The sequence below is a fragment of the Heyndrickxia acidiproducens DSM 23148 genome (assembly GCF_000374345.1).
In the GTDB taxonomy this organism is placed as follows: Bacteria; Bacillota; Bacilli; order Bacillales; family Bacillaceae_C; genus Weizmannia; species Weizmannia acidiproducens.
Window position 1 is genome coordinate 20518 of the sequence record NZ_KB893983.1, and the last position, 57516, is coordinate 78033.

The 57516-nt window shown below is 45.9% G+C and carries 60 protein-coding genes and 2 tRNA genes (1 of these 62 only partly in view); 44 read left to right on the forward strand and 18 right to left on the reverse strand.

The features are described 5' to 3' along the window. Positions 1-225 precede the first annotated feature (225 nt). From C232_RS0104625 to C232_RS19235, 3 genes are all read right to left on the reverse strand, one after another. A complete protein-coding gene (locus C232_RS0104625; RefSeq protein ID WP_018661777.1) occupies positions 226-561 on the reverse strand; it encodes a spore coat protein in 336 nt (111 codons plus the stop codon). A 35-nt stretch (positions 562-596) separates the two neighbouring features. Then, positions 597-854 carry a hypothetical protein gene (locus C232_RS0104630; protein ID WP_018661779.1) on the reverse strand — a complete coding sequence of 86 codons (258 nt, stop codon included), beginning with the start codon at positions 852-854 and terminating at the stop codon, positions 597-599. 224 nt (positions 855-1078) lie between these two features. Then, positions 1079-1210: a YuzL family protein gene (locus C232_RS19235; RefSeq protein WP_018661781.1), complete on the reverse strand. Its 132-nt coding sequence runs from the start codon at positions 1208-1210 to the stop codon at positions 1079-1081. Positions 1211-1389: 179 nt separating this feature from the next. Between C232_RS19235 and C232_RS0104640 the strand changes: the two genes are divergently transcribed. From C232_RS0104640 to yunB, 15 genes are all read left to right on the forward strand, one after another. Further along, entirely contained in the window at positions 1390-3774 is a 2385-nt protein-coding gene (locus tag C232_RS0104640; RefSeq protein ID WP_018661783.1) for a 3-hydroxyacyl-CoA dehydrogenase/enoyl-CoA hydratase family protein, read from the forward strand. Between the two features lie 36 nt (positions 3775-3810). Continuing rightward, complete coding sequence (locus C232_RS0104645) at positions 3811-4989, forward strand: acetyl-CoA C-acetyltransferase (protein ID WP_018661784.1); 1179 nt, start codon at positions 3811-3813, stop codon at positions 4987-4989. Positions 4990-5023: 34 nt separating this feature from the next. Continuing rightward, positions 5024-6808 (forward strand): acyl-CoA dehydrogenase family protein, encoded by a 1785-nt coding sequence (locus C232_RS0104650; RefSeq protein WP_018661786.1) that lies wholly within the window; start codon positions 5024-5026, stop codon positions 6806-6808. 176 nt (positions 6809-6984) lie between these two features. Continuing rightward, the gene (locus tag C232_RS0104655; RefSeq protein WP_018661788.1) at positions 6985-7344 is read left to right on the forward strand and encodes an arsenate reductase family protein; all 360 of its coding nucleotides are present in this window, start codon (positions 6985-6987) and stop codon (positions 7342-7344) included. A 103-nt stretch (positions 7345-7447) separates the two neighbouring features. Further along, the gene (gcvH, locus tag C232_RS0104660; protein WP_018661790.1) at positions 7448-7831 is read left to right on the forward strand and encodes a glycine cleavage system protein GcvH; all 384 of its coding nucleotides are present in this window, start codon (positions 7448-7450) and stop codon (positions 7829-7831) included. Positions 7832-7892: 61 nt separating this feature from the next. Continuing rightward, positions 7893-8198, forward strand: a complete 306-nt coding sequence (locus tag C232_RS0104665) for a thioredoxin family protein (protein ID WP_018661792.1) — start codon at positions 7893-7895, stop codon at positions 8196-8198. Positions 8199-8368: 170 nt separating this feature from the next. Then, on the forward strand, positions 8369-8716 hold the full coding sequence (locus tag C232_RS0104670) for a hypothetical protein (protein ID WP_018661795.1): 348 nt from the start codon (positions 8369-8371) through the stop codon (positions 8714-8716). Between the two features lie 387 nt (positions 8717-9103). Further along, positions 9104-9889 (forward strand): Fe-S cluster assembly ATPase SufC, encoded by a 786-nt coding sequence (gene sufC / locus C232_RS0104680; RefSeq protein WP_018661799.1) that lies wholly within the window; start codon positions 9104-9106, stop codon positions 9887-9889. A 19-nt stretch (positions 9890-9908) separates the two neighbouring features. Next, positions 9909-11219 carry a Fe-S cluster assembly protein SufD gene (gene sufD, locus C232_RS0104685; RefSeq protein WP_018661801.1) on the forward strand — a complete coding sequence of 437 codons (1311 nt, stop codon included), beginning with the start codon at positions 9909-9911 and terminating at the stop codon, positions 11217-11219. Continuing rightward, entirely contained in the window at positions 11219-12448 is a 1230-nt protein-coding gene (locus C232_RS0104690; RefSeq protein WP_018661803.1) for a cysteine desulfurase, read from the forward strand. The genes sufD and C232_RS0104690 overlap by 1 nt, the downstream gene beginning before the upstream one ends. Next, a complete protein-coding gene (gene sufU, locus C232_RS0104695) occupies positions 12438-12911 on the forward strand; it encodes a Fe-S cluster assembly sulfur transfer protein SufU (protein WP_018661805.1) in 474 nt (157 codons plus the stop codon). Before C232_RS0104690 ends, sufU begins: the two co-directional genes overlap by 11 nt. Next, positions 12892-14289, forward strand: a complete 1398-nt coding sequence (sufB, locus tag C232_RS0104700) for a Fe-S cluster assembly protein SufB (RefSeq protein ID WP_018661808.1) — start codon at positions 12892-12894, stop codon at positions 14287-14289. The genes sufU and sufB overlap by 20 nt, the downstream gene beginning before the upstream one ends. A gap of 214 nt (positions 14290-14503) precedes the next feature. Next, positions 14504-15880: a bifunctional metallophosphatase/5'-nucleotidase gene (locus C232_RS0104705; RefSeq protein WP_018661810.1), complete on the forward strand. Its 1377-nt coding sequence runs from the start codon at positions 14504-14506 to the stop codon at positions 15878-15880. Positions 15881-15935: 55 nt separating this feature from the next. Further along, positions 15936-16244, forward strand: coding sequence for a YunC family protein (locus C232_RS0104710; protein ID WP_018661812.1), 309 nt, complete (start codon positions 15936-15938; stop codon positions 16242-16244). 93 nt (positions 16245-16337) lie between these two features. Then, a complete protein-coding gene (gene yunB, locus C232_RS0104715; protein ID WP_018661814.1) occupies positions 16338-17072 on the forward strand; it encodes a sporulation protein YunB in 735 nt (244 codons plus the stop codon). A gap of 95 nt (positions 17073-17167) precedes the next feature. Here yunB and C232_RS0104720 read toward each other — a convergent pair whose 3' ends face one another. Continuing rightward, positions 17168-18163 (reverse strand): M23 family metallopeptidase, encoded by a 996-nt coding sequence (locus C232_RS0104720; protein WP_018661815.1) that lies wholly within the window; start codon positions 18161-18163, stop codon positions 17168-17170. Positions 18164-18333: 170 nt separating this feature from the next. On the opposite strand from C232_RS0104720, the gene lipA reads away from it, so the two are divergent. The 4 genes from lipA (at position 18334) to C232_RS0104740 (ending at position 21027) form a co-directional block, all read left to right on the forward strand. Beyond that, positions 18334-19260, forward strand: coding sequence for a lipoyl synthase (lipA, locus tag C232_RS0104725; protein ID WP_018661817.1), 927 nt, complete (start codon positions 18334-18336; stop codon positions 19258-19260). A 166-nt stretch (positions 19261-19426) separates the two neighbouring features. Beyond that, positions 19427-19705, forward strand: coding sequence for a YutD family protein (locus C232_RS0104730; protein ID WP_018661819.1), 279 nt, complete (start codon positions 19427-19429; stop codon positions 19703-19705). A 63-nt stretch (positions 19706-19768) separates the two neighbouring features. Further along, on the forward strand, positions 19769-20209 hold the full coding sequence (locus C232_RS0104735; RefSeq protein WP_018661822.1) for a DUF86 domain-containing protein: 441 nt from the start codon (positions 19769-19771) through the stop codon (positions 20207-20209). Positions 20210-20262: 53 nt separating this feature from the next. Beyond that, positions 20263-21027, forward strand: a complete 765-nt coding sequence (locus tag C232_RS0104740) for a TIGR01457 family HAD-type hydrolase (protein WP_018661824.1) — start codon at positions 20263-20265, stop codon at positions 21025-21027. 108 nt (positions 21028-21135) lie between these two features. On the opposite strand, the gene C232_RS0104745 is transcribed toward C232_RS0104740, so the two are convergent. Beyond that, positions 21136-21621 carry a phosphatidylglycerophosphatase A family protein gene (locus C232_RS0104745; protein ID WP_040399965.1) on the reverse strand — a complete coding sequence of 162 codons (486 nt, stop codon included), beginning with the start codon at positions 21619-21621 and terminating at the stop codon, positions 21136-21138. A gap of 163 nt (positions 21622-21784) precedes the next feature. Between C232_RS0104745 and yutH the strand changes: the two genes are divergently transcribed. Continuing rightward, entirely contained in the window at positions 21785-22801 is a 1017-nt protein-coding gene (gene yutH, locus C232_RS0104750; protein WP_018661828.1) for a spore coat putative kinase YutH, read from the forward strand. A gap of 53 nt (positions 22802-22854) precedes the next feature. Here the strand turns inward: yutH and C232_RS0104755 are convergent, their stop codons facing one another. Then, positions 22855-23148, reverse strand: coding sequence for a NifU family protein (locus C232_RS0104755; RefSeq protein WP_422723653.1), 294 nt, complete (start codon positions 23146-23148; stop codon positions 22855-22857). A 118-nt stretch (positions 23149-23266) separates the two neighbouring features. On the opposite strand from C232_RS0104755, the gene C232_RS0104760 reads away from it, so the two are divergent. Both C232_RS0104760 and C232_RS0104765 read left to right on the forward strand, forming a co-directional pair. Next, on the forward strand, positions 23267-23626 hold the full coding sequence (locus C232_RS0104760) for a YuzD family protein (protein ID WP_018661832.1): 360 nt from the start codon (positions 23267-23269) through the stop codon (positions 23624-23626). 62 nt (positions 23627-23688) lie between these two features. Further along, positions 23689-24051: a HesB/IscA family protein gene (locus C232_RS0104765; RefSeq protein ID WP_018661834.1), complete on the forward strand. Its 363-nt coding sequence runs from the start codon at positions 23689-23691 to the stop codon at positions 24049-24051. A gap of 112 nt (positions 24052-24163) precedes the next feature. On the opposite strand, the gene C232_RS0104770 is transcribed toward C232_RS0104765, so the two are convergent. Next, a complete protein-coding gene (locus C232_RS0104770; RefSeq protein ID WP_018661837.1) occupies positions 24164-25162 on the reverse strand; it encodes an NAD(P)/FAD-dependent oxidoreductase in 999 nt (332 codons plus the stop codon). Between the two features lie 372 nt (positions 25163-25534). Between C232_RS0104770 and C232_RS0104780 the strand changes: the two genes are divergently transcribed. From C232_RS0104780 to C232_RS0104795, 4 genes are all read left to right on the forward strand, one after another. Then, a complete protein-coding gene (locus tag C232_RS0104780; protein ID WP_018661841.1) occupies positions 25535-26755 on the forward strand; it encodes an NAD(P)/FAD-dependent oxidoreductase in 1221 nt (406 codons plus the stop codon). 402 nt (positions 26756-27157) lie between these two features. Next, on the forward strand, positions 27158-27475 hold the full coding sequence (locus C232_RS0104785) for a YuiB family protein (protein WP_026314483.1): 318 nt from the start codon (positions 27158-27160) through the stop codon (positions 27473-27475). Positions 27476-27578: 103 nt separating this feature from the next. Next, a complete protein-coding gene (locus C232_RS0104790; protein WP_018661845.1) occupies positions 27579-28220 on the forward strand; it encodes a 3D domain-containing protein in 642 nt (213 codons plus the stop codon). A 199-nt stretch (positions 28221-28419) separates the two neighbouring features. Then, on the forward strand, positions 28420-29922 hold the full coding sequence (locus tag C232_RS0104795) for a leucyl aminopeptidase (RefSeq protein ID WP_018661847.1): 1503 nt from the start codon (positions 28420-28422) through the stop codon (positions 29920-29922). Positions 29923-29945: 23 nt separating this feature from the next. On the opposite strand, the gene C232_RS0104800 is transcribed toward C232_RS0104795, so the two are convergent. Continuing rightward, positions 29946-30182, reverse strand: coding sequence for a hypothetical protein (locus C232_RS0104800; RefSeq protein WP_018661849.1), 237 nt, complete (start codon positions 30180-30182; stop codon positions 29946-29948). A 186-nt stretch (positions 30183-30368) separates the two neighbouring features. Here C232_RS0104800 and C232_RS0104805 point away from each other — a divergent pair, with 186 nt between their 5' ends. The 4 genes from C232_RS0104805 to C232_RS19240 all read left to right on the forward strand — a co-directional run bounded on the left by C232_RS0104805 (position 30369) and on the right by C232_RS19240 (position 34658). Further along, the gene (locus C232_RS0104805) at positions 30369-32003 is read left to right on the forward strand and encodes a spore germination protein (RefSeq protein WP_018661851.1); all 1635 of its coding nucleotides are present in this window, start codon (positions 30369-30371) and stop codon (positions 32001-32003) included. Then, complete coding sequence (locus C232_RS0104810) at positions 32000-33214, forward strand: Ger(x)C family spore germination protein (protein WP_018661853.1); 1215 nt, start codon at positions 32000-32002, stop codon at positions 33212-33214. Before C232_RS0104805 ends, C232_RS0104810 begins: the two co-directional genes overlap by 4 nt. 19 nt (positions 33215-33233) lie before the next feature. Further along, a complete protein-coding gene (locus tag C232_RS0104815) occupies positions 33234-34352 on the forward strand; it encodes a GerAB/ArcD/ProY family transporter (RefSeq protein ID WP_018661856.1) in 1119 nt (372 codons plus the stop codon). 66 nt (positions 34353-34418) lie between these two features. Continuing rightward, entirely contained in the window at positions 34419-34658 is a 240-nt protein-coding gene (locus C232_RS19240; protein WP_081622728.1) for a hypothetical protein, read from the forward strand. 172 nt (positions 34659-34830) lie between these two features. On the opposite strand, the gene C232_RS0104825 is transcribed toward C232_RS19240, so the two are convergent. The 3 genes from C232_RS0104825 to C232_RS0104835 all read right to left on the reverse strand — a co-directional run bounded on the left by C232_RS0104825 (position 34831) and on the right by C232_RS0104835 (position 37546). Next, the gene (locus C232_RS0104825; protein ID WP_018661860.1) at positions 34831-36009 is read right to left on the reverse strand and encodes a hypothetical protein; all 1179 of its coding nucleotides are present in this window, start codon (positions 36007-36009) and stop codon (positions 34831-34833) included. Next, positions 35999-36697 carry an ATP-binding cassette domain-containing protein gene (locus C232_RS0104830; RefSeq protein ID WP_169338743.1) on the reverse strand — a complete coding sequence of 233 codons (699 nt, stop codon included), beginning with the start codon at positions 36695-36697 and terminating at the stop codon, positions 35999-36001. Before C232_RS0104830 ends, C232_RS0104825 begins: the two co-directional genes overlap by 11 nt. Before the next feature lie 483 nt (positions 36698-37180). Then, positions 37181-37546: a YuzC family spore coat inner layer protein gene (locus C232_RS0104835; RefSeq protein ID WP_018661863.1), complete on the reverse strand. Its 366-nt coding sequence runs from the start codon at positions 37544-37546 to the stop codon at positions 37181-37183. Between the two features lie 103 nt (positions 37547-37649). Between C232_RS0104835 and C232_RS0104840 the strand changes: the two genes are divergently transcribed. Beyond that, entirely contained in the window at positions 37650-38036 is a 387-nt protein-coding gene (locus C232_RS0104840; protein ID WP_018661865.1) for a hotdog fold thioesterase, read from the forward strand. A gap of 93 nt (positions 38037-38129) precedes the next feature. Here the strand turns inward: C232_RS0104840 and C232_RS0104845 are convergent, their stop codons facing one another. After that, positions 38130-39341, reverse strand: a complete 1212-nt coding sequence (locus C232_RS0104845) for an MFS transporter (RefSeq protein WP_018661866.1) — start codon at positions 39339-39341, stop codon at positions 38130-38132. A 259-nt stretch (positions 39342-39600) separates the two neighbouring features. On the opposite strand from C232_RS0104845, the gene C232_RS0104850 reads away from it, so the two are divergent. Together C232_RS0104850 and C232_RS0104860 are read left to right on the forward strand one after the other, a co-directional pair. Beyond that, positions 39601-40200 carry a peptidylprolyl isomerase gene (locus tag C232_RS0104850; RefSeq protein WP_018661868.1) on the forward strand — a complete coding sequence of 200 codons (600 nt, stop codon included), beginning with the start codon at positions 39601-39603 and terminating at the stop codon, positions 40198-40200. 429 nt (positions 40201-40629) lie between these two features. Beyond that, positions 40630-41991, forward strand: a complete 1362-nt coding sequence (locus C232_RS0104860; RefSeq protein WP_018661873.1) for a L,D-transpeptidase family protein — start codon at positions 40630-40632, stop codon at positions 41989-41991. A 47-nt stretch (positions 41992-42038) separates the two neighbouring features. Here C232_RS0104860 and C232_RS0104865 read toward each other — a convergent pair whose 3' ends face one another. From C232_RS0104865 to C232_RS0104880, 3 genes are all read right to left on the reverse strand, one after another. After that, complete coding sequence (locus tag C232_RS0104865) at positions 42039-42881, reverse strand: aldo/keto reductase (protein ID WP_018661875.1); 843 nt, start codon at positions 42879-42881, stop codon at positions 42039-42041. 418 nt (positions 42882-43299) lie between these two features. Continuing rightward, complete coding sequence (locus tag C232_RS0104875; protein WP_018661878.1) at positions 43300-45234, reverse strand: fructose-bisphosphatase class III; 1935 nt, start codon at positions 45232-45234, stop codon at positions 43300-43302. A gap of 135 nt (positions 45235-45369) precedes the next feature. After that, positions 45370-46227 (reverse strand): aldo/keto reductase, encoded by an 858-nt coding sequence (locus C232_RS0104880; protein WP_018661879.1) that lies wholly within the window; start codon positions 46225-46227, stop codon positions 45370-45372. 213 nt (positions 46228-46440) lie between these two features. On the opposite strand from C232_RS0104880, the gene C232_RS0104885 reads away from it, so the two are divergent. Further along, positions 46441-47472 (forward strand): NADH:flavin oxidoreductase/NADH oxidase, encoded by a 1032-nt coding sequence (locus tag C232_RS0104885; protein WP_018661881.1) that lies wholly within the window; start codon positions 46441-46443, stop codon positions 47470-47472. Between the two features lie 250 nt (positions 47473-47722). On the opposite strand, the gene C232_RS0104895 is transcribed toward C232_RS0104885, so the two are convergent. Continuing rightward, positions 47723-47932 carry a helix-turn-helix domain-containing protein gene (locus tag C232_RS0104895; protein ID WP_018661885.1) on the reverse strand — a complete coding sequence of 70 codons (210 nt, stop codon included), beginning with the start codon at positions 47930-47932 and terminating at the stop codon, positions 47723-47725. A gap of 238 nt (positions 47933-48170) precedes the next feature. Between C232_RS0104895 and yugI the strand changes: the two genes are divergently transcribed. Beyond that, entirely contained in the window at positions 48171-48560 is a 390-nt protein-coding gene (gene yugI, locus C232_RS0104900; RefSeq protein WP_018661887.1) for a S1 domain-containing post-transcriptional regulator GSP13, read from the forward strand. A 230-nt stretch (positions 48561-48790) separates the two neighbouring features. Here yugI and C232_RS0104905 read toward each other — a convergent pair whose 3' ends face one another. Further along, complete coding sequence (locus C232_RS0104905) at positions 48791-49021, reverse strand: DUF378 domain-containing protein (RefSeq protein WP_018661889.1); 231 nt, start codon at positions 49019-49021, stop codon at positions 48791-48793. Positions 49022-49177: 156 nt separating this feature from the next. On the opposite strand from C232_RS0104905, the gene C232_RS0104910 reads away from it, so the two are divergent. From C232_RS0104910 to C232_RS19990, 3 genes are all read left to right on the forward strand, one after another. After that, positions 49178-50524 (forward strand): glucose-6-phosphate isomerase, encoded by a 1347-nt coding sequence (locus C232_RS0104910; protein ID WP_018661892.1) that lies wholly within the window; start codon positions 49178-49180, stop codon positions 50522-50524. 153 nt (positions 50525-50677) lie between these two features. After that, positions 50678-50800 (forward strand): hypothetical protein, encoded by a 123-nt coding sequence (locus tag C232_RS20360; RefSeq protein ID WP_018661894.1) that lies wholly within the window; start codon positions 50678-50680, stop codon positions 50798-50800. A gap of 276 nt (positions 50801-51076) precedes the next feature. Beyond that, complete coding sequence (locus tag C232_RS19990) at positions 51077-51217, forward strand: hypothetical protein (RefSeq protein WP_018661896.1); 141 nt, start codon at positions 51077-51079, stop codon at positions 51215-51217. A gap of 383 nt (positions 51218-51600) precedes the next feature. On the opposite strand, the gene C232_RS0104930 is transcribed toward C232_RS19990, so the two are convergent. Then, positions 51601-52614 carry a potassium channel family protein gene (locus C232_RS0104930; protein WP_018661898.1) on the reverse strand — a complete coding sequence of 338 codons (1014 nt, stop codon included), beginning with the start codon at positions 52612-52614 and terminating at the stop codon, positions 51601-51603. A 199-nt stretch (positions 52615-52813) separates the two neighbouring features. On the opposite strand from C232_RS0104930, the gene C232_RS0104935 reads away from it, so the two are divergent. From C232_RS0104935 to solA, 6 genes are all read left to right on the forward strand, one after another. Beyond that, positions 52814-52886: transfer RNA gene (locus C232_RS0104935), tRNA-Ala, on the forward strand. A 24-nt stretch (positions 52887-52910) separates the two neighbouring features. After that, positions 52911-52983, forward strand: a tRNA-Ala gene (locus tag C232_RS0104940). Between the two features lie 112 nt (positions 52984-53095). After that, complete coding sequence (locus tag C232_RS0104945) at positions 53096-54064, forward strand: ornithine cyclodeaminase family protein (protein WP_018661899.1); 969 nt, start codon at positions 53096-53098, stop codon at positions 54062-54064. Positions 54065-54296: 232 nt separating this feature from the next. Beyond that, on the forward strand, positions 54297-55778 hold the full coding sequence (locus tag C232_RS0104950; protein WP_018661901.1) for an aldehyde dehydrogenase family protein: 1482 nt from the start codon (positions 54297-54299) through the stop codon (positions 55776-55778). 26 nt (positions 55779-55804) lie between these two features. Then, on the forward strand, positions 55805-56971 hold the full coding sequence (locus tag C232_RS0104955) for an NAD(P)/FAD-dependent oxidoreductase (protein ID WP_018661902.1): 1167 nt from the start codon (positions 55805-55807) through the stop codon (positions 56969-56971). Positions 56972-57374: 403 nt separating this feature from the next. After that, on the forward strand, positions 57375-57516 hold the start of the coding sequence (gene solA / locus C232_RS0104960; protein ID WP_026314484.1) for an N-methyl-L-tryptophan oxidase. The gene runs 1019 nt beyond the window's last position; only the first 142 of its 1161 coding nucleotides appear in the window; it begins with the start codon at positions 57375-57377; its stop codon lies off the right edge, out of view.

A 57516-nucleotide genomic window follows, 5' to 3' on the forward strand; every position in this document is an offset into this window, starting at 1 on the left:
AAATGGCTTTCATAAGGGTGATGAACGCCATCCCGAGCAAAATATAGGATCAAAATAGCTTTCATAAGGGTGATGAACGCCATCTCGTGCAAAATTTAGGATCAAAATAGCTTTCATAGCACCGATGAACGCCATCCCGTGCAAAATAAAGGACCAAATTGTCTTTCATCAAGCAGCTTAGCTGAAAAAGGGGCCTTCCCCGGTACCGGGACAGCCCCTTTCTAATTATTGAAGGTGTCCGCCGTATGGAAATTGGCTGGAGTAGCCTTGGTGCTGCTGCAATGATTGCTGCATTTTTTCCTGTTCGGCTGCTTCCAGACTGTACCATCCTTTTTGGAACATCAATTCATAAAGTCTGCGCTGCTGGTTCTGCGTTTCGGTAAAAATTGAAAGCAGATCCTGGTAAAGCGCATCATGGCTGGCTTCGTTCATGGCTGTATTATAAGAAGCAGTCATGTACTTTTCCATCGCGAGCAGATCATTCGCAAGGTCTCGGTCATTCATTTGGGGCGTCTCCGGAACCTGCGTCTTTGGGTTTTGGATTTTTTGCTGATTATTCATATCCATGCCTCCTTATCAATAAAATTCAATACAAGTTATTGTTGCTGTTGTGTCTGCCCAAGATGGCCCATAATTTGCTGGTAATGGCGCTGGTGCATCTGCCCGCAAGCTTCAAATGCAGCTTTAAGTTCTGCTTCCTGGGAGCGTGCTGCGGCATCGTGCGCTTTTTTCATGGCAAGCAGGTTCCAGGCGAGCATATCATCAACATAAGACAAATCTTTTGTAGTCAATACCCGTGGCGGTGTTTGATAGACCTGCTGCTGGTTTTGCTGTGAAAAAGGCTGCTGTTGCATTATAAATTCCTCCTTTTCTGGTTCCAGATCTTCGTTTATTCTTTGAACAAGGGACGTATCTTATACAACGCCCCGCAAAAATTAAGTGAAACTCCACCATTGGGATTTCTCGTCCCGCACGGATGGTTAGTTCAAAGAGAGAGCCTCACTGCCCGTTATGCCGGGAAAAACGGGCGGCAAAAACCGGCTGTAAGATGTTAGCGGACGATAATACCGCTATGCCGCTATTTTTTGTACTGGTTGTTTTGGCTGTTTACTTTGCCGCCGCCGTCCCTTTCAACCGTCGGGCCGGCATTGCCCTTTACGCTTGCTGCTGAGACACCTGCTTTTGACGGGTTTTTCTTTAACCTGGCCATCGTTTCACCTCCTGTACATGTACGGTTATAGCTTATCCAAACAGCCCCGATTCAAATAAAAATTTAAAAAAATGTTCATTTTTCGTGAATAAGTGATTGCTAGGTTGAGAAAATTCGTATATATTAGTAATAGAAATAGTGAATGAGTATTCATTCAAACATTCGAAAGGGGATACTATATGCGGTATAACATTAAAAAAGCAGCGATTATCGGCTCCGGCGTGATGGGATCCGGAATCGCTGCCCACCTGGCAAACATCGGAATTCCAACGCTTTTGTTGGATATCGTCCCAAAAGAATTGACAGATGAAGAGAAAGCAAAGGGGTACACACTGGAAAATAAAGAAGTACGAAACCGTTTCAGCCAATCCGCGCTGCAAAAATTACTGAAGCAAAAACCCGCGCCGCTCGCTTCCAAAAAAAGCCTGGCACTGATTGAAGCCGGCAACCTGGAAGATGATCTTGGGCGTTTAAAAGAAGCCGACTGGATCATTGAAGTGGTGACGGAACGTTTAGAGATTAAGAAATCTGTATTTGAAAAAGTGGATCAAAACCGCCGGCCCGGCACGATTGTCAGCTCTAATACATCAGGGATATCGATTGAGGCGATGGCATCCGGCCGCAGCGAGGATTTCAGGAAACATTTTCTCGGTACCCACTTTTTCAACCCGCCCCGCTATTTAAAACTTTTAGAAGTGATTCCGACTGCCGAAACCGATCCTGAAGTTACGGCATTCATGAAACAATTTGCAGAGGATGTTTTAGGCAAAGGCGTGGTCATTGCCAAAGACACGCCGAACTTTATCGGGAACCGCATCGGGACATACGGTCTCCTTGTTACAGTACAGGAAATGTTAAAAGGCGGCTATACGGTTGGCGAAGTGGACTCGGTTACAGGCCCTATCATCGGACGGCCGAAAAGCGCAACCTTCAGAACCCTGGATGTCGTTGGCATTGATACATTTGTGCATGTCGCCAATAACGTCTATGAAAAAGTTGAAGGACGGGAAAAAGCCATTTTCAAAGTACCGGACTTCATTCATCAGCTTGTTGAAAACGGCTGGCTTGGCAGCAAAACCGGGCAAGGCTTTTATGTGAAAAAAGGAAAAGAAATTTATGAATTGAATCCGGAAACGATGGATTACAGGGAACGCACAAAAATGAAAGCGGATTCTTTGGCAGCGGCCCAGCAGGCAAAAGGCCCGGCAAACAAAATGAAGGCGATCGTTTATGCGGATGATCGTGCCGGACAATTGCTGTGGAACGTTCTCGCCCCTGTCCTGGTTTATTCCGCTGAACTGGCCGGCGTGATTGCCGATGATATTCTGGCTATCGACCAGGCGATGAAATGGGGGTTCGGCTGGAGTTACGGGCCGTTTGAAACATGGGACGCAATCGGTGTTGAAAAATCCGTACAAAAAATGGAAGAGGAAGGGCTCACAGTGCCGGACTGGGTAAAAGAAATGCTTGAAAACGGCTGTTCTTCCTTTTACAAAGAAGAAAACGGCCATGTTTCTTATTACCATAACGGCGCATACAAAACGGCGGAAGCAAATCCGAAAGCAATCAATTTGAAGGCACTGAAAAAGCAGGGCAAGGTGATAAAAGAAAATACGGGTGCAAGTTTGATCGATATCGGCGACGGGGTCCTGCTGCTCGAGTTTCACTCCAAAAGCAATGCGATCGGGCCCGACATTTTGCAGATGATCCATTTTGCAGTCGATGAAGTGGAGAAAAATTACAAAGGACTGGTGATCGGCAACCAGGGCAAAAATTTCTGCGTCGGTGCCAATGTTGCATTGATGCTGATGGAAGCACAGGATGACAATATTTTTGAACTCGACATGGTTGTCCGCCAGTTCCAAAATACGATGATGAAAATCAAATACAGCCAAAAGCCGGTTGTTGCAGCACCGTTTCAGATGACGCTCGGCGGCGGTGCGGAAGTCTGCCTGCATACGGCCCATATCCAGGCTGCAGGCGAAACCTATATGGGGCTTGTGGAAACCGGTGTCGGCTTGCTTCCCGGCGGCGGCGGAAACAAAGAATTGTATATAAAACATTTGAAAAATATTCCGGAGGGTGTGCAGTTTGATCTGCAACATGTGGCCAACAAAGTGTTCGAAACGATCGCAATGGCGAAAGTGTCCACTTCTGCCGAAGAAGCACGCCAAAACGGGTTTCTGGATAAAAGCGACGGCATCAGTGCCAATCCGGACCATCTGATTGATGATGCCAAACAAGCGGTGCTTTATTTGGAAGCATCGGGCTACAAACCGCCTGTCCGCGAAAAAATCCCTGTTGTCGGGGAAACCGGCTATGCGGCACTGTTGCTTGCTGCACAAACGATGCATCTGTCGGGCTATATTTCCGAATACGATTTGAATATCGCGAAAAAAATCGCGTATGTGCTCTCCGGCGGAAAAGTCCCGTATGGCACAAAAGTTGATGAACAATACCTGCTCGATTTGGAGAGAGAAGCATTTTTAAATCTGATCGCGCAGCCGAAAACACAGCAAAGAATGCAGCACATGCTTGTAAAAGGAAAGCCGTTAAGGAATTAATTTTTTTACAAAAAAGCACAGAAAGAGGGGAACTTCATGAAAGAAGCTGTCATTGTGGCCGGAGCGAGAACGCCGGTCGGCAAAGCAAAAAAAGGAACATTGGCTGCGGTAAGGCCGGATGATCTCGGGGCGGCAGTGGTCAAAGAAACGTTAAAGCGCGCGGGCAATTATGAGGGCAATATTGATGATTTGATTATCGGATGCGCGATGCCGGAAGCAGAGCAGGGGCTCAATATGGCACGCAATATCGGGGCCTTGTCAGGGCTGCCGGAAACGGTGCCGGCCATTACGATCAACCGTTACTGTTCATCGGGTTTGCAGGCGATCGCATACGGGGCGGAAAGGATTATGCTCGGGCATTCGGATACCGTCATCGCCGGCGGTGCTGAGTCGATGAGCCTTGTCCCGATGATGGGCCATGTGATCCGCCCAAATGTAAAACTGGCTGAAACGGCACCAGAATATTATATGGGCATGGGCCATACGGCGGAAGAAGTGGCGAAAAAGTTCGGCGTCAGCCGCGAAGACCAGGATGCTTTCAGTGTGCGCAGCCACCAAAAGGCGGCAAAAGCACTTGCGGAAGGGAAATTCAACGACGAAATTGTGCCGGTCGATGTCACCATCCGTTCAATCGGCGAGGATCATCAACTGATTGAAAAACATGTTGTTTTTTCAAAAGATGAAGGCGTTCGTCCGGATACCAATATTGAAACGCTCGCAAAACTGCGCCCGGCTTTTTCGGTAAGGGGAACGGTGACAGCCGGGAACTCATCGCAAACCAGTGACGGTGCCGCAGCTGTGCTGTTGATGGACCGGGAAAAAGCGGATTCCCTCGGTTACACACCGCTGGCCAAATTCCGTTCTTTCGCGGTGGCAGGGGTGCCGCCGGAAATCATGGGAATCGGCCCGGTTGAAGCGGTGCCGAAAGCATTGAAACTGGCCGGGCTGAGCTTGGAAGACATTGGCTTATTCGAGCTGAATGAGGCTTTTGCTTCACAGTCCATCCAGGTCATCCGCCAGCTTGGATTAAATGAAGAAATGGTCAATGTGAACGGCGGTGCGATCGCACTCGGCCATCCGCTTGGCTGCACCGGCGCCAAATTGACTTTGTCGCTCATTCACGAAATGAAAAGAAGAAATGTCCAATTTGGCGTCGTTACGATGTGCATTGGCGGCGGCATGGGCGCAGCCGGCGTCTTTGAACTGATTTCTTAATGGGCAACGAAACAAAAAAGGGAGGAATTTTCAATTGGTAAACCAAACGGAAAAGATTGTGAAAGGCGGCAGCTTTTTAATTGAAGACGTTACACCTGAACAGGTTTTTACACTCGAAGAACTGACGGAAGAACAAAAAATGATCGCGAAAACAGCGGAAGATTACACAAACCATGAAGTGGTGCCGCAAGTGGAATACTTGGAAAAACACGAGTTTGACCGCTCTGTAAAACTGTTGAAAAAAGCTGGCGAACTCGGGCTGCTCAGCGCCGATGTTCCGGAAGCATACGGCGGCCTTGCTCTCGATAAAGTAAGCTCCGCATTAATTTCCGAAAGAATTGCAAAAGTCGGCGGCTTTGCGATTTCCCATGGTGCCCACGTTGGCATTGGTTCACTGCCAATTGTTTTATTTGGAAATGAAGCGCAAAAGAAAAAATATCTGCCAAAACTTGCGACAGGGGAATGGCTTGCCGCATACGCCCTGACCGAGCCGAGTTCCGGATCTGACGCAAGGAGCGCAAAAACGCAGGCAAAATTAAATGAAGCCGGAACCCACTATATTTTAAACGGGGAAAAACAGTGGATTACCAATGCCGGGTTTGCTGATGTTTTCACCGTTTATGCACAAGTTGACGGCGGCCAGTTCACCGCCTTTATCGTGGAGCGTACTTTCCCGGGCGTATCGACAGGCGCGGAAGAAAAGAAAATGGGGATCAAATCGTCTTCCACGAGGACCCTAATTTTAGAGGATGTGCAGGTGCCGGTTGAAAATGTACTCGGTGAAATTGGCAAGGGCCATAAAATTGCCTTCAATATTTTAAATATCGGCCGTTATAAATTAGGGGTCGGTGCAGTCGGCTCCAGCAAGCATGTACTGGAAATTGCCGTGAAATACGCAAATGGGCGCCAGCAGTTCAAAACGCCGATCTCACAATTTAATCTGACAAAAGAAAAATTCGGAACGATGGCAGCCAAATTATACGCGGCGGAAAGTTCGGTTTACCGGACCGTTGGCTTGTTTGACGAAAGAATGAGCCATTTCACGCCGGAAGAAGAAAAAGACGGGAAGGCTGTCGCCAATGCGATTGCAGAATATGCGATTGAGTGCTCCCTGAATAAATTCTTCGCCTCCGAAGTACTCGATACCATTTGCGATGAAGCGGTGCAAATCCATGGCGGCTATGGCTTCATGGATGAATATGAAGTATCGAGGGCTTATCGTGACTCCCGCATTAACCGCATTTTTGAGGGCACGAACGAAATCAACCGTCTGATCGTGCCGGGCACCTATGTGAAAAAGGCATTCAAAGGGGAACTGCCGCTATTGCAAAAAGCACAAAGCCTGCAGGAAGAATTATTGATGATGATGCCGGAGCAGGTGGGCGATGAGCCGCTTGAACAGGAAAAGTATGTGGTTAGAAACATGAAAAAAATTACGTTGCTTGCAGCCGGTACCGCACTGCAAACTTTCGGAAAAACATTTGAACAGGAACAGGAACTGCTTGCCAATATTGCGGATCTTGTCTCTAATGTGTATGCAGCAGAGTCGTGCGTGCTCCGGACAGAGAAGGCGATCACAAAAGACGGGATTGAAAAATCGAAACAAAAATGGCTCTACACGCAGATTTTCACACAAGAAGCGTTCAATCAGTCTGAACAGATTGCGAAAGAATCACTTGCTGCCTGCTTAAAAGGCGACCAACTGCAAATGACGCTGTCCGCGCTTCGCAAATTAACGCGCCACACCCCAATCAACGTGATTGCGAAAAAACGTGAAGCGGCCGATAAAATCATTGAAGCCGAACGCTATGTCCTATAAGATAAAGTGAGCAGTTGATCTCCCACCTATCTTCTTTGTACCTTAAATCTTAAGGTGGGAGTCTTACTGCCCGTTATGGTGGGAAAAGCGGGAAAAGAAGCGACTTCTCGGTTGCTTCTTTTCTTTACATACGGTATACCTTTTTATAGGAAGCTTAATGTAAAGGAGTGAATCACATGGCATTGGTTTTTTACTGGTACCCGAAATGCGGGACATGCCGTAAAGCAAAAAAATGGCTGGATGAACATAGCATCACATATGACGCCATCCACATTGTTGAAAATCCGCCGTCCAAAGCACAACTAAAGGAATATTACGAAAAGAGCGGGCTTGAGCTCAAAAAGCTGTTTAACACAAGCGGGCGAAAATACCGGGAACTTGGTTTGAAAGATAAAATCCCGGCCGCATCGGAAAACGAGCTTCTTGAATGGCTCGCCTCAGATGGGATGCTAATCAAGCGCCCGATTTTGGCAGACGGCGATTTTGCGCTGTTCGGTTTTAAAGAAGAAAATTACGAAAAATTACTTGTGAAATGATCCGGTTCTCTTGATTTATCCTTCATTTTCATGTAAATATAAAGTGAGGTTTCAGGAGATTGTAACATGGAAAAAGGCATACATACGATGGAGGGATTGAGAGATGGCGGTACCACAGGAAGTGCGTTATACAAAAGAACATGAATGGGTAAAAGAAGAGGACGGCCATTACCGGATCGGCATCACGGATTTTGCACAAGCTGAGCTGGGGGATATTGTGTTTGTTGAATTACCGGAAAACGGTGATGAAATTAAAGCAAATGAACCTTTTGGGAGCGTTGAATCCGTGAAAACCGTATCGGAGTTATATGCGCCGATCAGCGGAAAAGTCGTTGCGGTAAATGAAGCATTAAATGACAGCCCTGAATTTGTCAATGAATCTCCATATGAAAAGGCATGGATGATAGTGGTTGAACCATCCGATCCAGGCGAAGCAGAACAATTATTATCACCTGAACAGTATGAAGAAATGATTAACGAAGAATAAATCAGTGAGGGCATCGCAGAACATGCGGTGCCTTTATTTCAATAAAGGAATGAGTCATCTTATGGAGGATTGGACAAAAGAACAGATTGGCGAACGAATCAAGCAAGAACAAAAACTGGCACTCTATTTTTACACCCCTTTATGCGGTACATGCCAATTGGCAGGGAAAATGATGGAAGTAGTTGAAGCGGCGGCAGGGCAGTTCACCTACGCGAAAGCCAACCTCAATTACGTTCCCGAAATGGCGGAGCGCTTTCACATTGAGAGCGTACCGTGCCTGCTTTTATTTGACAATGGACGTTTAAAAGATAAAGTGTACGCTTTTCAATCTGTTCCGTTTTTGTTTGAAAAATTAGCCAGCCTATAAATCTATTTCTCGGGAAATATTTCGACAAGCTTCGAGGGCGTTGTCTTTTTTTCGTGCGCAAACGGCGTTTTTTGGGGGAAAGCGGCAGTTTTTGTTGTAAAAATGGTGCAGGAATCAGGAGATCAATGCGGAATTACAAACATATACGAAACCGGATGGGGTGTGTTTGTATGGAAGAATTGACCCAATCATTCCTGAATCATGTGAACCGGAAGAATCATTTGAAGATATTGCTGCCCGAGAAGCCGCTGATTGCCTGTATTCATTACGGGGAAAGTACCTGCTGTATTTCTTTTTCAAAAGATCTTGTCCGCAATTTGTGCAACAATGAATGGCCGGAAGACATTGATATTGAAATTACGCTTCCACACTTGGTATTCAGGCAATTATTATCACGCCAGGTGCGCCTTAGTACCTGCCTGCAAAACAGGGAAGCCCGGTTTAAAGGCACTTTCCGCCATTTTCTGCTGGTGGAGTCGCTGCTGTGGCTTGGGAGCGGCGAAAAATATACAGCCTGAATATCGTTGCAGCGCATGCCTCGGTACATGGACGGCAGGAAAAGCAATCTTGGCATTTTCCCCATTTTATCAAATAACATTGTGAGAATGAGAATCACAAAAAGCCGTGAACAGGGGAATCGCGGCTTTTTCTTTTTGCTTGAAGCAGGAATGGGGGGATAATCAGATTGTAAATAAAATACGTATCAAGAATTTTATGTCAAGTCCACTTTGTGCTATCATAAAAGAATAAACAAGAGAGGGCAAGTGGCGGTAAAGAGGTGACATTGTTCTTTGAAACATAAGGTTTTTACTGGTTGCACATAGTTTTCATTTGTTATAAAATAAGAATGAGAATAAACTGAGAATGAAAAGATAGACAAATATATCATAACGGAGGAATTTTTTATGGCGGGTTCAAAACTAGTAGTAAAAGATCTTCACGTGGAAGTAGAAGGAAAAGAAATTTTAAAGGGTGTCAATTTGGAAGTGAACAGCGGTGAGTTCCATGCCATCATGGGACCGAACGGAACAGGGAAATCAACGCTGTCCTCGGCAATTATGGGCCACCCGAAATACATTGTCACACAAGGGAGCATTACCCTTGACGGAAAAAATGTGCTGGATATGGAAGTGGACGAGAGGGCAAGGGCCGGCCTGTTTCTCGCGATGCAGTACCCGAGCGAAATTAGCGGCGTGACCAATGCGGATTTCATGCGTTCGGCGATTAACAGCCGCCGTGAAGAGGGCAATGAAGTATCGCTGATGAAATTCATCCGGGAATTGGATAAAAAGATGGAATTTCTTGAAATGGATACGAATATGGCACAGCGTTACTTAAACGAAGGTTTCTCAGGCGGCGAGAAAAAACGGAATGAAATACTGCAGCTGATGATGATTCAGCCTAAACTGGCCATCCTTGATGAAATTGACTCCGGACTTGATATCGATGCATTGAAAGTCGTGTCCAAAGGGATTAATGAAATGCGCAGCAGCGAATTCGGATGCATTATCATTACCCACTATCAGCGTCTATTAAACTATATTACGCCTGATGTGGTCCATATCATGATGCAGGGGCGCATTGTTAAATCCGGAGGCCCTGAGCTGGCAACCCGCCTGGAAGCAGAAGGATATGAATGGATCAAAGATGAACTCGGAATTGAAGACGAAACGATCGGCCAGGAAGCCTGAGTGAGGAGGAGCAATGGACATGTTAGTAGAAACAAAATTATCGATGGATCAACAGGATGTCCGCTCGTTTTCCGCTGAAAACGGGGAGCCGGATTGGTTTACAGCGTTTCGCGTCCATGCTTTGGACTTGGCCGGACTCGCACCAATGCCGGAAGCGGATAAAACGAAACTGAATAAGTGGAATTTCACGCAGTTTACCGGTTTCCGGACAGAAAGCGCGGCTTACCGGTCTTTAAATGAACTGCCTGAAAAAGTGAAAGCACTCGTTAACTTGGAAAATGCTGAACAGAACCTTTATATTCAACACAACCAACAGCCTGCGTATCTTTCACTATCGGACGATGTCAAGGCAAAAGGGGTCATTCTAACCGATATATTGACAGCAGTGAAAGAATACCCTGATCTGGTGAAAAAATATTTCATGAAAGATGCCGTGAAAGTGGATGAACATAAACTCACCGCACTCAATGCCGCTTTGGTAAACGGCGGGGTATTTCTGTATGTCCCGAAAAATGCGGTAATTGAAGCGCCGATCCAGACGATTTTTATCCATGACCATGAAACGGCGCCGCTGTTTAACCATGTGCTCGTTGTGGCGGATGACAACAGTGCGGTCACCTATGTGGAAAATTATATTTCGGTTAACGATGAGGCGAAAGGAATCGTAAACATTATTGCAGAAGTGATCGCCGGCTCCAATGCCAAAATTGAGTTTGGCGCTGTCGATACGCTTGCAAAAGATGTGACCACTTATGTTAACCGCAGAGGGATTACGGGCCGTGATGCACAGATTGAATGGGCACTTGGCATGATGAACGATGGCAATACAATTTCTGACAATACCACCAATTTGATCGGCGACGGATCTGTTTCCCATACGAAAACGGTGGCAGTCAGCCGCGGGAAACAAACGCAAAACTTTACGACAAGAATTACCCACTTTGGGAAAAATACGGAAAGCTTTATTTTAAAACACGGCGTTGTGAAAGATGCGGCAACAGCAATTTTTAATGGTATCGGCAAAATTGAGCATGGCGCTTCAAAATCGGATGCAGAACAGGAGTCACGCGTTCTGATGCTGAGTGAAAAAGCCCGCGGTGATGCCAACCCGATGCTGCTAATCGATGAAGATGATGTCATGGCCGGCCATGCTGCTTCTGTTGGACGTGTTGATCCGGTGCAACTGTATTATCTGATGAGCCGCGGTATTTCAAAAAACGAAGCAGAACGCCTGATTATCCACGGTTTTCTGGCTCCGGTTGTGGCGCAGTTGCCAATTGATAGCGTAAAAAAACAATTGACGGAAGTCATTGAAAGGAAAGTCAGATAATGGATATAAAAGAAGTTCGCCGGCAGTTTCCAATCTTGGATCAGGAAGTAAACGGTCATCCGCTTGTTTATTTAGACAGTGCTGCGACTTCGCAAAAACCGCTTCGTGTCATTGAAACGGTCAATGACTATTACCGCGGATACAATTCTAATGTCCATCGCGGGGTCCATACACTTGGTACGAAAGCAACCGACCGCTATGAAGGCGCACGTGAAAAGGTCCGCAAGTTTATCGGTGCTGAATCGACGGAAGAAGTGGTATTCACAAAGGGGACGACAGCAGGCCTGAACTTGGTTGCGATGAGTTTTGGAAATGTGCAGGTCCATAAAGGTGACGAAATTGTCATCACCTATATGGAGCATCACAGTAATTTAATTCCATGGCAGCAACTGGCGAAAAGAAAAGGTGCTGTTTTAAAATACATCCCGCTAAAAGATGATGGAACGCTAGCGCTTGAAGATGTGCAAAATACGGTCACAGACCAAACCAAAATCGTCGCCGTTGCACTCGTCTCCAATGTGCTCGGCACGATTAACCCGGTGAAAGAGATTGCCAAAATCGCACACAGCCATGGTGCTTATATGGTTGTGGATGCTGCCCAGGGCGCGCCGCATATGAAAGTGAATGTCCGGGATCTGGATTGCGATTTTCTCGCGTTTTCCAGCCATAAAATGTGCGGCCCGACCGGTGTCGGTGTGCTGTACGGCAAGAAAACCCTGCTTGAAAACATGGAACCAATCGAGTTTGGCGGTGAAATGATTGATTTTGTCGGCCTGTATGATTCGACATGGAAAGAGCTTCCGTGGAAATTTGAAGGCGGCACCCCGGTTATTGCCGGTGCGATCGGTTTGGGCGAAGCCATTGATTTTCTCGAAGAAGTCGGCCTTAACGAGGTGCAGGCTTATGAACATGAATTAAGTGCATATGCATTCGAACAGCTTTCCGGCGTGGAAGGCATTACGATATACGGGCCGCAGAACCCTGCGGAACGTGCCGGGCTTGTTACTTTTAACATAAAGGATATCCATCCGCATGATGTTTCAACAGTACTGGATGCAGAAGGAATCGCGATCCGCGCAGGCCACCATTGTGCACAGCCGCTGATGAAATGGCTTGGAGTTGCTGCAACCGCCCGCGCCAGCTTTTATTTATACAATACGAAAGAAGATATTGACAAATTGGTTGCCGGTATCGTGAAAACAAAGGAGTATTTTACGAATGTCTTCTAATAATCTTGATGCGCTATACCGAAGTGTGATTATGGATCATTATAAAAATCCGCGTAATCGGGGGAGTTTGGAAAATGGCAGCTTAACCATTGATATGAACAACCCGACTTGCGGGGACCGGATTCATTTGACAATGATCGTGGAGGATGGGATTGTTAAAGATGCAAAATTCACAGGTGAAGGCTGCTCGATCTCAATGGCTTCCGCTTCCATGATGACACAGACGATCAAGGGAAAAAAAATACATGAAGCGTATAAGCTCTCGCATATATTTTCAGAAATGGTGCAGGGAAAAGACTATGAAGACGATGTCGATTTGGGCGATATCGAAGCCCTGCACGGTGTCTCGAAATTCCCGGCCCGGATTAAATGCGCCACGTTGGCATGGAAGGCAATGGAAAGAGGACTGAAAGAAGAAGAAGGAAATGGAGGAATGATTCCTGATGGCGAAAAAGATGCCTGAGATTGGCGATTATAAGTATGGCTTTCATGATAAAGACGTTTCCATATTCCGTGCAAAACGCGGTTTGACGAAGGAAATTGTCGAAGAAATTTCGAAGATGAAGCAAGAACCGCAGTGGATGCTTGATTTCCGTTTAAAATCCCTGGAGCACTTTTACAAAAAACCAATGCCGCAATGGGGCGGGGATTTATCTGCTTTAAATTTTGACGACATTACGTATTATGTAAAACCGACTGAACATTCGGGGCGTTCCTGGGATGAAGTACCGGCTGAAATCAAAAACACTTTTGATAAGCTGGGGATTCCGGAAGCAGAACAAAAGTATTTGGCCGGTGTATCTGCACAATACGAATCGGAAGTTGTCTACCATAATATGAAAAAGGATCTTGAAAAACTCGGGATTGTTTTTAAAGATACGGATTCCGCTTTAAGGGAAAACGAAGACATTTTCCGCAAATACTTTTCAACGGTTATTCCGCCGACAGATAATAAATTTGCGGCTTTGAATTCAGCTGTTTGGTCGGGTGGTTCTTTTATCTATGTTCCAAAGGGTGTAAAGGTCGATACACCGCTGCAAGCCTACTTCCGGATTAACTCGGAAAACATGGGGCAATTTGAACGGACCTTAATTATTGTCGATGAAGGCGCCTCTGTCCACTATGTTGAAGGCTGCACGGCACCGGTTTACACAACTAATTCACTGCATAGCGCCGTTGTCGAAATTATCGTCAAGAAAGATGCGTACTGCCGTTACACGACCATCCAAAACTGGGCAAATAACGTTTTCAACCTTGTTACGAAACGTGCCGTCTGTGATGAAAATGCAACGATGGAATGGATTGATGGCAACATCGGTTCGAAATTAACGATGAAGTATCCGTCCGTGCTGCTGCGGGGTGAAGGCTCACGCGGCATGACCTTGTCGATCGCGATTGCAGGAAAAGGCCAGCACCAGGATGCCGGTGCGAAAATGTATCACCTGGCGCCAAATACTTCTTCAACGATTGTATCCAAATCGATTTCCAAACACGGCGGCAAAGTAACTTACCGCGGCATGGTCCATTTTGGCCGTAAAGCTGACGGCGCCCGTTCGAACGTAGAATGCGATACGCTGATCATGGATAACCAATCCACTTCGGATACGGTGCCTTACAATGAAATCCTAAATAACAATATTTCATTGGAACACGAAGCAAAAGTATCCAAAGTATCAGAAGAACAGCTCTTCTATTTGATGAGCCGCGGCATTTCCGAACAGGAAGCAACAGAAATGATCGTCATGGGCTTCATTGAGCCATTTACAAAAGAACTCCCAATGGAATACGCCGTCGAAATGAACCGCTTAATTAAGTTCGAAATGGATGGCAGCATCGGGTAAATCGGGTAAATTAAAAAAGCAGCCGCAATGGCTGCTTTTTTTAATGCTGGAAAAATAGGCTATACTCCAGAAGAAGGCTTCTTTCCAAACATCTATTCCGGAATCGTGGTAAAATAAATTCCATAAGTGATTTGGAAGGCGGGTTTGTTTTTGCCTTCTGAATGCCACCATAAAACGGAAATCTAATCACCCTGTGTGATAAGGGGAATGTGAAATGAACGAAACGATACATATTTACCATACAAATGACATCCACAGCCATTTTGAAAACTGGCCGAAGATCCGTGCGTTTTTGGAGCGGAAAAAGGAACAACATCAAGCAAGAAATGAAGAGATGCTGCTTTTTGATATCGGCGACCATGTCGACAGATGGCATCCCTATTCGGAGGGGACGCTCGGCAAAGCGAATGTACAGCTGTTAAATGAGCTTGGCTATCTGGCAGCAACGATTGGCAATAATGAAGGGATTACACTGCCGCATGCGGCACTCAATACGTTATACGGCGCGGCACAGTTTGATGTGATTGCAGCGAACCTTTATGACAAGCAGTTTAAAAGGCCGCAATGGGCAGTGCCCTATAAAATTTATACGGCAAAAAGCGGGATAAAGATCGGGGTAACCGGTGTGACGGCGCCGTTTTACCAATTGTACCAGCTGCTTGGCTGGCAATTGTCCAACCCGCTTAAAGAACTGGGAACACAGGTGGAAATTTTGAAAAAAAAAGCGGATATCTTGATTGTGCTCTCACATTTAGGGATTCATCAGGACAGGCAGCTTGCACAACTTTATCCGGAAGTGGACCTCGTTTTGGGCGGCCATACACATCATGTGCTGGCAAAAGGGGAAATGGACGGGCAGACACTGCTGGCAGCCGCCGGAAAATACGGTTATTATCTCGGCCACGTAAAGCTCGAACTGGATCCATCGACCAAAAAAATTGTTTCCCGCTCGGCACAGGCACTGCCAACGGGAAACCTCCGGGAGCCGGTTGATGAAGAACAGGAAATTCAGCATTATTATTTTGAAGGGAAAAAAATGCTGGGCAAGAAGCTGGTGTATCTGCCGGAAACGCTCGAATCAGACTGGTTCCGCGAAACACAGCTGCCGCTTATCCTTTGCGAGGCGGTGCTGGAATGGTGCAAGGCCGACTGCGCGTTTTTAAATGCCGGCCTTGTGCTCGACCATTTGGAAAAAGGAACGGTGACAAAATTTGATCTGCACCGGATCTTGCCGCACCCGATTAATCCCTGCCTGGTAGAACTGACCGGGGCCCAGCTTGAGGAAGTCTTGGTCGAAACACTCGATCCAAAATGGGAAAAGCTTGAACTGAAGGGGCTTGGTTTCCGCGGCAAAATCATGGGCCGGTTTGTTTACCGCCAGATCCGCTTTGATCATGCGCTGCGCAAAATTTATATCCAGGGCCGCCCGCTTGAACCGAAGCGCATCTATAAGCTTGGGACAGTTGACATGTACACATTTGGCGACTTTTTTCCGCATATCAGAGAAGCCAAAGCGCATTACTTTATGCCGGAATTTTTGCGTGATGTGCTGGAATGGAAACTTTTGCAACTCTATCCTGTTCAATCATAGGAACATTTCCCCTCCGCTCACATAAAGTATGAAGGAATACGTTAGGAAGGAGCGGATGGTATTGGTAACCGTGACGCCGGTCCATATAGAAGGGCATACATTTATCGCAACGACAGTCCAACTGCCGAAAACAACGCTGCTGGCTGTTTCAAATGAAAAAGGATATATCATGTGCGGCGCACTTGATGTCGGGTTGCTGAATGACAAGTTAAAAGACCGCCGCATCATTGCAGGCAGGGCGGTCGGCGTGAAAACGATTGAGCAATTGCTGGAAGCCCCGCTCGAGTCTGTCACCTGGGAGGCGGAAAAAGCCGGAATCATAACAGGAATGCGCGGAAAAGAGGCTTTGTTGAAGCTCGTGTAATGCGGCGATTTAGTTTTTTTGGTCCAAAGTCATGAAATTCATCATACATTCCCCCTGGAAAAGCATACATTTAGCTTACAGGGGGGATTTTTAATGAGAAAATTCCGCACCCGCGGATCGCGGCGGTCTCGGCGGGGCCCTTTGCCGATGCGTTATGTGCTGTTGCTATCACTGGCTTTCTTTACGATTTCCACCATCATCAGCATCATGATCATAGACGCCGGCATTAAACCGACATTGATGCAGTATGCAGAATCGGAAACAAAAAAAATAGCAGCTTATGTGACCAACCAGGCGATCGAAGACCATGTGAGCGGGGATAAGAACAGTACACTCGATACAATTAATCCAAGCGAACTGGCTAGAATTGAAGCGAAAATCGAAAATCAGATCATCAGCCAATTTAAAGAAGTGGAAACAGGTGATATCACATCTCTGGAAGAAATTTCAAACGACGGTATGCTGGACGGAAGTAAAAAATCAAAAGAAGAAATCTTTTCGGTCCCGCTTGGTAAAGTAACCGATATTGCTTTATTGGGAAATTTGGGCCCGGATATTCCGGTAACCTTCCAAATGGTGGGCGATATTGAGAGTTCCAATATTAAAGTGAAAAAAGAAGAATACGGCATCAATAATGCGTTTTTTTACATTTATGTGCAATTAAAAATCAAAATGCAGGTGATTATCCCATTTGCTTCCGATATCATTACTTACACACGCGATGTTCCGCTCGCAATGGGAAATTATAGCGGGGATGTTCCGCAATTTTACAATGGAAACGGGAACACAACAACACCTGTGATAGAACTGCCAAAAGGCTCAAAATAAGTAATGGAGAGCATGCTGGCTGGCATTTAACCCGGTATGCCGGAAGAACACAAGGCCTGTATGCCAAGCGTTTATCCCGGCATGCAGGGAGGCAGTCAGCCATGATCCCTGCTTTTTCTTTTTTCAAGGGTTTCCCATCTTCTTAAATAAGGATAGGGATCGAATGACCATTCATTGCGGCCGTTATCTTTATACATCCCGTAATGCAAATGCGGCGGAAATTTCCCCGCTGTTCCGGGCGGGCCGTACCCGGTACTGCCGACGCCGCCGATGACCATTCCGGGTTTGACCACCTGGCCGACTTTGATATTTTTCGCAAAGCCGCTCATATGGGCGAAATAATGATAGGTATTATTGAGATCACGGATGCCGATGCGCCAGCCGCCGTATTTATTCCAGCCTTTCATTTCGACAACGCCGTAGCATGTGGCACGCACCGGGACACCGTAATCCGCAAAAATATCGGTGCCTTCATGGATGCGCCTGCCTCCCCAGCCCCTTCTGTCCCCCCATGTGCTGCGGTAGCTGTAATTGTATCCGGCCGGGAGCGGAAAAGCCTGATCCGTTAATTGGATGGTTCCAAACGTCTGATAGATTTTAGCTTTTTCGGTAATGAGCTGTACGGCTTTGTCCCGTTGATAATAATTCCAAAGCGCAATTTCGATATTGTCCTCATCCGTTCCGTACTGCAGCAAATAGGCACTCATCGTATATAAGACATCCAGATCGTCCGTACGGTCTGCCCGGTGATCCCCATTTCCGTCTTTTCCGATCCCGTTAAAAAGCGCAATTGCGGAAGGATCTGTGTCCTGTTGCTCCGGGTTGGCGGCGCCGGACCATTTTTCAGGGGAAAAATAGATGGAAATCAGGCCGGCCGGTTTTGGCAGATCGGAACGGACCAACCGGTTGCTTCGTTCGTACTGGTCGATGGCAGCCAGGTAATACCATGGAATCTGCGTAAAGGCTTCCATCGTTTTATACAGTTCCATCCGCTTCTTATACATGCCTGAATCTGTCAGTTCTTTTGCCTGAATGGGTTTCGTTGAAAAAAGCAAACCTGTAAACAGGCAGACAAGCAGTGCAACCCGCATTTAAAAGCCCTCTTTCTTTTTAAATGATATATATAGTTTGGACAGGCGGAGTATTTTCATAAATATAAAATATTGGAAAAACCGGTTGCATCTTCTTTAACAAAGTTCTCTAATATGGTAAAGTGAAGGAAGAACAGCAAAACCCAAGCGAATGAGTGGGAGATGAGGGAATGAGTAAACAGGAAGAAATTTTGCGCAAGCCTGAGTGGTTGAAGATCAAGTTAAATACGAATCAAAATTACACAGGATTAAAAAAGATGATGCGCAGCGAGAATCTACATACCGTATGCGAAGAAGCCAGATGCCCGAATATTCATGAATGCTGGGGAACAAGAAGAACGGCTACCTTTATGATCTTAGGGGATGTATGTACGCGCGCCTGCCGTTTCTGCGCCATAAAAACCGGGCTGCCTTCCGAACTCGACTGGCAGGAGCCGGAACGCGTTGCTGATTCGGTGCAAAAAATGAACCTGAAGCATGTTGTCATTACAATGGTGGCCCGCGATGATTTAAAAGACGGCGGTGCAGCCGTTATGGCGGAAACCATCCGTGCGATCCGCCGGAAAAATCCGTTTACAACCGTTGAAGTGCTTCCATCCGATTTACGTGGTGTTTATGAAAGCTTAAAGGTACTGATGGATGCCAAACCGGATATTTTGAATCACAATATTGAAACCGTTCGCAGGATGACGCCGAGAGTCCGTGCCCGTGCGACCTATGACCGTTCCCTGGAATTTTTGCGCCGCGCCAAAGAAATGCAGCCGGACGTCCCGACAAAATCAAGCATAATGGTCGGGCTTGGGGAAACGAAGGAAGAATTGGTTGAAGCCATGGATGACCTGCGTGCAAACGAAGTCGATATTCTCACGATCGGCCAATATTTGCAGCCAACGAAAAAGCATATGAAGGTTGTCAAGTATTACCATCCGGATGAATTTGCGGAATTACGGGACATCGCCATGAAAAAAGGTTTCAGCCACTGTGAGGCAGGCCCGCTTGTCCGTTCTTCCTACCATGCCGATGAACAGGTCAACGCGGCTGCAAAAGCAAAGCATATTTTAGGTAAACACGAAGCCCAGCATACACAGGAAGTTTAGGGCAGTCCCGGTTTTAAAAAAACTGCGCACAGAAAAGCGCAGTTTTTTTCTATATCTTTTTTCGCTTTAACGGAATTTTATCATTTTCCATCGTAATCGCGGCAGTTTTCGCTATAATAGATAAGAGTGATCAACCGCGCTTAGCGGCAGTATTGGAGTGATTAGATTGATTACCATCCATCACCACACATATGAAATCATTACGGATTACCGGAATGGTTTTAAAGAAGATGCGTTTCGCAGCCGCTACAGTGAAATACTTGAAAAATACGATTATATTGTCGGGGACTGGGGCTACGGCCAGCTGCGGCTGCGCGGCTTTTTTGACGACCGGAACCCGAAATCCGCATTTGATACAAAAATCAGTACACTGACGGAATATCTTTATGAATACTGCAATTTTGGCTGTGCCTATTTTGTTGCAAAAAAGGTTTCTGCCAAATAGAACATTAGCGATGGCCTTTGTTATGGTAAAATAATGTGTAGAATGTGGATAGAGGGTGACGGTATGTATTTTGTAGATCGCGAAAAAATAGAAGAGACGCTTCAATTTATGGAAAAAAGACTGACCATGTTAAAAGCACAGCAGACGTGGCACACTGAAGTTGAGAAGGCCGCATTGGAGAGAGCTGCCGAAACCGTGATTGAGGCGGTCCTGGATGTGGGGAACGCGCTGATTGACGGGTTTATCATGCGCGATCCCGGCAGCTACAAAGATATTATTGATATCCTGCTCGATGAAAAGGTACTGCCTGCAGAAACAGCGAAAAAACTGACTGAAGTGATTGCTTTCCGGAAACAGCTTGTCCGCGGGTATACACGCATTGATCACGAAGCACTTGGCCGGATGCTTCTGGATCATCTTGGGGCACTTGGGGAATTTCCTGAAAGAATCAGGGTTTATCTGGCCAATGAACTGGGGCCGGTAAATGCTTTTAAAGGTGAATAGCGGCCGGTTACTTTGGATCAATCAGCAGAATTAGAGATGAAAGGATTTGCAGCATGAAAGAATATAAAGCATACTTAATTGATTTAGATGGCACCATGTACCGCGGGACAGAAAAGATTGAGGAAGCCGGCGACTTTATCCAGCGCCTCAAGGCAAAGGGCATCCCGTATTTGTTTGTCACGAATAACTCTTCACGGACACCGGCGCAGGTTGCCGAAAAATTGCGCGGATTTGAAATTCCGGCTGATACTGAGCAGGTTTTCACGACATCGATGGCGACTGCGCAATATATTTACGATGAGAAAAAAGACGCCTCGGTGTATGTGATTGGGGAAGAAGGGATTCACGCGGCGATTAAAGAAAAAGGCTTCACCATAACCGAAGACCATCCTGATTATGTGGTGTTCGGCATCGACCGCGAAATCACTTATGAAAAACTTGCCATTGGCTGTATTGCCATCCGCAACGGCGCCAAATTTGTCTCAACAAACGGGGACATTGCCATTCCGACTGAGCGCGGTTTGCTGCCTGGAAATGGTGCGCTGACTGCTGTTTTGTCGGTCGCCACCCAGACGCAGCCGGTTTTTATCGGGAAGCCTGAGTCCATTATTACAGAACAGGCGCTGGCCTATATCGGCACGAAAAAAGACGAAACGATTATGGTCGGGGACAACTATGATACCGATATTTTAGCAGGAATCAGAACCGGCATTGACACCTTGCTCGTCCATACCGGCGTCACCACGAAAGAGATTCTGAAAACAAAAGAGATTATGCCGACCTACACGATTGACTCGCTCGATCAATGGAAAATTTAAGTGTGCATAAAAGCTTGGAAAGAACGGGTAAAACCATGCCTGTTAAAATCCAGGATCGTTTATACAGCAAAAAAAACGGGGGCTATTCCCCGCTTTTTTTGCTGTTTTTTATGGTTTTACATGGGCGGCACGGTGCGCATGGCGGCTGGCGGCAGCTGCTGCAATTGCCCCGACAATATCATCCAGGAATGTATGGCATGATCCGTCCGAATGATCGTTCAGTTTCGCTAAAATGCCCGGCTTTTGTTTATCAATGTATCCGTAGTTTGTAAATCCGATTGACCCGTAGACGTTCACAATCGACAACGCCATAATTTCATCGATCCCGTATAAACTTTCATCGACGGCGATGGTGCTTTGCAGCGGCTCATCCAGCAAGCCCTTTTCGGCTAAAACGTCCAACTGGATCCCCGTTACAATGGCGTTTTGCACTTCACGTTTGGATAGCACAGCATTGACGCTTTCAATACAATCCTCAAGCGTCATTTCAGGATAATATCTTTTTTGCAAATAAAGGACGAGCTCTGCTATATCTTCGACTTTAACGCCGCGCTCCTTTAATCTTTTGCGTGCAATTTGTTCGGAAATATCCATTTTTTTTTGACTTTCCACTTTTTTCACCCTCTAAAGTTGATATGAAAACTCCATTGTCTATTAGCATGATCATTCTAATTGATTTTATGAAAGCAAGCAAGAAAATGCTTTCTTCACATATAATGATTAAAGCATTTCAGTTTTGTTGGAGGAGGGGCAAATTTTGTCGCAGGCGATCCTGAACAAGTATTATGGCATTCAAGCAGAAACTTCATTTTTTGACGGGAAAATGGTCAGGTATGCAGCCAATGGCCGGCTCTACACCCTTGTCCCCGTTACCCAAATACCGGAAAACGTTCTTGCTGAATTATATGAAATGTCCCGGCATCTCGTGACGTGCGGGGATCGTTACGTTTCAACTTTCTATCCGGCAAAGGATGAGAAACTGTTGATTACGGATGATGAAACCGACTATTGTTTGCTTGAAAATGCTTATTTAAAACCGGCCGCCAACATCCGTACCGGCAGGAAACTGGCTAAATTCCATCTGCGCGGCAGAACCATTCCGGTGGCAATCAGCGCCACCAGCCGGATGGGGGAGTGGAAACATTACTGGGAGAAGCGTCTTGAACAGATGGAAAAAGTATGGTACCAAACAGTAGAAGAGCATCCGGACGACCCGTTTGAGCGCATGTTTATAGAATCCTTTCCATATTATATGGGACTGTGCGAAAATGCGATTCAGTATGTCGTGGATACGGAAATGGATGACACCCCGGCGGAAAGCGATGCCGGCACGATCTGCCATGAACGCTTTGCAGCCGGGACCTGGGGACGCAAATATTTAATCCATCATCCATTTGACTGGGTATTCGACCATGCCGGCCGGGACATTGCAGAAAAAATCCGCGAGCAGTACCTTATGAAGCAGCGCACGTTCCGCCCGGAAGTACAGGCTTTTCTGCGCCAGTACCAATCGCTTTCCCCATTATCTGCCTTTTCGTGGCGGCTGATATTCGCACGGCTTTTATTTCCGCTCCATTATTTTGAATGTGTGGAAGCTTATTTTCTTTCCCATTCAGAACGGGACCAAAAATTATATGAAGAAAAACTTCAAAAAATTTTACGCGACACCAGGCATTATGAGGCTTTTTTAGCAGAGTTTTATGATCTGGCCGAGGTGCCGGCAAGAAAACAAAAAATCCCGGCTGTCGGCTGGCTTAAAGCCGGCAGCCATTAAAAAAAGCGACTTCATAATAGAAATCGCTCTGAAATCCCATTTACACTTTCGCATTAAAAGACTTGTTCAACTTCCACGATACCGGGAACTTCTTCAAAAAGCGCCCGTTCAATGCCGGCTTTTAATGTAATGGTTGAACTCGGGCAACTGCCGCATGCCCCAAGCAGGCGAAGTTTGACAATGCCGTCTTCAACGTCAATCAATTCGCAGTCGCCGCCGTCGCGAAGCAGAAATGGGCGAAGTTTATCCAATACTTCCTGTACCTGTTCCGTAATGGTTTCTGTAGGCATGTGATCGCTCCTTTCCATATTCCCATTATAATCAGGATCTGAGAAAAAATCTATTATGGATGATTATTAATTGGAATATAGTGTTTTCCTTTGGCGTGCCATTTAGTACAATAAAGAAAAAACCGTGCGCAATTTTTCTAACAGGCAGAATGGTTAACATGAGAGGGGCGGGGAAATGGAGAAACCCATCACAATTCAAGTATACGGAGCAGAGGTCATATGCGCAAGCTGTGCCAATGCCCCGTCATCGCGTGACACGTTTGAATGGATCGAAGCTGCGCTGGCCCGCAAATTCCCGGGGCAGCCGTTCAGCATGCAGTATATTGATATTTTCAATCCCCCGGACAAAACAGAGGAGCGCGCTTTTGCGCAGAAAGTCCTGGATGAAGATTTGTTTTACCCGGTTATTACGGCGGACGGCCGGATCATTTCAGAAGGGAATCCGCCACTAAAAAAGATTTTCGCTGTGATGGAGGCATATGGGTATACGCCGGTTAAAGAACCCGGCACTTTGCGGAAGGCCGAAACACGATAATTGTTTTCAATTGTATAAACGTTTATAATCATGATAAACGGTAATCAAAAGGGGGTGCAATGATGGGCGAAGTGGTAACCATTACGGAAGCGGCTGCTTTTCAAATCAAGGATATGATGGAGAAAAACGATGAGCAAGATGCTTATTTTCGTGTTGCTGTCAACGGCGGGGGCTGCAGCGGTTTATCTTACGGGCTTGTATTTGACCACGAGCAAAAGGCAGACGATGGCGTTAGCGAGCAGCATGGCATCCGCATTCTCGTGGATAAGGAGAGCGCACCTATTTTAAACGGGACCATTATCGACTACAAACAGTCGATGCTTGGCGGCGGATTTACCATTGATAATCCCAATGCCATTGTTTCTTGTGGCTGCGGTTCTTCTTTTAAAACAGCTTCAAAAGCAGGCACACCTGAAAATTGCTGATGCATTCGCAACCATTGGATAAAACAATGAAAGCCTGATTTTTATTTTCAGGGGCAAAACAAAAAACGGCAAGGCACTGATACAGGTGCCTTGCCGTTTTTCATGGAGAAAATTATGATCCAAACAAAGAAGTGCTGTGCATCGGCTGGACGCGTGCTTTCGGATCGAGATAAGCTTTTGCGTTGCTGACCGCAGTCGTGGCTTCGCCGAAACCGGTCACGATTAATTTGACCTTGCCGTCGAAAGTGCAAATGTCCCCGGCGGCATAAACACCTGGAATATTCGTTTCCAATTTTGAATTGACAACAATCGAGTTCTTTTGGATTTCCAAGCCCCAATCTTTAATCGGGCCCAATGAGGAAATAAAGCCATAATTGCAAATCAGGGCATCAATCTCAATCGTTTCTTTCCGCTCACCCTTTACTTCTTCTATCGCCAGCTGCGAAATTTTATGGCCATCGCCCGTAATGCCGCTTGCGACAAACGGAGTTTTAATCTCTACGCGGGAATTTTTTAATTGTTCAACTGTATGCTCATGGGCACGGAATTTATCACGGCGGTGGATCAGCGTCACTTTTTCCGCAATCGGCTCAAGCATGAGCGCCCAGTCGACAGCGGAATCACCGCCGCCAAGAATCGCGACCTTCTGCCCGGCAAACTGGTCGATGCCGTTGACAAAGTAGAAAAGATTCTTCCCTTCATATTGCGCAGCATTTTCCACTTCCAGGCGGCGCGGCTGGAAAGCGCCGACGCCGGCTGTAATGATAACGGCCTTGGAATGGTGAATCTCCTGATCGGTTGTTAATGTAAACATGCCGTCGTCGCTTTTTTCAAGATTCGATACGGACTGGCCGAGGCAGACGGCAGGCTTAAACATGGAAATCTGCTCTTTCAAGTTATTGACGAGGTCCTTGGCTTTAATTTTCGGGAATCCGGCAACATCATAGATATATTTTTCAGGATAAAGGGTAGCCAGCTGTCCGCCAAGCTGCGGCAGGCTTTCAATAATTTTTACGGACATTTTCCGTAATCCGCCGTAAAAAGCCGTAAACAAGCCGGTCGGCCCTCCGCCAATTATGGTGATATCATAAACGGTCTGATCTTCTTTCAACGAAAACCCTCCAATACGCTTCATTCGATAACATCATAGCATACTTTCCCCGTTTACGCACAAAGCCTGTCCGGGGAGGGAAAACGGAAAAATGCGATCAATCACCATTACAAAAACAGTAATTTTGTTGAAAAAACATACGAAAAAGCATATGATAGAGATAAGGAAATGTGAATTTTTTGTGACAGTTTCAAGCAGAAATTGGGCAGCAGGAATGAAAAACAACGTGAACAAATTCACAATCTCATCTGTTTCTTAATCGATTCGTTTGCATGGCAGGCAGCCTGTCCGGGGATTGATCAGGGAAAATATGAATGAAGGGACCACGCCCACGGCTGCCGGGCATAAAATTTATAAATGGAAGTGATAAAAATGGGTAGACCAAAAGTTGTTGTGTTGGGTGCAGGCTATGGCGGGCTGATGACCATAACGCGCCTGCAAAAGCAAGTATCAAAAGCGGAAGCTGAACTCGTATTGATCAACAAAAATGATTACCATTATGAGACGACTTGGCTCCACGAAGCATCCGCAGGGACACTGCACCATGATCGTGTGCGTTATCCGGTTAAAAATGTGCTGAACGAAAGCAAAGTGAAATTCATCCAGGCTGAAGTTCTGCGCGTTAAGAAGGATGAAAACAAGGTCGAGTTAAAAAATGGGGAAGAAGTTTCGTACGATTATTTGGTCATGGCGCTCGGATCAAATGTGGAAACATTCGGGGTCGAAGGCTTGCAGGAGTATGCTTTTTCGATCACAGATGTAAGCGCTGCCCGAAAAATCTGTGAGCATATTGAATGGCAATTTGCAGCCTATCAATCGGAAAAAACGAAAGACGAAAGCCGTTTAACAATTGTTGTCGGCGGCGCCGGTTTCACCGGTATTGAGTTTCTCGGCGAACTGGTCAACCGGATCCCGAAGCTTTGCCGGGAACACCATATTCCGCGCGAAAAAGTCAGGATTGTTTCTGTCGAATCAAATCCTGTTGTATTGCCCCAGTTTGACAGGGAACTGGTTGATTACGCGCTTTCTTACCTGGAAAGCAAAGGCGTTGAATTCCATATTGGAACAGCAGTCAAAAAAGCAACAGCTGACGGGGTGCTGGTCGGCAAAAAAGGGGAAGAACCGCAAAAAATTAAAGCCGGTACGGTGATTTGGTCGGCGGGGGTGCGCGGTAATGCGGTGATTGACAAGTCCGGTTTTGAGAATACCCGCGGCCGTGTGAAAGTAAATCCGGATTTAACGGTACCGGGTTATGAAAATATTTTCATGATTGGGGATTGTGCGCTCATCATCAATGAAGCGGCGAACCGCCCATATCCACCGACCGCTCAGATTGCCATGCAGCACGGTGAAGTGTGTGCACGTAATCTTGCCAAACTGATCAAAGGCAAGCATGATTTGGAAACGTTTGTCTTTAACGACCGGGGTACGGTATGCTCTTTGGGTGAAAACAATGCGATTGGCGTTGTGTTCGGAAAAAAACTGAAAGGCACCTCTGCTTCAGTCATGAAAAAAGTCGTCGATGACCGCGCCCTCTACCTGATCGGCGGTCCGGGGCTTGTTCTAAAGAAGGGGAAATTTAACTTTATTTAGATAGAAAAGCGGAGGCGACTGTTCATCGGCGTACGGATTTCATGGACCGCGACTGAGATAAAGGAAACACGGTGAGGGACGAATCGATGTTGACTTATCGTAGGGAGGGGGCAAGGAAATCCGCTAGCCGATAGGAGCCGGAGCTGGACAAAGAAAAGCGGAGGCGACTGTTCATCGGCGTACGGATTTCATGGACCGCGACTGAGATAAAGGAAACACGGTGAGGGACGAATCGATGTTGACTTATCGTAGGGAGGGGGCAAGGAAATCCGCTAGCCGATAGGAACCGGAGCTGGACAAATAAAAAAATAGAGAGCACTTCCAATTGAGATTGACACAATTCAGTCTATTCTGTATACTTAAGATAATGTTTGGGGGGTGCGGAGAATGACAAGCCATTTGATGAGTATTCCGGTACTGATCATTTCCATGGTCCTTTTTCTCGTCTTGTTTTTCGGCATCGGTTTTATCACCAATATGCTTTTGCGGATGACATGGGTGCTGGCTTTTGCCTATCCAATCATTGCCCTTCTCATCATTGACCAGGTCAAATTTTCCATGTATTTTACGGATCCGCAAGCGGCATTTCGGCACTTGGGTGATAAACTCACTTCTTTATACTTATCCGATATTTTAATTCTTTCCAGCGGCCTGGCGGGAGCGGTACTCGCAGGGATTGCCATCCGGCTGCTGCGGAAAAGCGGATACCAAATGTTTTAAAAAAGCTGCCACCATCTCCCGGGCAGCTTTCCTTTTTTCTTTCCTCCTCCATGCATATTCCAAAAGCCCGTTGGAGACAATAGCTTTAGGAGGAGTGAATCAATTGAAAAAGAAAAAATGGATGATCCGCTTGTTGATGATATTTTTAGTGATATGGGCGATATTATCCACTTTCCAATCGATTTCCGGAGTGAAAGCGGCGGGCCAAAACGGGCAGACAGCAAATCCCGTGTGGAAAAGTTTAAAACCATTGAGAAACGAATGGCTCTCATCCGATGACAAACCGCTTAAAAAACAGCCTTCATCATTAGATGCCTATAACTGGAGCGTCTATCCGAAAAAACAGGTGACCGCTACAGGCTATACGGCCGGCGTGGAATCCACAGGCAAATCCCCGGATCACCCCGGTTACGGCATTACTTATTCCGGGGTAAAAGTAAAACGGGATTTATACTCCACCATTGCTGCGGATACGAATGTTTTCCCGATCGGAACCGTCCTGTATATTCCCGGTTATGATTTCGGAGTGGTGGCCGACACAGGCTCCGCAATAAAAGGAAACCGGCTGGATCTTTACTTTGAGACCGTTTCGGACGTATACAAAAATTGGGGAAAACAAACATTGAATGTTTACGTCATCAAAATGGGCAACGGCACCCTGACGGAACAAGAACTTGCCGAAATGAACGAAGACAAGGCTATGCAAGTGTTCAGGCAACAATATATCAAATCAAAACCCGAGTAGCGCAAAAAAGAATTTGCGCTCAATTTTTGTGCTTGGGATCTGCGCCACGCGGAGCAAAGCTATTACAGGAATACCTAACACTGTTTGAAAAATCGAGATCACAACCCCGGAGCAATTGCCCGGGTTTTTTGAATTTTAATCGATCTAATCCGTTAGTAAGCTGCAATGAAGCCATTATAATAAAACAGAGGTGATTCAAATGTTTGAAATTCGGCATCAGGATCCGATCGGGTGCCAGGAGGATTGTCTGATCATCGGACTGCAAAATGTGCAGGATAAATTCGGCGGCAGGCTTTCCCTTTTGGACCAACAGTTCAATGGTGCGTTAACAGAGCTTGTAAAATCAGGCGATCTGTCCGCAAAATGTCATTGCCTTTCTGTCATTCATACCTTGGGGAGAATGCAGGTAAAACGGATTGTTTTTGTCGGGCTTGGCAAACCGAAGGAATTAAAAAAACAGGACTTAAAAAAAGCATTTGGTAAAGCGTTCAAGCAAATGAAAAAAATGCGCTGGACATCTGCCGGTATTGCCCTTGATACATTTACAACGGTACACATCACCGCTTTGGATGCGGCTTTCGCCCTCAGTGAAGCATTACCGCTTTCGACGTATGAATTTGAAGGCTATAAGCGCAAGCCGAATATTCCGGATGCACCGGTTGGCAGGGCGGCAGTCTTTGCTGATGGTAAGGATGAAGAAGAACTGAAAGCCGTTTTGAAAAAAGGCTATGTTTATGGCAAAGCTACAAACGCGGCACGCACGCTTGTGAATATGCCATCCAATCTTTTAACGGCTTCGCAGCTTGCGGTTTACGCACGGCAGCTCAGCCGGAAATATGATTTTGAAATCGAAATCCTTGAAAAAGAAGAGATGGAAAAACTGGGGATGGGCGCACTGCTTGCGGTCAATCAAGGGTCAGTTGAACCGCCCAGGATGATCGTTCTGAAGTACCAAGGCAAAGCGGAGTGGAGCGGTGCCCTCGGACTCGTTGGAAAAGGCGTTACTTTCGACACAGGCGGTTATTCGCTGAAAACGAAAGCAGGTATGACCGGCATGAAAACAGACATGGCCGGAGCTGCAGCCGTATTTGGTGCAATGGAAGTGATCGGCGAACTGCAGCTGCAGCAAAATGTGGTCGCTGTTATTCCGGCAACAGACAATATGATTAGCGGAAACGCCTTTAAAGCGGATGATGTCATCACCAGCCTCAGTGGGAAAACCATTGAAATCCTGAATACCGATGCGGAAGGCCGCTTAATCTTGGCGGATGCCGTTACCTATGCGAAACAGCACGGTGCCAGCTATATTGTTGATGTTGCGACCTTAACCGGCGGCGTGATTACAGCATTGGGCCGGGACAAAACAGGCGCGATGACAAACGATGAAGTTTTCTTTGAAAAAGTTCTGGAAGCTTCTGCTGAAACGGGGGAGTTTATTTGGCGCCTGCCTATCACAGAAGCCGATCAAGAAAAGATCAGAGACAGCAAAATAGCTGATCTGAATAATTCTCCCGCGCGTGAAGGCCATGCGATCATGGGCGGGGTGTTTATCGGCGAATTTGCAGAAAACACGCCATGGGTCCATCTCGACATTGCCGGAACAGCAACAGCGGAAAAAGAGAGCGATCTGGGGCCGGCCGGCGCAACCGGTGTGATGGTTAGAACGTTGGCCGTACTGGCAGAAAGAATGGCGGTAAAATGAATTTTTTCATGCGGATCCCGGCTTTAGTTGCTGTTTTGGCCAATGGAAAGCTTACGTTTTATATAAGGGATGCTGACTTTTAAAATTAACAAAGCAATCAGTAATCCAAGCAGAATCCGGTCAAAAGTATCAAATTGGTTAAGCGCTGCAAATGGATGCAGAAATGAAGCAAGAAGCTTCCGGCACATCATGAAATCAACGAACACTGTTAATAGATACAGGTAAATTGAAACAACTGAAATCAGCAGAAATAATTTCATGGATTCTCCATCCTTCTTCATAATTCTTTTTAAATGAAACATACTAAGGGCAACGGCTGTATTGGAAAAGGCTGCAGCTATTCATAGTATGTGCGGGCATTTCCGCCGCTAAGCTGTTGTTCAGCTGGATGGATTGGGAAAAGCTGGCGCAAATCGAATGTTGCATGAAGAGAATGGAGAATCCATATGCCATTTTGGTGGAGTAAATATGTAAAAGCTGTAAAAAAAAATCAAAAAAACGGCAGCAATCTAAGAGGCAGTGATACAAGCGGCACGGCGAAAGAGATTCCCATAGAGCGCATGGGCACAAGCCTGAAAAAACGGCTGGATCAGCTAAAAAAAGCGACTGGAAACAGTCCCGATTTCGTGATCCATGAATTTATCATCGGACGCGAAGCGAATGTGCCGGCTGCAATGATTAGTCTCGACGGATTAGATGACCCTAAAATGGTCAATGAAAATCTGCTTGAAACGATCATAAACAACCCGGCAATCGACCCTTACTTGGAAAGCGGGAATGTGCTGGATGACTTAATGAAGCATGCCATAAAGATCGGCGGCGTCAAAACCGTCATGAATTGGAACGATTTGTTTTCCCATCTTCTCTCAGGCGATACGATCCTGATGATTGATCAGGTGTATGGTGCATTAAGTATCAGCACAAGAGGCGGAGAAAGGCGTGCCGTTGAAGAACCGGCAACAGAAGTAACCGTCCGCGGACCGCGTGATGGGTTTACAGAATCGATCCAGGTCAATACATCACTAATCCGCAAACGCATTAAAAATCCAAATCTCTGGATGGAATCGATGAAAATCGGCGAGGTGACACAAACAGAAGTGTCACTCATGTACATAAAAGGAATTGCAAATGACAAGGTCATTGAAGAAGCCCGAAAGCGTTTGAAACGCATCAAAATCGATTCCATTTTAGAATCAGGCTATATTGAACAGCTGATTGAGGATAAGTCGTTTACTTCTTTCCCGACAATGTACCATACGGAAAGGCCGGATAAGGTGGCTGCAAATCTGCTGGAGGGGAGATTTGCCATTTTAGTGGATGGCAGCCCGTTTGTTTTGATTGCGCCGGCTGTTTTTATCCAATTTTTCCAGTCGGCAGAAGATTATTACTCGCGTTTTGACATTGCCACTGCGATCCGGTTTTTAAGGGTCCTGGTCTTTATGATTTCGCTGATCGGGCCGGCTTCATATGTCGCTGCGACTACCTTCCATCAGGAAATGATTCCGACACAGCTCATTTTTAATTTGACGGCGCAGCGGGAGGCCATTCCGTTTCCGGCGTTTGTAGAAGCGATGTTGATGGAAATTGTGTTTGAAATTTTACGCGAAGCCGGCCTCCGCCTGCCAAAGCCGATTGGGCAGACGGTTTCGATTGTCGGGGCACTTGTCATAGGGCAGGCGGCCGTACAGGCCGGTCTCGTTTCGCCGGCAATGGTCATCGTTGTCTCGATAACCGCGATTGCCAGTTTCGCTACACCGGCGTTTTCAATCGCGATTTCCGCACGGCTTATCCGTTTTTTGTTTATGTTCCTGGCAGCGACATTTGGTTTTTTCGGGATCATTATCGGATCCATCGCTATGGTGATCCACCTTTGCAGTTTAAGGTCGTTTGGTGTTCCGTATATGATGCCGTTAGCGCCATTCGTAGGGGAAAATATCGGAGATGCCATCTTAAGGAAGCCGTTATGGGCAATGAAAGAAAGGCCGAGATTGGTCAGCCAGAAAAATATCATGCGCCAGGGTGAAAATCAAAGGCCGATGCCCCCCGGCCGCCAAAACCAGGGAAATGGGGATTCGCCATGACGAGAAGACCAGTTCGATTTTTTGTTGTATGGTTATTGGCAGCAGGCCTGCTTACAGGTTGTTGGAGCCAGAAAGAGTTAACGGATTTGGCATTGATCAGCGCGATTGGGGTGGACCGGCTTGATAATGGGAAGTACCTGCTCACGTTTCAAATTGTGAATTCGTTAAATATACCGGGCAGTGCACAAAATGGGGGCGGCGGCCAGGGACCGTCTGTGAACGTTTACCAGACAACCGGCAGAAGCGTGACAGAGGCGCTCAGACAGGCATCGTCCGAAGTATCGCGGCGCATATATTTTGCACATGTAAACCTGCTGCTGATCGGGGAAGATACTGCAAGAGAAGGCATCTATCCGATATTAGATGTTTTTGAAAGGCATCAGGAATTTCGTAATACTGCGACAGTAGCCATTGCCCGGAATGGAGAGGCTGAAGATGTTCTCAAAATATTAACGCCGATTGACAGAATTCCTGCCAATAAAATTAATAAAACACTGGAATATGCCGAGAAAAATTCCGGCGGCAAATTGAAAATTAGTATGGCTGAGCTCATAGATACCATTGATGCAACGGGAAAAGAAGCGGTAGTCGGCAGCTTTAAATTGATCGGCGACCCGAAAAAAGGGAAGATGCAGGACAATTTGAATCAGACAGCTTTATCCAGCTATTTAATCGGCTCGGGTATCGGCCTGATTAAAAATGGCAAGCTGATTGGCTGGGTGGAGGGTTCCACTGCGCGCGTTCTGACCTGGCTTTTGCAAAAAACACAAGGCACCACGATTCCGCTCGATTGGAAAGGGCACCGCAATGCGATTAGCATCGGGGTAACGGATAGCCAGGCAAAAGCAGTGCCCGTTATCAGAAAGGGTAAGCCGGAAATGGAAATCGATGTCAGACTGCAGGGGAGCTTATACGAGCTTGATGTGCCAATCAATGTTATGAATCTGGAACAAATCAACGCCCTTGAAAAAGCTTATGAGAAAAAAGTGGAAGATCAATTTTACCGGGGCATCCGTGCTATCCAGCAAGACCAATGTGATGTTTTTGGATTCGGGGAAATGATCCACCGCCATGATCCGAAAGCATGGCAGGCTGTAAAGACAAACTGGAACGAGAAAGGTTTTGCGCGCTTAAAAGTAAACGTGCATGCCCATGTTGTGATCAGCCACTCGCAATTAAGAAATAACTCTTTCCGTTCAAATATAAAATAACTGTGGGGCCTGGTGATCAATGGAAAAGGCGAAAATAACAGCTTACCAATTATTTGTGCTCATCTTCATGTTTGAACTCGGCAGCTCGCTGCTTTTGGCACTCGGCATTGGTGCCAAGCAGGATGCCTGGCTCGCTATACTCGGCGGCTTGTCAGGCGGGGTATTTTTATACTATCTCTATTTTAAAATATATTCGTTTTACCCTGGCCTTTCTTCTGTCCAGGTCCTTTCTAAAATCTACGGAAAAGTTTTAGGCTGGATCTTAGTCTTTCAATTCGGCGTTTATTATTTATATTTGGCGGCGCGCGTGTTGCGTGATTTCGGGGGAATGCTGGTGATTACAGCTTACCCGGAAACCCCGGTGTTTATCGCAAACGCGATTATGATACTCTGCGTAGCCTACGGAGTGAAAAAAGGGATAGAAGTCGTGGCCAGGACCGGGGAAATCTTTTTCGTTTTTCTCTATTTGCTTGCCTTTATGGGCTTTGTATTGATTCTTGCTTCAAAACTGGTCGAATTAAACCTGTTGAAGCCTGTTCTTGAAAATGGATTAAAACCGGTGTTCAAGTCCATTGCAAAAGAAACTCTGTATATTCCATTTGGGGAAGCCATCGTTTTTTTTACCATTTTCCCTTATTTGAGAGACTTAAAAAAGGTGAAACAGGCTGGATTGGTTGCAATCTGTTTAAGTGGAATGAATATTGCGATCGCAATGGTGATGAATATTACGGTAATCGGGGTTGAAGTCACCCAGCGTTCTCCTTTTCCGCTATATATCACGATTCAGCAAATCCAGCTCGCCCACTTTTTGGAGAGACTGGATGTTTTCTTTATGCTGGCTTTGATCATCGGCGGTTTCTTCAAAATAACGATTTACTTTTATGCAGCGGTGATTACTTTTACAGAGTTATTTAAGATCAAGAACTACCAAAAAGTCGTTTATCCGTTTTGCCTCGTGATATTATGCGCCTCGGTCATGATCGCGGCCAATTATGCTGAACATATCGATGAAGGGATTAAAGTGGTACCGGTATTGCTCCATTTTCCTTTCCAGGTTGCTGTCCCGATCTTAACCTTAATCGTTGTGTTTGTGAAGGAAAAACGGAAAAAGAAAAAGCTGAAGGCTTCCGCTTCTTAATGCCCAGTCCAATGCCTGCCACATGCATAGATTAGATATAAGAAAGACAAAAGGAGGTTATGATCTATGTATCGGCATGCACCTTACCCTGAGCGGTTTTTGCCGTTTTTCGGAGGCCCTTTAATAGGCGGTTTTCTCGGCGGTCTGCTGGGAAGCGCTCTCGTCAGGCCGCGGCCATTTTATCCATATGCGCCGGCCCCTGTTCCGTATCAACCGGGACCGCTGCCTTACCATCCGGCCACATTCCAACAAACATCCTACCAGCAGACAGCTTATCAGCCCTTCCCGTATTATGGCGGGTATTAAAATCCTGGTGAAAGAAAAATCCAACAGGCGGCAGCTGCAGAAGATAACTGCCGCTTTTCATACAATCAAAGGAGCTGAACATCCTTAGCGTAAAGTTTTCAGCTTTTTACCGGTGGAAATAACTTCACCTCCCAATAGAATTTGCAATTGGGAGGTGTGCCAAACAGAAGTTTTAGAAAAGATAAAGGGAGCCGAATATTGCTGCTCCAAAAACATACATTGCTATTTTTATCAGCTTGGAATTTGTAAAATTAAAAATGATATTTCGCAATGGGATGAAAGGAACCACGATTAGCAAGGCCAACGGATTTATATTCCCGAAAATAAGAAATCCAGTAATGAGTGGAAGCAACACGATAAGTGCCTGTGCCAGCCATTTTTGTTGAATGACTGCGGCCAGCTGAATCGGCAGATAAAACCCTGTTGTGATGGTCGTAAATTCTGTTTTATTTAATTTTGAAAGAAATGTCTCAATTAAAATTAAATCGGCAATCAATAGACCAAAATGCATCATTTGTGAAGTAATGTAAAAATAAGAAATGAACCCTATAATAAAAGTAAAAATACAAATATTTATGAGACTTTTAAGATTAAACAAGGCTCTTGTCATTTCTTTTGCTGTAAAAAACATTGCATCATAACAGTTTTCCATCATCCTATGCTTGGACACTTTCTTATTTTTCAGCAACTCGTTTTGAGCGGATGAGATTTGTGAAAAATCCTGATTGATTAAACCTTGAGACATCGTGCCCATGATTCGGTAATAGGAGTATAAATCATCGTATTTAAATGATTTGATGAAAATCAAATGGACAACCATCACCAAAAACAGAAGAGCGGATGGCCAGCTGTTTGAAACTTGTATTGAGAGCAAAGTGACCAGTATAGAAATGGACAGGATGGCGTACAGTTTTATTGTGGCAATCTGGTATTTAATAAATCCAATATAATTGGCCAAGCTGTTGGCGATAAGCGATATAAACAAAATAGGCGTGAAATCTGCCCTTAAAACCAGCAGGACTGCTGCCATAAAGAGTGAAGAAGCAACCGTTTTGAGAAAAACGTACAGCTTTAGGCCATTTAAAGAAAGAATTTTCATTTCAAAGGTCTGGAACGGGATATTTAAAATAGGATTATTTTGAAAGACCTTTGCCAAACTGTAAGCAAACAAAGCAATTGGAAACCACTTTATAACAAGATTTTGATGGGCTTCAAATAACGCCACGGACAATGGGAGAAAAAAAGCGAGCAACAAAAAATAACCGAACGCATTCAATTTGTTCTTCTTTATCAGCCGAATGTACTGTCTTACTTTATTGAGGCTGATATAATAGACTGAGTTAAACAGCATAGCTATCGCCTATCAATTTAGTGATTTGTTTTCGATCTAAGGTTCCCGGCTCAAACTCCAGTAATTGGCCATCCTTCAAAATCAGGTATTTATCACAAATGGTTTCCAAACTTTCTAAATCGTGACTCGAAATGATTTGAATCCTGGCTGGCGATTTATGATTCAGGAACATTTGCTCAACAGTATCAACTTGTACAGGATCCAGCGTGATGAATGGTTCATCGAAGAAATAGACATTCGATTCCCGCAGCATGCCAATGGCAATATTGATGCGCTGCAAGGTTCCTCTTGAAACACTTCGTGGATAATAATCCATATATTCTTCCAGTTTCAGCTGTTTTGCCAGGAATTGTATTTTTTCGATCGCTTCCTCTTTTGATCGTTTATTTATTTTACATATGAAAAGCATTTGTTCACGAGCCGTTAGATCCTGGTATAAAACGGGCGTATCACCAATAAAGACGAAGGGGAGATCAAGCGTATCCACAGTATTAATATTATTGCCTTGAAATAAAACATTTCCATCATGGTTCCTGATGATCCTCATCAAAATTTTTAGTAAGGTTGTTTTGCCTGCTCCATTACGCCCAATTAACCCATAAATATTTCCCGGCTTAAATTCAAAGGTAATTTCATTCAACACCTTCTTATCTCCATACGATTTTGAAACAGAATCTAATTGAATCATATATTTCCACTTCCCGATAAATAAATAATGAAAGTCTGCCATAGAAATTAGAATTCCAACAAAAGCCCTTGATGACCATCCAATATTTTGTAATTCTTGATGAGATCATTGAATTGAAATGTGAACAGCATACTGTTTCTTTCTAGGTAGTTAAAATCCTGAAAAAATAATTTAATTCCCATTCGTTTTAGGAGTTGGAGAAACGGGGAATCCTGGTAAAATCTCCACTATTCTTTAAATTGAATTCGCAAAATTGGGAGAAAGGTATATGATATGCGACCTTAAATTTTAAGTTTTTTTCAAACTCTATTATATCAAAGGCGGGTGCCTATTTTATATTAAATTACTATTTTACTTTCGTCATATGGGTGAATAAGAAAGTGCTGATCCTAACCATGACATGTTTTGGGGGGATGTTATGGTCCCCCTTTGTTAACAGCTTACCATTGATTCTAAAGTGTTATGAACAGGAGGCAGACCCTCTTACATCCAGCGTATTTTGATTTGCAGCTGGCAGCATGGATCGGCCTGCTGGTTAACATGGTGGTGAAATTGAAGCACAAGCCCGTCCGGAGAATAATAGAGTTGCGGAATATTTTTGACACGTGTGCCGGCAATTAAACGGCGGACCTCAGCTGTGTTGGACTGTTGTGCGGCTGACATGATTTGTTTTGAAAAATCGGCAGACTGCGATATTCTGTTCATAATGGTACGTGCATCCACCATCAGTTCATTGATATGATTGGCGGCGTCCATAAATTTTCTGGGTTGGATGGGAGGATATTGGCGGTACGGCATAGAATGGTATGGATGAAAAACAGGGACAGCAAAATACGGATAGCGGTACAAACTTTACACCCTCTTTCAGCACGGAAATCGGTATATTTTACATACTATGTTGAAAAAGGTTGTCAGTATGCGCGGACAGTTCGAAATTGCAAGGGGGATCTATATGGAAACAGAACAACGAACACTGATCGAAACATTGGGGATAAAAATTATTGACGTAAAGCCGGGCAGGGTGGCGGCCACAATGCCGGTGGATGGCAGGACGAAACAACCGTTCGGATACTTGCACGGCGGGGCTTCTGTTGCGTTAGCTGAAACCGTGGCAAGTATCGGAGCAGCAGCGTTAATTGACTTGGAAAAAGAAATCTGCTTCGGGCTTGAAATTAACGCCAACCATATCCGTTCCAAGCGTAATGGCCTGGTGACGGCGGTTGCCGAAGTTGCCCACCAAGGCAGGCGTACACAGGTTTGGGAAATTAAAATCAAAGACGAGCAGGAAGCGCTCATTTGTTTATCGAGATGCACCATTGCCGTCGTACCGAAGAAATAGGGGACCCGGAACACAGCAGAAGTTTGGCGTAAAGCAGGGGCCGGGCCTTCGAAAATCTGTGAAGGCCCGGCCCCTTTAAAGTGATCACGAGCATTAAAGTTCTTCCTGAAGCTGGTGGCGGTGTTCATGCCGGACGCTGTAGAGTAAAAGCGCAAAAGCAACAATAAACAATGTCCCGGTTACATAGAACACGGAAGAAATGCCGGACAGGCCGGAGACAAATCCGCCGAGCAAAGGCCCTGTTACATTACCGAGAAAACGGAAGCTCTGGTTATAGCCGAGCACCTCGCCCTGCATACTGAGCGGCGCTTCAAGGCGGATAAATGCGACAATGCTCGGATTCATGCCGCCCAGCACCATGCCAAAGAAAAACCTTAAGATGACAAGTTCCCATAAATTGTTCACCCATGCCTGCGGAACCATAAATACACAGGCCAGGACAAGTAAAATCAGCAGCACTTTTTCATGCCCGAATTTATCGCCAAGTGCGCCCCATTGCCTTGCCAATAACAGGTTTCCAAAACCGGTTGCCGAAAATGCCATGCCTGATAACAGGGCGATATTGCCGGCACTTGTTAAATGGCTCACATAAAGCGCCAATAACGGCTGCACACTGAAATTGGCCATTTGGATCAAGAACGCGATCATCATCACGGTAAACAGGATGCGGCGGTTCATAATCCTTTTTAATACAGCAAGCGAGGAAACATGCGCCGCTTTTTTGCGTGCCGGTTCGCGCCGTTTTTCCTTAATACCGAACAAGACGCCGCAAGCTGCGATTGAGATCGTGATTGCGGTGATAATAAAAGTATATTTAAATCCGAAGCTGTCCGCAATCGAACCGCCGATCACCGGGCCAAACAAACTGCCTGAGACATTTCCCATCTGCAACGTGCCCAGCACCCTGCCCGCTTTCTCTTTCGGCGTTTCGGCAGAGATCAGCGCCATTGAAGTCGGGATAAAACCGGTAACAATCCCCATAAACAACCGGGTCAAAAACAGCCCGATGACGCTGTTTGTCAGCCCCATGCAGAAAATACTGGCGGCAATGCCGAAGCCGGTAATGATCAATGTCGGCTTAAAACCGTATTTATCGCCAATCCGCCCCCAAATCGGAGACATGAAAAAAGCGACCAAAAAGGTAACGCCAAAAATATATCCGGCCCAGCGCTGTACAAAATCATCGCTGAAATGCCCGAACGTTTTAATATATAAAGATAAAAACGGAATAATCATCGTTGTACTGGCACCAACAAGAAAATTACATACAACCATAATATATAAATTACGGTTTTCCTGGTTCATATGAATGGAAAATCGCCTCCTGTAAACATAACGTACCATAAAAGGTATACGGTGTAAATATTTCGTTCGCCTAAATATTATTATAAAAACCAGCATCCAAAAGTGCAACAAAACGGCCCTGCTCCAAAACGACCTTTAGGTTACGCATGGAATACAAAAGAAAGACCACAAATTTCAATGAAGATTTTGGACTTTTCCACCTGAATTTAGTAAAGTGAAACAAGAGATGAAGACAAACATGATGGAGGTTTTTAAACATATGGCAGAACAAAACACATATCCGCAGTTGGCAGCCGGTGCCGCTGAAAATGAAAAAGTAGTTGACATGCAGACAAATATGGGGGGCATCACCATTAAGCTATTCCCGGAACTGGCGCCGAAAACGGTTGAGAATTTCGTGCAGCACAGCCAAAACGGGTATTATGACGGGCTGATTTTCCACCGCGTGATCAACGGCTTTATGATTCAGGGAGGAGACCCGAGCGGAAACGGCACGGGCGGCGAGTCTATTTACGGCGCGCCGTTTGAAGATGAATTCTCACAACGGCTGTTTAATTTACGTGGTGCGCTGTCGATGGCCAACGCCGGGCCGAATACAAACGGCAGCCAATTTTTCATTGTCCAGAGTGAATCGGTTGACCCGGGCATGAAAGCACAGATGGAACAGGCAGGCTATCCGGCTGAAATCGTCGCAGCCTATATGGAAAAAGGCGGTACCCCATGGCTTGATTTCCGCCACACCGTATTCGGACAGGTGATCGAAGGCATGGATGTCGTCGACCAAATCGCGAACGTCAGAACCGGCATGCAGGACAAACCGCTGCATGATGTTGTCATCGAAAAGATAACGGTCCGGTAAAAGGGATTCCTAAAATCCTTTTAAAAGCGCCGCCGCAAGATGCTGAATGAAAACTGCGGGCGGCGTTTTTAATGCGTTTTCATTTCAAAACCTGAACTGGTATAATAAAGATAGCCGCTGTTGAAGAAAGCGCCTGCAAGATAGAATTGCCGATTGTATGAAGAGTGCAGGCGGCGCCGGAAAGATTCAATTCCATAGCCGCGTCTTTCTTCGAGGAGATCATGCCAATCGAAAAAAGCAGCAGACATGATCTTCCCAAATGCAACCAGCTTCGTACAGGCTGTAAAGGTGATCTAAATGCTAAAACCTTCCTTGTGAAATAGGTATAATTCATATATCATAGATAAAAAGATTTAGATCCTGCGATATTCAGCAGCAAATGTAAATATCATATTGAGGTGAACGGCCATAAATAGGAAAAAGATCATCATGATCAGCAGTATTGCCATTGTTGTTTTACTCCTTATCGGGGGTGCCGGCTATTATCAGGCAACCCATTTTAATCCGCATGTTTCAATTAATGGCATAAAAGTCGGCGGATTAACGGTTGAGCAGACTGCAAATAAGTTACAGGCATTGACTTTGGAAAATAAAGTATACGTTGGGAACAAAGTGGTTGTAAACGGAAAAGACACGAAAGCAAGTTTCACCAAACAGGATCTTCCCAAGATTAAGAATCTATTTAAAAAGCAGCAGACATGGCTGCCGTCTTTTAAAACAAAAAATTACGCGTTAATGCCGGGCAAGGAAGATCATTACCGGAGTAAGGTGCTAAGACAAAAAACAGCGGATAAACTGAAAGAGCTGAATCAAGGCTTACAGGCGCCAAAAGATGCCCAGGCTTCCCTGGATAACGGTAAAATCATCGTTTCCAAAAGCAAAAAGGGAAACCAATATGATGTTGCGGCCATTCTAAAAGACTATGATCAGCAGAAGTACAACAGAGAAATCCGTTTAAAAGCTGCACGCTTGCAGCCGGTTCTCGAAAACAGCCCAACCGTGAAAAGAGAAAAGAAAAAGCTGGAAGAACTGGCCAAAAGTACGGTGACTTACAAAGTACAAAACAAACCGTACCCAATGAAGGCAAGCGAGGTGATTGAACAGGCAACAGTTGACAAAAATATGAAGCTGACGATCGATACGGCCGGCATCAAGAATAAGGTTGCTGCGATTAATCGTTCACAATCCACCTTGCATAAAAATTATTCATTTAAAACGCATTCAGGATCGGTGATTTCGGTTAAAGGCCAATCTTACGGCTGGGCGCTTGATGTCCCGGCAGAAACGAAGCGTATTGCAGCCGCGTTTGAAAAAGGGAAAGCATCCATTCTTGCCTATAATGTTTACGGCGAAGGTTACAGTACGTACGGCATCGGTTATCACGTCCTGGCCAGCGACAAGATTGGCAACACATATGCGGAGGTTTCCATTAAGGATCAGAAGATTTGGATCTATAAAAACGGGCATTTAAAAGTGGCGACCCACGTCGTAACGGGCCGGCATGACACCCATGAAGATACGCCAAAAGGGGTATGGTATGTTGAATATAAAGAATCCCCATCCACGCTTGAAGGCAGTGAAGCCGGCAACCCGAATTACTCGGTAAAAGTGAAATACTGGGCTCCGTTCACGCTCGGCGGCGTTGGATTCCATGATGCCAGCTGGCGCACCAACTGGGCGAAAGATGCTTATCTCCACAAGGGATCCGGCGGCTGCGTTAACATACCGCCATCCGTGATGAAAACCGTTTACGATAATCTCGAACAAAACGAACCTGTTATTGTTTATTAAAAATCAGGCCCGTTTCACTTTTGTTAAAAGTGAAACGGGCCTGATTTTTAGAATTCCTCATAGGTTGCCGGATCCTGGCCGAAAGTGCGGCCGTCCGGGCGGCTTAAGCCGGAAATGGCCTGCATTTCTTCGTCAGAAAGCGTGAAATCGAATACGGAAAGATTATCAAGCTGGCGCTGCGGCGAAGAAGATTTCGGCAAAGGCAGCGCCCCCAGCTGGATATGCCAGCGCAAAATGATTTGCGGTACAGATTTTTGATGGGCTTTTGCAATTTTTGTAATCGTTCCGTCTTCAAGCAGGCGGTTGGCGCGTCCAAGCGGGCTCCATGACTCTGTGACGATGCCGTGTTCCTTATGCCATGCGCGTTGTTCTTCCTGCGCAAAATAAGGATGCAACTCAACCTGGTTGATGCTTGGCGTTACGCCGGTTTCCTGAATGATGCGTTCCAGATGTTCAGGCAAAAAATTCGAAACGCCGATTGAACGGATGAGCCCCCATTTTTTGGCATCGACCAAAGCCTGCCAAGCTTCAACATATAAATCTTTGCTTGGGTTCGGCCAGTGAATGAGGTAAAGATCAAAATAATCAAGCCCCGCCCGGAACAGTGATTCCTGAATCGTCGTCAGGGCTTCGCGATAAGTATGGTGGCGCCCCGGGAGCTTTGAAGTAATCCGCAACTGTTCGCGCGGCACGGAACTGCGCCGGACGGCCTCGCCGACTGCACCTTCGTTTTCATAGTTGAAAGCGGAGTCAATCAGGCGGTAGCCGGTGTCAATCGCGCTTACTAAAGCATTCACACCCGCTGCCCCGTTCAGTTTATATGTGCCGAATCCGACAGCAGGCAGGGTTAAGCCGTCATTTAATGTGATTTCCGGAATCTGATTTGCCATAACACCACTCCTTTCTTTTTCGATTCCAGTATAGCAATCAGCAGGGCATGCGTCTAAAAAACAGCTCGACGACGAGTTAAAGATGTCCCGCGGGCACTGCCGGCTGCTGTTTCGTAAAACGGCGCACAAGCAGAAAAAAGTTCCTTGCATAACGGCGTACCGGCTGCAAAGAACTTTTTTTGTGGATGAAATGAAAACATGCTTTATCCCATAAGACTCCCACCTCAAGATTCTGGATGCGAAGAAGATAGGATGGAGATCAAACTGCCCAATCCAGCTGCGGCTCCTATCGACTAGCGTACTTCTGGTCTCTTCCCTGCGATAAGTCAACATCGGTTCGTAAAAACCACTCATCGTGTTTCCTTTATCTCAGTCAGAGTCCTTCCAGTCCGTACGTCGATGAACAGTCGCCTCCGCTTTATTTTTCATAACGGTATTTTAAAAGGTCATTCAAAATTGAAATTTGCTCCAGAATTTTCTTTCCGACATTCGTTTCCAGCACCTTTTTTCTGCGCAGTTCGCGGTCCACGACTCTTCTGACTGACAATACATCGGTGCCGTTTAAGAGCACGTCTTCCTTTGAAGTGAATTTTTGGTGGGCAACAAGCTGCATGCCATACGAATTATAGAGCAGTGTGTAACCGGCGATGCCTGTTGTCGGCTGATAGGCTTTTGAAAAACCGCCGTCAATGACAATCATTCTGCCATTTGCCTTAATCGGGTTTTCGCCATCAATTTCTTTTACAGGCGTGTGGCCATTAATGATATGGCCCTGTTCGCCGTTTAAATGGAACTCTTCCAAAATCCGCCGGCATACCTTTTCCTGTTCCCGCAGTTTGTAATAAGGGTTTTTCTGCTCGACGTGCGTCTTTTTATCCCGAATAAAATACCGTTCAAATGTGGTCATATCCTTTTTCCCGAACAGAGAAGAATTTTCGCCGGTCCACAAATACCAGACCATATCCGTTGCAAAATCATCGGTTTCTTCCGGATGGGCAAAACTGTAGCGCAGATAATGTTCAAAAACATCGAGCAGCCGCTTGCCCGAATACGCTTGGCCATTAATCACCATTTCTTTCATGCTGCCGTCCGGGTTTAAAGGGATGCAGCCGTGGATCAGCAAATTGCCGTTATATTTTAAATAAAGGCTCCCTTTTTGAACAAGAAAACCCATATGCCGCGCAAGCTTTTCGGAATGCTGAATGGCAAATAACAGTTTGTCCAGCACCTGCTTTTCTTCTTTTAAGAGCCGTTCCGGATGTGTGGGATCGACCGTATGAAAACAAGTATGTTCAAGCGGGTATGTTTTGCCGCCAATTTCAATCGTATGATGCTCATAATCTATTTTTTCAAGCATCAGCCGGTGTTCCATATTGAATTCCGGGCGCCGCTTGATAATCGGGATTTCGAGTTTAAACTGGATGATCGAAATCGCCTGGTGGATTTTAGCGATTTGGATTTTTTCCGCCTCGGTAATTTCGCCATGGTCGGCATTCAGCTTCGGCCGGAAAGCAGGGTTGTCGTCATAATATCTCTCCGCAAGATTTACAAGCGGACGCAAATTGATCCCGTAAACATCTTCTAAAATATCCAAATTGTCATAGCGCGCACAAATGCGGATAATATTGGCGAGGCACACTTTTGACCCGGAAAAAGCGCCGATCCACAACACATCGTGATTGCCCCACTGTATGTCGACAGAATGGTAATGCATCAAGGTCTCCATGATTTTATGCGGGGCAGGCCCGCGGTCGTATATGTCACCGACAACATGGAGATGGTCGACAACCAGCCGCTGGATCGTATAAGCCAGGCCGGTAATCAGCTTATTCGCCTGCTTCAGCGAGATGATCCGCTGAATGATCTTGGTATAATATTCTTTTTTATTTTTGAATTCGTCGGTTTTGTATAATAACTCTTCCACAATGTAAACAAACTGCTCGGGCAGGGCTTTGCGCACCTTTGAGCGGGTATATTTGGAAGAAGCAAATGCCACTAAGCGGATCATGCGTTCAATTGTTTCCGCATACCACTCATTCAGTTGCTGCGGATCTTCCATTTCCTGGGTGATCATTTGCAGTTTTTCTTCCGGGTAATAAACCAGTGTCGCAAACGCATTCACTTGATCCGGTGAAAGTTCATCTTTAAACAGATCTTTTATTTTTTCTTTCACATTCCCGGAACCGTTCCGCAGGACATGCTGGAAGGCATTATATTCGCCGTGCAGGTCACTGACGAAGTGCTCCGTCCCTTTTGGCAGATTTAAAATCGCTTCAAGATTAATAATTTCGGTTGCAACTTTTTCTTCGCAATCGTATTTGTTTGCAAGCAGGTCCAAATATTTTGTATCCATCTGCATCCCCTCATTATGAAAGCAAGTCTATGTTTATATGAATCCCTTTTCAATCTATTATACTAAACATTCCTATTTTTAGCAGAAAAAATATACAAAAATGCAGCTGCCAAAGGGCAGCTGCAAATTATTTCGTTATTGCGGGCGCACCGAAGTTTTTCTTAAAAATTCTTCATCATCCGGGCTTGTTGCATAGCGCGTTCCGGTATTTAAAGTGGCGATTTTTTCCATATCGTCCTGTGTCAGCGAAAAATCAAAAATCTCACTGTTTTCTTTGATCCTGCTTGGTGTCACCGATTTCGGAATCACGACTTCACCGCGCTCGACATGCCAGCGCAGGACAACTTGGGCCGGTGTTTTATTGTATTTCTTAGCAAGTTCAACCAAAACAGGCTGCGATAACAAATCGCGTTTGCCCTGGCCTAACGGACCCCATGCTTCATGTAAAATATTGTGCTGCTTCATGAAGTCATGCAGCTCATTTTGCGGGAATTCCGGATGGGTCTCAATTTGGTTGATCATCGGCATTATCTCGGTATGGGCCATTAAATCTTCCAGATGATGGATTTGGAAATTTGAAACCCCAATCGCTTTGATTTTACCTGCTTTATAAAGTTCTTCCATTGCTTTCCAGGATTCGATATAGTGTGCGGACGGCCAGTGGATCAAATACAGATCCAAATAATCCGTGCCGAGCCGGTCCAAGCTTGCCTGGAATGCTGCTTTTGTTTCTTCATAGCCATGGTCGTAGTTCCACAGCTTCGAGGTAATGAAAATTTCTTTGCGGTCAACGCCGCTTTCTTTGATGGCTTCGCCGACAAATGTCTCGTTACCGTAGATCATCGCGGTGTCGACATGGCGGTAACCTACTTCCAGAGCGGTTTTGACAGAAGTTTTTAACTCTTCCTTGTCTTTCACAAGATAAACGCCGAGGCCTAATTGCGGGATTTCCGCGCCGTTATGGAATTTGAGATTCGGTACATTCAATGCCATTGTCATTCCTTCTTTCCTAAAAAATTTATGTAAGCGTATGGTATGATTTTAACACAGCATCCTGCTACAATGAAAGCAGCGGCAACTGCCCCAAGCTTTGTCTGTCTGAAATGCCCGTTTCGGACAGGGCGGGCAGAAATTGCCATGATATTATGATATCCATTGGAGGCAAGATAAACACATCAACTTTTATTACATAAGGAGTGGTTTAAAATGCAACATTTGTTTACCCCATATAAGCTGAAATCTCTTGAATTGAAAAACCGTGTCGTGATGCCGCCGATGTGCCAGTACTCGGTTGAAAAAAAAGACGGCATTGCAACTGATTGGCATTTTGTGCACTATGTCAGCCGGGCAGTCGGGGGTGCGGGCCTTGTGATCATCGAAATGACGGATGTTGAACCCGATGGCAGAATTACCGATAACGATTTGGGCCTGTGGTCGGACGAACAGATTCCGGCGCTTGCGAGGATTATCAATGCCTGCCACCAATATGGCGCAAAAGTTGCCATTCAGATCGGCCATGCGGGACGGAAAGCGCAAGATGCTGCCCAGCCGGTTGCCCCTTCGCCAATCCCATTTGATGAACATTCAAAAACACCGAAAGAACTGACAAAAGAAGAAATTGCAGGCATCGTGGAAAAATTCGGGCTGGCTGTGCGCCGCGCTGTGCAAGCCGGTGTTGACACTGTCGAGCTTCACGGGGCACACGGTTATTTGATCCATGAATTCCAGTCCCGCTATACCAATAAGAGAACGGACGAATACGGGCAGGATCTGGCCTTGTTTGGCAAAGAAGTCATTGCAGCTGCGAAAAAAGAAATGCCTGAAAACATGCCGCTGATCATGCGTATTTCCGCCCGCGAATATGTGGAAGGCGGCTACGGCATTGAAGAAAGCAGTGCTTTTTCAAGAGAATACAAAAAAGCCGGCGTCGATTTATTCCATGTCAGCGCGGGCGGCGAAGGCCATATTGCTGCAGCCGGGCGCCCGGGCACACACGCCGCTTACCAGGTTCCGCTCGCCAGGAAAATAAAGGAAGCCCTTGACGTGCCGGTGATCGCAGTCGGCAGGCTGGATGACCCGATCCTTGCCAATGCCGTAATCGGTAACGAAGAAGCGGATCTGGTTGCGATTGGCCGGGGCATGCTGCGCAATCCGTATTGGACTTTGGAAGCCGGTGTGGCTTTGCGGAAAGATGCCGGTGTACCGGTACAGTATGACAGAGGATTTCCGGGAAAGTAACAGAATGGAAAAAAGCGTTCTTATTATAAAGAGCGCTTTTTTTGTGGGAAAAATGCGACCGGCAGAAGAAGAGCCGTTCATGTATCGGTTGGAGCGGGCCGGTCAACATAAAAAACGGGCCCGAATAAACAGGCCCGCCAAAAATAAAAAGGGGGAATACTTATGATAGTGCGGCGGCTTACAGAAAGCCGGCCTCACTATAAGAAAGCATTGTGTTATTAGTCTAACCGGAATAGAAGCGGTTTAAACATCATTTTTGTTTGAGGGCGTCCAAAAAAACTTCAGCAGCGACATCCAGGACGGTGGAGAGCTTCAAAATCGTCTGCATTGTTGGAATTTGCTTCCCGCTTTCATACTGTTCGAGCGTATTTTTTCCGATCCTGGCTTTCAATGCAAGTTCTTCAACACTTAACCCGCTTTGTTTACGGTAGAACGATAATTTTTCGCCAAAAGTATTCAAAAGAACCACTCCCTTTATATAAGAGAATATGTCAAGCTTTTTTTCTTTATTGTAGCATATGGAAGAACCTTGGGCTGAAATGATTTTTTGAACTTTTCGTGATTTTGCAACTATGCCGTTGTTTTATAGGGTGAAAACAGGGGATGATTTACGTACAGGCTATTTTCAATCTGAAAGAACTATGATATAATGTTTTATTGCGTATAATAGGAGAAAATTTAAAATTAGGAGTGTTTCCATGTCAACAAATTATGAAGCTGGTCATGTATATACAGGTAAAGTAACAGGAATTAAACCGTTCGGCGCGTTCGTCGCTTTAGATGATGAAACGCAGGGCCTGGTCCATATTTCTGAAATCAAATACGGATTTGTTAAAGATATCCATGACTATTTAAAAGTCGGGGATGAAGTGCAGGTAAAAGTGCTGTCTGTCGACGAAGCAAGCGGAAAAATCAGCCTGTCGATCAAAGCAACAGAAGAAGCGCCAAAAGCACAAGCGAAAAAACCGCGCCGCCGCCAGGGTGCAATCAAAGCGGCTGAAGAAAGCACGGAAGGCTTTAACACACTCCGTGATAAATTAACAGAGTGGATCGAAAAATCAAAGCGGGAAGATCTGATTAAAAAATAAGGACGAGTAAAAGATTCCGGAAGCCTTTCCCGGGATTTTTTTTTAGGTGCTGAAGGAAATTATGATTGTTATTGAACACAAGTGGTACACCCGTGCTTCAACGCTCTTTTAGTACGCGTGAACTTGTGATTTCTTAGTACGCGTGAATTTGTGATTTAGGCGCGCGTAAAGGTATTTTTAGAGGAAAAGGGCAGGACTTTGTATCGTCCTGTCCCTGTAATCTTTTTGGTTCAACTAGTAGGTTTGGTTTGTGCAGAGCGTTCGGATTCGGTATCCGGTTTGAATAACAGGCCCAAGTTGATCAATCCGCATATGCCGATGATGCCGTAAATAATTCTTGATAGGGCGGAATTGTCGCCAAAGATGGCCGCCACCAAATCAAAGTTAAAAAAACCGATGAGGCCCCAGTTGATCGCACCAATAATCGTTAAAACCAAAGCAATTCGTTGCACAGCACTCATAATTTTACCTCCTTATTCAATCGTACAAGCATAGGATGCCGCAAATGGGTGATCCTTATTCATGCAGGAAATGTGAGAAATTCGTTACATTCCTTGATAAAAGGGTAAAGATTCGATAAAGTGGAAGTTGGTAAATCTAAATTTGGAGGGAAACAGATGACGCATATTCAATTTGACTATTCAAAAGCGCTTTCGTTCTTCAACGAGCATGAAATTACATATTTAAGCGAACCAATCAAATTAGCGCACGAGCTTTTACATGAAAAAAAAGGTGTCGGAAACGATTTTACCGGCTGGCTGAGCCTGCCGAAAGACTATGATAAAGAAGAATTTGCCCGCATTCAAAAAGCAGCTGCAAAAATCCAAAATGATTCTGATGTGCTGCTTGTTATCGGGATTGGCGGATCCTATTTGGGCGCCCGGGCTGCGATTGAAATGTTAAACCACAGCTTTATGAATGTGCTGCCAAAAGAAAAACGCAAAACGCCGCAAATCTTTTTCCTGGGTAACAGCATCAGCTCCACATATATGAAAGATTTGATGGATGTGATCGAAGGTAAAGACTTCTCGATCAATGTCATTTCTAAATCAGGCACAACAACTGAACCGGCCATTGCTTTCCGGATTTTCAACAAATTATTGAAAGAAAAATACGGCGTACAAGAAGCAAAAGGCCGCGTTTATGCGACAACAGACCGTGCAAAAGGCGCATTAAAAACATTGGCAGATGAAGAAGGCTACGAAACATTTGTCATTCCGGATGATGTCGGCGGACGTTACTCTGTTTTAACCCCTGTCGGCCTGCTGCCAATCGCAGTCAGCGGCGTTGACATTCAAGCTATGATGGACGGGGCTGCAAAAGCAGTGGACGACTTCTCTGTTCCGGAAGTTTCCGAAAATGTGGCTTATCAATATGCGGCTGTCCGCAATATTTTATATCGCAAAGGCAAAACGATCGAAATGCTGATTAACTACGAACCAGGACTGCAATATTTCTCTGAATGGTGGAAACAATTATTCGGCGAAAGCGAAGGGAAAGACCAAAAAGGGATTTATCCTTCTTCCGCCAATTTCTCAACCGACTTGCACTCACTCGGCCAATATGTACAGGAAGGCCGCCGCGACTTGTTTGAAACGGTTGTTAAAGTCGAACAAGCCCGCGAAGAATTGACGATTGACAGAGAAGATAATGATCTGGACGGTCTAAACTATTTAGCAGACCAGACTGTTGATTTCGTCAATAACAAAGCATTCCAAGGCACATTGTTAGCTCACACAGACGGCGGCGTGCCGAATCTGGTTGTGTCAATTCCAAAAACAGATGCCTACACATTCGGCTATCTTGTCTACTTCTTCGAAAAAGCCTGCGCAATCAGCGGCTACTTAAACGGCGTCAACCCATTTGACCAACCGGGAGTAGAAGCATACAAGAAGAACATGTTTGCATTGCTTGGCAAACCGGGCTACGAAGACTTGAAAGCTGAATTGGAAAAACGTTTATAAGAGTAGGGGATTACGAAAAACCCCCAGGTGCGGGCCCGTTAAGGAAAAAACTCCTTGACGGGCTTTTTCTGTCTTTTACCTTGTAAAATGTATCAGAAAAATTGCATTCCCGGTTGTTACAGGAAGAATGAAAGCCGGGAAGGAGGAAAATCTATGGGCGCGGCCGTTCATGGGGGGATGAAAGTTATTTTGGAGAAAATATCGGTCTGGGATAGCGTTCATAGGGGAGATGAAAGCTATTTTGGAGAAAATATTGGGCTGGAATGGCGTTCATAGGGGGGATGAAAGCTATTTTGAAGAAAATATCGGGCCAGAATGGTGTTCATAGGGCGAATGAAAGCTATCTTGCAGAAAATATCGGGTTGGAGTGGTGTTCATAAGGTAAATGAAGGCTATTTTGGAGAAAATATCGGGCCGGGATAGCGTTCATAGGGAAGATGAAAGCTATTTTGCAGAAAATATCGGGCCAGAATGGTGTTCATAGGGTGAATGAAAGCTATTTTGGAGAAAATATCAGTCTGAAATGGCGTTCATAGGGGGGGATGAAAGCCCGTGCCGGAAGAAAAACAGCACCCGCGGTCGATCATCAAGGCGATGAAAGCCCGCGCCGGAGGAAAAACAGCACCCGCGGTCGATCATCAAGGCGATGAAAGCCCGCACCGGAAGAAAAACAGCGCCCACGGTCGTTCATAAAGGGAATGAAAGCCCGCATCGGAAGAAAAACAGCGCCCGCGGTCGTTCATAGGCCGAATAAAAGCCCGTGCCAGAAGAAAAACAGCACCCGCGGTCGTTCATAAAGGCAATGAAAGCCCGCACCGGATGAAAAACAGCACCCGCGGTCGATCATCAAGGCGATGAAAGCCCGACCCGGAGAAAAAACCACGCTCGTGGTCGTTCATCAAGGCGATGAAAGCCCGCACAAGAGAAAAAACCACACCCGCGGTCGTTCATCAAGGGGATGAAAGCCCGGACCGGAAGAAAAACCACGCCCGCGGTCATTCATCAAGGGAATGAAAGCCCGCGCCGGAAGAAAAACAGTGCCCGCGATCGTTCATAAGGCCGCCCGCCCCAAAAATCTAGCGTCTGCCACCTTTTCCGTTCTCCAGCACGACGAAAAGCTGTTTTTCGTTGCTGATCGTGTAGTCGGGCGGCGGGTTAATCAGCGTTTCATCTCCGTCCTGGACGCCGATCAGGATCTTTCTTTCTTTTTGCAGCAGCTGGCTTAATTCTTTAACTGTTAAATTTCTCCAGTTTGGCTGAACCGGAATGAAATCGAGATGGCTCTTTTTTTGCTGGTTCAATAGCGACAAAAGGCTGTCTGACATGCCATTTGAAATTAAACTGTTCAACATAACAAAACTTGTCTGCGTATTGGCCTGGATGACTTCATCTGCACCAACGCGTTTGGCATTTACAACCTGGCCGGCGGTCTGAATTTCAATAATACAATAAGCATCAGGGCTCATTCCTTTTACTGCAACCAGCGTCAGAATCGCATTCATGTCAGCCTCTGTTTCTGATTTATGCTGGTCGGACGTGATCAGTACTGCATTTGCACCATGCATATTTGTTTTTTTCAGTGTCTCATCCAAATAAGGTTTCCCCTTGATAAAATGGACATTGCCGGAGGGGTATGGATTCGTCTCCAATGTTTCATCAATGAGGACAACCGGCTGTTCCGGCTTGAGTTCCTGGAGCTGCTGAATGACTTTCCGCGCACGTTCATTCCACCCGATGATCACCATTTGCCCCACTCCCGTAAAAATTTCTTTGCCTTCCATAAATGCATTCTGTCTCGTCGCCGTCGCACTGGCCAGTGATACAAAATAAGCGGACAATACGCCCGCCCCCGATAAAATCAGAATAATCCCGATCAAGCGCCCTGCGAAGGTAACCGGATAAAGATCTCCGTAGCCTACGGTTGCTGTCGTAATCACTGCCCACCAAATACCGTCAAATATCGTGGGAAAAGTTTTGGGCTCAACAAAATGGATGGCAAGGCCAAAACCGGAAATCAGCGTAAGCGCCAGCAGCAATATTCTCAACATAATCGGCCAGCGGAGAAACCGGTAATAAACGAGATGCAACATCTGTCCCACTTCCTCTTAATGTATCTACGGTAGTATTCCCGATATTGAACGGAGATAAAACAGCTGCAGGCAAAACGTATTTCAAAAGCCATCTTTTAAAAAATTTTTTTAAAAAATAGTTGCGCGGTTGTTCAATGCGTTGTATAATAATTTTGTCGCGATGAAAAGACGGTAAAAATGATTATCCTGCTTGACACACGGGGCATTAGCTCAGTTGGGAGAGCGCTACATTCGCATTGTAGAGGTCGGCGGTTCGAATCCGCTATGCTCCATTCCCAACTCAATTATAATATTTCGGGGCATTAGCTCAGCTGGGAGAGCGCTTGCATGGCATGCAAGAGGTCAGCGGTTCGAGCCCGCTATGCTCCATCCTGAAAAACGTTCAGCCTATAAAAGGTTGAGCGTTTTTTTAGTGCTTTTTCATGTTCTTGACGATGCCCTCATATATTGATAAAAAGATCCGTACAAATGGGGTGGTGCCATGCTTGTTTTAAATGAAACAGACATTCTTGGCGCTGTTACGATGAATGATATGATTGCGGCTGTTGAGAGAGCGTATGCCATTTATGAAGACCGTGCTTTTGAAATGCCTTTGCGCAGCCATTTGCAGATCCAACAAAACTCGGCCTTGTTTATGCCCTGCGGTACTAAAAAAGCGGCCGGAGCAAAAATTGTCACAGTCTTCCCGGAAAACAAGATACGGCCAGCCACCCAGGGCATTGTCGTATTAATTGATGAGAAAAATGGTTCCATCAAAGCATTGCTCGATGGTACGGTTTTAACGGGGCTCAGGACCGGTGCGCTTGGCGGAGCTGCTTCAAAATACCTGGCGCCGGATGAAGCAGGTACTGTCGGCTTAGCCGGCACCGGTTATCAGGGCCTGTATCAGCTATTGGCCGTCTGTGCTGTTCGTGACATCCGCGACATTTATTTATACAATCGTTCAGCTGCTAAAATTCCTTCATTTATTCGCAATCTTACAACGCATCTTGCAGGAAAACAGATTCAAATGCATGCAGTGGAAAATGCCCGCGAACTTGTCCGGCATTCAGACATCATTATCACTGCAACATCTTCTGCAACCCCGGTGCTGCCGGATGAGGAAGATCTTTATCAAGGAAAGCTGATCATCGGGATCGGATCCTACCTGCCGCATATGCAGGAATTCCCGGACGGTTTATTAAAAAATTCAGAGCAAATATTTGTTGACTCACTGGACGCCGTAAAAGAAAGCGGAGATCTCCTTGTCCCGCTTGAAAAAGGCTGGCTGAAGGAAGAACAGATCATTCCGTTTTCAAAAGTAGCCGCACAAAAAGTAAAGCCGAAATTAACCGGCACGAAACCGCTTGTATTCAAATCAACAGGAATGGCATTGTTTGACCTGGCCGCAGCTGAAACAGTTTTTGAAAAAGCGGTGCAGCTGAGGCTGGGCATCAACCTTAAGATGTAAAAGTGGATTTCGGGCCTTCCTGCAAGAACTTTCCGCCTGCATGATTCAAAGGTGTATTAACCAGTTCCTGTATGTTAAATAGCTGTGGAATTTTAAGAATGACCGTTAATTTATCGGGCCTTCCTGCAAGAACTTTCCGCCTGCATGATTCAAAGCCATTTCCTGTTTGTTAAATAGCTGTGGAATTTTAAGAATGACCGTTAATTGACCTTTATTGAAGGGATGTCATGTCATGAATCAATATTTGAATTTTATCGATGGCAAATGGTGCGAGCCTTCTACAGGCCGCTATGTTCCGGTGATCAACCCGGCAACCGGCGAACAAATGGGGGAAGTCGCGCAATCAGCAAAAACTGATGTCAGCCGCGCTGTAGAAGCGGCAAAACAGGCGCAGAAGCAATGGCGGCTTGTTCCGGCTCCCGAGCGCGCCGGCTACTTATATAAAGTAGCAGAACTTTTAAAGCAGAGAAAAGAGCAGATTGCCCGCGTACTGACAAGCGAGATGGGAAAAGTAATCAGCGAAGCGCGCGGCGAAGTCCAGGAAGCCATCGACATGGCCTACTATATGGCAGGAGAAGGGCGCCGCCAGTTCGGGGATACGGTGCCGTCCGAGCTGCGGAATAAATTCGCGATGAGTGTGCGGGTCCCGGTCGGCGTTGCCGGGCTGATCACGCCATGGAATTTCCCGATTGCGATTGCTTCATGGAAATCACTGCCGGCGCTTGTCACTGGAAATGCCGTTATCTGGAAACCGGCGACGGAGACCCCGGCTACCGCATGCGAGTTTGTAAAAATTTACGAAGAAGCCGGGCTGCCAAAAGGGCTTGTGAACCTTGTTAACGGGTCCGGATCGGAAGTCGGCGAGGCCATGGTCGAGCATCCCGGCATTGATTTGATCTCGTTCACCGGCTCCAATGAAGTCGGCAGAAAAATCAATGAACGCGCCGGCGGACTGCTGAAACGGACTTCGCTTGAGATGGGCGGGAAAAATGCAGTCATTGTGCTGGAGGATGCGGATCTGAACCTCGCAGTGGACGGCATTCTGTGGGGGGCATTTGGAACCAGCGGGCAAAGGTGCACGGCAACGAGCAGAGTGATTGTCCACCAGGATATTAAGAAGGAGCTGGAAGACAAACTGGTTAAGCGGACGGCGGCTTTGAAGAGCGGAAACGGTTTGGACGAAACGGTTGCTGTCGGGCCGGTGATTCATGCTGCAGCACTTCGGCGGATTGATGAATATGTGGAGATTGGAAGAAAAGAAGGCGCGAAACTGCTGGCGGGCGGCCATGTCCAATCAGGAGGCGGACTCGAAAACGGCTTTTACTATGCGCCGACAATTTTTACGGATGTTACCCCGCAAATGGCGATTGCGCAGGAAGAAATCTTCGGCCCGGTTGTTTCCATTATTCCGGTCCGCAGCCTTGAAGAAGCTGTTGAGGTGAATAACAGCGTCGAGTTCGGATTATCAAGCGGGATTTTTACAAAAGATGTTAACCGTGCGTTCGAGGCAATGCGCGATCTTGATACGGGCATCGTATACGTCAATGCCGGAACAACGGGGGCCGAAATCCATTTGCCGTTTGGCGGGACGAAAGGAACGGGCAACGGCCACCGCGATTCCGGCCCGGCGGCACTGGATGTTTACACCGAATGGAAGGCTGTCTATGTGGATTTCAGCGGAAAATTGCAGCGTGCGCAAATCGATAACAACTAGCGGATACTGAAAGGGGCGGGCCCAGGATGGCAAACAGTGCAGATCTGATCATCATTGGCGGCGGAATTATCGGTTCAAGTGTCGCTTACCATCTGCTCCATGACGGCTTCACCGGCAAAATAATCGTGTTTGAAAAAGACAGCACCTATGAATTTGCATCCACACCGAGAAGTGCAGGCGGTTTCCGGCAGCTTTTTACAACAGCAGTGAATATCCAAATGAGCCGGTTCAGCCTGCAGGTTTATAAACAATTTGCAAAAAACATGGCAATCGGCGATGATACGTTCGAAATCGATTTTAAGCAGCGTGGATATTTGTTTCTTGGAACGGAGACGATGATGCAGCATTTTAAAGAACATGTAAAGATTCAGCATCAAAATGGCGTTTCCTCCGAACTGCTCGGCAAAAAAGAGCTGCTTGAAATCATCCCCGAACTCCATACAGATGATCTGGCGGGCGGGCTTTATTGTGCGGAAAGCGGCTATTTGGATCCTTATTCTGTCATGCAAGGTTATATTAAACAAGCAAAAAAACTCGGAGCGGAATACCGTTATGAAGAAGTCGGCAGCCTGCTTAGCGGCCAAAACCGCATAAAAGGCGTGCGGCTTACGAACGGTGAAGAATGTTTGGCGCCGGTTGTCATCAATTGTGCGGGCGCCTGGGCTTCATCATTAAGCAAAAGAGCAAATATGCCGCTGCCGGTAGAGCCGCTGCCGCGGAGGATTTTTTTGTTTGATTGTGAAAAGCCGCTTAAAAATGCGCTGCCGCTGACCATGGACCCGACCGGTGCCTATTTTCGCCATGAAGGAAAGAAGTTTATTGCCGGTATTGCCGAAGATATGGAGCCGAAAATTGATTTCACCTGGAAACGTTCCGAATTTATTGACCGGATTTGGCCGATCCTTGCCGGGCGCATCCCGAATTTTGAAAAAGTGAAAGTGGAGCGGGGCTGGGCCGGGCTGTATGATTACAATACGGTAGACCACAATGCAATTATTGGGGAGTATCCGGGCATGAAAGGCTATTTTACCGCGTTCGGATTCAGCGGCCACGGGATGCAGCAGGCGCCGGCAGTGGGGAAGGGGATCTCAGAACTGATCAGGACCGGCCGCTATGAAACAATTGATTTAACACCATTAAGAGTGGAGCGATTTGCAGAAAACGATCTGGTCGTGGAAGATGCCGTTTATTGAAAATGGTGTTTTTTTTTTTGAGTAGATCTGTTAAAGGTAAATGTTGATATTTGATACTTGTGGATTTCTTGAATAATTTGCATTAGGAACAAACTCTCGAGGAGAAGTTTGGAAAAATAGCAACAATTATCAAAAATTCTCACTGTTGGTTTGTTATGATTATTTTGAGGTGAGCGAGTTGTATTACAGTGACACTTTTAAAGTACAGGGAAACCTCTAATATTGGTTTCCTAAATTATATCAAGCAATCAACATTAAAATTTTACAGGGGGTTTGGGAAAAAACGAGGCTGGCGGCCCGGATATAATGGTTTACAACTGTAGTGGCTTGTAAGCACATTGTTTTTCCAATAAACTTATTTTATAAAAAAATTGTTTTAAAAAAACAGGGAGAAATGAATGCAATGGATAAATATTTTGATGTGATAGTGGTTGGAGCAGGTTCAATAGGAATGGCATCCGGATATTTTTTAGCAAAGCAAGGGATAAAAACATTATTGATTGACGCATTTGATCCGCCCCATGCATCGGGCAGCCATCATGGCG

What these genes read in the sequence shown, in the direction of transcription:
- C232_RS0104860 (WP_018661873.1), top strand. Translation starts at nt 40,630, where the DNA reads ATGATCAGCAGTATTGCCATTGTTGTTTTACTCCTTATCGGGGGTGCC.
- C232_RS0104810 (WP_018661853.1), top strand. Translation starts at nt 32,000, where the DNA reads ATGACGAGAAGACCAGTTCGATTTTTTGTTGTATGGTTATTGGCAGCA.
- C232_RS0104710 (WP_018661812.1), top strand. Translation starts at nt 15,936, where the DNA reads ATGGTATTGGTAACCGTGACGCCGGTCCATATAGAAGGGCATACATTT.
- C232_RS0104955 (WP_018661902.1), top strand. Translation starts at nt 55,805, where the DNA reads ATGGCAAACAGTGCAGATCTGATCATCATTGGCGGCGGAATTATCGGT.
- C232_RS0104640 (WP_018661783.1), top strand. Translation starts at nt 1,390, where the DNA reads ATGCGGTATAACATTAAAAAAGCAGCGATTATCGGCTCCGGCGTGATG.
- C232_RS0104670 (WP_018661795.1), top strand. Translation starts at nt 8,369, where the DNA reads ATGGAAGAATTGACCCAATCATTCCTGAATCATGTGAACCGGAAGAAT.
- C232_RS0104880 (WP_018661879.1), bottom strand. Translation starts at nt 46,227, where the DNA reads ATGGCATTGAATGTACCGAATCTCAAATTCCATAACGGCGCGGAAATC.
- yugI (WP_018661887.1), top strand. Translation starts at nt 48,171, where the DNA reads ATGTCAACAAATTATGAAGCTGGTCATGTATATACAGGTAAAGTAACA.
- C232_RS0104945 (WP_018661899.1), top strand. Translation starts at nt 53,096, where the DNA reads ATGCTTGTTTTAAATGAAACAGACATTCTTGGCGCTGTTACGATGAAT.
- C232_RS20360 (WP_018661894.1), top strand. Translation starts at nt 50,678, where the DNA reads ATGGGCGCGGCCGTTCATGGGGGGATGAAAGTTATTTTGGAGAAAATA.
- C232_RS0104795 (WP_018661847.1), top strand. Translation starts at nt 28,420, where the DNA reads ATGTTTGAAATTCGGCATCAGGATCCGATCGGGTGCCAGGAGGATTGT.
- C232_RS0104910 (WP_018661892.1), top strand. Translation starts at nt 49,178, where the DNA reads ATGACGCATATTCAATTTGACTATTCAAAAGCGCTTTCGTTCTTCAAC.
- sufC (WP_018661799.1), top strand. Translation starts at nt 9,104, where the DNA reads ATGGCGGGTTCAAAACTAGTAGTAAAAGATCTTCACGTGGAAGTAGAA.
- gcvH (WP_018661790.1), top strand. Translation starts at nt 7,448, where the DNA reads ATGGCGGTACCACAGGAAGTGCGTTATACAAAAGAACATGAATGGGTA.
- sufB (WP_018661808.1), top strand. Translation starts at nt 12,892, where the DNA reads ATGGCGAAAAAGATGCCTGAGATTGGCGATTATAAGTATGGCTTTCAT.
- C232_RS0104845 (WP_018661866.1), bottom strand. Translation starts at nt 39,341, where the DNA reads ATGAACCAGGAAAACCGTAATTTATATATTATGGTTGTATGTAATTTT.
- C232_RS0104625 (WP_018661777.1), bottom strand. Translation starts at nt 561, where the DNA reads ATGAATAATCAGCAAAAAATCCAAAACCCAAAGACGCAGGTTCCGGAG.
- C232_RS19235 (WP_018661781.1), bottom strand. Translation starts at nt 1,210, where the DNA reads ATGGCCAGGTTAAAGAAAAACCCGTCAAAAGCAGGTGTCTCAGCAGCA.
- C232_RS0104630 (WP_018661779.1), bottom strand. Translation starts at nt 854, where the DNA reads ATGCAACAGCAGCCTTTTTCACAGCAAAACCAGCAGCAGGTCTATCAA.
- C232_RS0104705 (WP_018661810.1), top strand. Translation starts at nt 14,504, where the DNA reads ATGAACGAAACGATACATATTTACCATACAAATGACATCCACAGCCAT.
- C232_RS0104830 (WP_169338743.1), bottom strand. Translation starts at nt 36,697, where the DNA reads ATGATTCAATTAGATTCTGTTTCAAAATCGTATGGAGATAAGAAGGTG.
- C232_RS0104655 (WP_018661788.1), top strand. Translation starts at nt 6,985, where the DNA reads ATGGCATTGGTTTTTTACTGGTACCCGAAATGCGGGACATGCCGTAAA.
- C232_RS0104665 (WP_018661792.1), top strand. Translation starts at nt 7,893, where the DNA reads ATGGAGGATTGGACAAAAGAACAGATTGGCGAACGAATCAAGCAAGAA.
- C232_RS0104785 (WP_026314483.1), top strand. Translation starts at nt 27,158, where the DNA reads ATGAGTATTCCGGTACTGATCATTTCCATGGTCCTTTTTCTCGTCTTG.
- C232_RS0104740 (WP_018661824.1), top strand. Translation starts at nt 20,263, where the DNA reads ATGAAAGAATATAAAGCATACTTAATTGATTTAGATGGCACCATGTAC.
- sufD (WP_018661801.1), top strand. Translation starts at nt 9,909, where the DNA reads ATGTTAGTAGAAACAAAATTATCGATGGATCAACAGGATGTCCGCTCG.
- C232_RS0104720 (WP_018661815.1), bottom strand. Translation starts at nt 18,163, where the DNA reads ATGCGGGTTGCACTGCTTGTCTGCCTGTTTACAGGTTTGCTTTTTTCA.
- C232_RS0104735 (WP_018661822.1), top strand. Translation starts at nt 19,769, where the DNA reads ATGTATTTTGTAGATCGCGAAAAAATAGAAGAGACGCTTCAATTTATG.
- C232_RS0104760 (WP_018661832.1), top strand. Translation starts at nt 23,267, where the DNA reads ATGGAGAAACCCATCACAATTCAAGTATACGGAGCAGAGGTCATATGC.
- C232_RS0104780 (WP_018661841.1), top strand. Translation starts at nt 25,535, where the DNA reads ATGGGTAGACCAAAAGTTGTTGTGTTGGGTGCAGGCTATGGCGGGCTG.
- yunB (WP_018661814.1), top strand. Translation starts at nt 16,338, where the DNA reads ATGAGAAAATTCCGCACCCGCGGATCGCGGCGGTCTCGGCGGGGCCCT.
- lipA (WP_018661817.1), top strand. Translation starts at nt 18,334, where the DNA reads ATGAGTAAACAGGAAGAAATTTTGCGCAAGCCTGAGTGGTTGAAGATC.
- C232_RS0104850 (WP_018661868.1), top strand. Translation starts at nt 39,601, where the DNA reads ATGGCAGAACAAAACACATATCCGCAGTTGGCAGCCGGTGCCGCTGAA.
- C232_RS0104825 (WP_018661860.1), bottom strand. Translation starts at nt 36,009, where the DNA reads ATGCTGTTTAACTCAGTCTATTATATCAGCCTCAATAAAGTAAGACAG.
- C232_RS0104950 (WP_018661901.1), top strand. Translation starts at nt 54,297, where the DNA reads ATGAATCAATATTTGAATTTTATCGATGGCAAATGGTGCGAGCCTTCT.
- C232_RS0104905 (WP_018661889.1), bottom strand. Translation starts at nt 49,021, where the DNA reads ATGAGTGCTGTGCAACGAATTGCTTTGGTTTTAACGATTATTGGTGCG.
- C232_RS0104645 (WP_018661784.1), top strand. Translation starts at nt 3,811, where the DNA reads ATGAAAGAAGCTGTCATTGTGGCCGGAGCGAGAACGCCGGTCGGCAAA.
- C232_RS0104815 (WP_018661856.1), top strand. Translation starts at nt 33,234, where the DNA reads ATGGAAAAGGCGAAAATAACAGCTTACCAATTATTTGTGCTCATCTTC.
- C232_RS0104840 (WP_018661865.1), top strand. Translation starts at nt 37,650, where the DNA reads ATGGAAACAGAACAACGAACACTGATCGAAACATTGGGGATAAAAATT.
- C232_RS0104765 (WP_018661834.1), top strand. Translation starts at nt 23,689, where the DNA reads ATGGGCGAAGTGGTAACCATTACGGAAGCGGCTGCTTTTCAAATCAAG.
- C232_RS0104930 (WP_018661898.1), bottom strand. Translation starts at nt 52,614, where the DNA reads ATGTTGCATCTCGTTTATTACCGGTTTCTCCGCTGGCCGATTATGTTG.
- C232_RS19240 (WP_081622728.1), top strand. Translation starts at nt 34,419, where the DNA reads ATGTATCGGCATGCACCTTACCCTGAGCGGTTTTTGCCGTTTTTCGGA.
- C232_RS0104865 (WP_018661875.1), bottom strand. Translation starts at nt 42,881, where the DNA reads ATGGCAAATCAGATTCCGGAAATCACATTAAATGACGGCTTAACCCTG.
- C232_RS0104800 (WP_018661849.1), bottom strand. Translation starts at nt 30,182, where the DNA reads ATGAAATTATTTCTGCTGATTTCAGTTGTTTCAATTTACCTGTATCTA.
- C232_RS0104805 (WP_018661851.1), top strand. Translation starts at nt 30,369, where the DNA reads ATGCCATTTTGGTGGAGTAAATATGTAAAAGCTGTAAAAAAAAATCAA.
- C232_RS0104875 (WP_018661878.1), bottom strand. Translation starts at nt 45,234, where the DNA reads ATGGATACAAAATATTTGGACCTGCTTGCAAACAAATACGATTGCGAA.
- C232_RS0104885 (WP_018661881.1), top strand. Translation starts at nt 46,441, where the DNA reads ATGCAACATTTGTTTACCCCATATAAGCTGAAATCTCTTGAATTGAAA.
- sufU (WP_018661805.1), top strand. Translation starts at nt 12,438, where the DNA reads ATGTCTTCTAATAATCTTGATGCGCTATACCGAAGTGTGATTATGGAT.
- C232_RS0104745 (WP_040399965.1), bottom strand. Translation starts at nt 21,621, where the DNA reads ATGGATATTTCCGAACAAATTGCACGCAAAAGATTAAAGGAGCGCGGC.
- C232_RS0104690 (WP_018661803.1), top strand. Translation starts at nt 11,219, where the DNA reads ATGGATATAAAAGAAGTTCGCCGGCAGTTTCCAATCTTGGATCAGGAA.